Consider the following 57,671-nt stretch of genomic DNA (forward strand, 5'->3'; position numbering starts at 1 on the left):
CCAGACGCCTTCGCTGGTGCGGTTGCGGATCACGTCTTCGTGGCCGGTGAGCGGATTGACCGTCGTCGAGCGTTTCAACCGATGCCGCGAGCGTTCGATCAGCTCGGCGCATTCCGCGACCGACAGCACGTCGGCGAACACGACCAGCTGCGGACGCTCACAGCGCAGCAGCACGCGCACATCGCGGTCGTCGGCACGGATCAGGTTGCCGCGGGCGACCGGCGCGGCGTCGTATCGATAAGGCTGGGTGGCTGGATCGGCGACTGTGGCTTGCGCCGCGGGGTCGGTCGCGCGCCGATCGAACGCATGGTGGACCGCGACGCGGGCGTCGCCGCCGGCAAAACCGGCCTGCACCATCGCGTCGATCATCGATCCCGGCGTGCAGCCCCGCGCGACATTGCTGCTCAGCCATTCTTGCCAGGCTGCATCGACGACTCGCATAGCGCTTCCTGTGCAGCGGCCCGGCAAGGAGTGCGGGCACGCGTGCTTCGATCATCGCAGGCGCGATGCGCGCGCCGCCCGCATGCGCCTAGTCGCGCCTCAACTGCCCGCGATAGTGCAGCAGCCCTCGGCGCGCCTGCTGCCTGAGCATCCGCTGCACGAACGGCGACCAGCCGAACAGCGTGCCGCGCACGCCCATCGCCTGGCGCATCCACAGCCACAGATCGAAGCGGTCGCGATGCTCGACGATGAGCCCATCGCGGAACACGAAACTCGCCTCGATCCGGTTCACGACGTCGCGCCCCGTCTGGACGAAACGGTAGCTCGCCACCCACTGCGCGCGGCCGGCATGGTCGTCCGCCTCGATGTTGCTGAAGGTCAGCGTGAAGTCTTGCGCATGCTTGACGAGCATGCGCCACATGTCGCGCGCTTCATCGCCGACCAGCTCGCCGAAAGCGGGGTCGCTGAAGACGACGTCGTCGGCATAACAGGCGACCATGGTCTCGGCGTCGCGTTGCCGGAAGGCCGTGTAGAAACGTTCGATCAGCTCGGTGTTGGGATGGCTCATTGATGTCGTTTGGTGTATTGCAGGAGCGCGTCATGCACGTGCAGAGTCGCGCCGCGCTCCGGAAAAACAGTCCGCGCGCGGTAGGCGGCGGGCATGGCGCACACGATATAGGAAAACGGCGTGAGGGGGGGGCCGGCGCGAGCCGACGACGGCTTTTACCCTTCCGATACCGCTCCCTTGAAGCGCACCACCTCCGCCCGCCTGGCGAGGTGGGACGCATCGAGATCGGCTATGTGGTGTCGGCCGCGTTCGCGGGCGTGTTGCAAGCGTCCTGTCGGATATTGCGGCAGGTCTGCCGTTCATGCAGCGCTACTGGGCGCTGATGACCCACCCGCTCGTGACCATGCCGATGCGTCAGAAAGCTGGATCAACCTTCGTCCGCATATGCGCGGCCTCGAATCTCGGCCAGCGACGTATCGACCAGCAAGCGGCCCGCCTCGAACACCGTCTCGAGCGCTTCGCCCCACTCGCCCTCCACCGTGCTCCCGTCCCACGCGATCGGCAACGTGACCGTCCGGTACTCGCCGGTGCGGCGATGGCGCAGCAAGGTGAGCCGGCCTTTCATCGAACGCTTGCCGTGATCCGTGACTGGATCCTTCGACACATCGTGCCACATGTCGCCTAGCCGGATCGCCGAGCACTTCATCGCGAAGCGCTGCGTATCGCGGTTGATCTGCTGCAACAGCGCACCGCCCATGCCGAACACGATGTTGTCGGTGGCGAAGCCGGCCTCGTCCATCGCGGCGAGGATCGCGACGATCGAATCCGGGTTCACGCCGTCACCCTGAATCACGCGCACATGGTCGAGCACACGCCGCCCCTTGCTGTTGGTCTGCGACCCGAACGAAGCCTCCAGCGAGCGCAGCGTGTGCAGGACGATCGTGCACGGATCGCCGGAGTCCGGGCGAATCACGAGCATGCCGCCGGAATCGAGCACGGCCTGCTTCAGCTCGCCGCCCCATGCGTTGAGCGCGGCGAACAGGTCGTAGGAGTCGGACACCACCGAAACGATCGCGCCCGGCTTGCCGAAGCGGGCGATCATGTTGCGATACGCGTCGACTTCGCGCTCGCGGCCCCACGACGTGATCGTGCTGTGCTCGGCCGCCGGCACCGAGAACGCGGCCATGCGGTCGCGATAGAAGTGATTCGCCGCAATCACGCCGAGCACCGTATCCGAGCCCATGAAGCTGACGAGATGTGCCGCGCCGCCGATCGCCGCCGACTCCGCGCTCGACACGCCGCGCGCGCCGAAATCATGCAGCTTGAACGGTAGCTGCGAGAGATCGTCGCTGCTTTTCAGCAGATACTCGCGGATCGTCTGGCGCAGATGCCAGCTTTGCGTCGCGACCGTGATCGGATACCACACGCGCATCAGCATCGTCTCCAGATACGACGTGAGCCAGAACACCTGCGGATCGTCGCACTCGACGGTGACGAGCACGTTGTGCGTGGGCACGACCGAGCCTTCGGGCGCCGCGCGAATCCGCACCGGCAGATAGCCGCCGTATCGCTGCACGACGTAGCGCCAGCCCGCCTCGTTGAACGGCTCGCCGTGCGCGCTGAAGAAGGTCCGCGCCTGGTCGATCATCGCGCCGGTAACCGGCCGGCGCAGGTACTCCTTCAGCAGCATCTGCAAGCCGAAGAACAGCGTGCGGTCGTAACGTCCGCCGCGCGATTCGATGTACGAGAACATCGCCGTCGCGTCGGGCGGATATTGCAGATAGTGCGATGCCTTGTACGAATCCGTATTCAGAATCGGATTGGACAGGATCGACGCGAGGTCGCTGAAACCCTGCGCGTTTTGCATGGACGGTGCTGCGCTCACGTGATTTTCTCGCTGGAGTGACCGGACGGCGCGAGCCTGCCCGACGCTTTCGAGACTCCGAGGCCGCGGCTCTACGCCTACAGAATATGCCGGGGATGACCCTGTATCTCACCTTACTACGGTATCCGCGATAGCGCTCGTCGTCGGACTGTAGCTTCTCTTCGCGCAGGATGAGTCTGGCCTGCAGCGCCAACTGCAGCCGCAGACGATCATCTTCCCGATCTCGAGGTTCACCAGCAGAAGACCGGGCTCGAGCAGCGAGTAGACGTCGTCCTAGACCCCCGGCTTCAATTGCGGCGGCAGATTCGGCCACGTCGCGAGCAACCTCCCGAGCATGCTCCTGCGGCGCTCCGCACCCGCGGGCCACAGCATGTTCGCGAGCAGCACGATCCCTTGCGCGAGCCCGCTGTCGCGCGCGCAAGCGACGAGCGGCACGCCGCGGCTCAGCGCATCGTTGACGTGCTGATCGTCGCGCGGCAGTTGATGCGCGACCCTCGCGCCGAGCGTGCGTTCGAGCATCGGTAGATTGATCTGCGCGCCCTTGTCGTAGTGGTTGACGACGACCCGCACCTTGCTGGACGGGTGCCCCAGTTCGCGAAAGATCTCGAGCATGCGGCGCGCGCCGTGCAGGTACAGCGGGTTCTGCCGCACCACCATGCAGATCGCGTCGCTATGCGCGAGCGCGCGGATCGTCGACGGATTCAGGCTCGTGCCGACGTCGATCAGCACCGCGTCGTAGCGCTCGCGCACCAGCGTCAGAATCCGGTCCAGCTGACCGGGCAGGAGTTCGGCGGCCTTCAACGGATCGCCGGCGCCGGCGAGCAGATCCAGGTTCGGGCACACGTGCATCGCGCACGCGTCGAACAGCGCCGGGTCGAGTTGCTCGTTGCGCGAGCATAGATCGACGAGCGTCATGGGCGGGGGGCGATTCGCCATCAGCAGGCTCGCGTCGGCGAATTGCTGGCTCAGGTCGATCAGCAGCACGCGCCGCTCACGCCGCGCGGCGAGCGCGCACGCGAGGTTGACCGCGATCAGCGTGGTGCCGCTACCGCCCTTGCTCGACGCCAGGGTGACCACGCGCGCGTGGCGCCGCTCGGGCTCGCGGCGCCGCGCTTCGATCTGCGCAAGCGCATCGACGACGGCCTGACGATCGAGCGGCCACGACAGCACCTGCCGCACGCCGACGCGCAGCGCCGCGCCGATCAGCGCGGTGGACGGCGCCGGCGTTACCAGCATGCAATATAGCGTCGGCGCGCAGGCGAGCGTTTCCTCGATGCCGTCTAGTCCGCCCACGCTCAGATTGGCGTCGTCGACGATCAGCAGGTCGGCGCCGCGGACCACGCGCGCGTGCATCGGCAATTGCCGGGCCGAACCGAACGCGGTGTGCAGCCGGTAACGCACGCCGCTCTCTTCGAGGCGCACGACGATTCGCTGCGCGTTTTCGATGCTCGCGGCAATCAGGAAGATGTCGATCATGGCAGCTCTGCGGCGCTTGGCGCGTCATGCGCGGGCTTTTATTCCAGTCGTCTGTTCACGATTGACGACGCAGGCTTCGGCGCGAGTTCCTTACCGCGACGCTCCTCCGTGAAAACCATGAGCCGGCAAACGGTGCTATCGAATTCCTGCGCGGTCGCTGCGAGCCGACGAGCGGCAAGCGTCAGACGTCGGTTTCATCGTCGTCGCGCCGATGCGCCGCGCGGCGTTCAGCGCGCACCGGCATGGCGCACAGCGCGTCGCGCAGCAGGTCGCGGCGGATCTCGGCTTGCGCTCGGCGCTCGAGCGCCTCGGCGACGACGAGCGTCAGCAGATCGACCGACGAGCCCGCCGCCTGCGCGAAAAAGCGCGCGCGCGATGCCGCGACATACCGCCGGTAAGTGCTTCTGGTTCCTCCCGAAGCGGCCGGCCTGCGAATCAGTTGTGGTTTCATGTCAGCCCTCGATGTCGAGCAGTTTTGCGCCAGGTCACGCCGTCTGGTCTCAGCGCCCCGGCCGTTGGGCCAGGTCGCCGTGCCCGTGCCAACCCACGGACACGGCCCCTGGTTCACCTCGTATATCCGTCTCTCTGTGGAGACTAGGCCTCTCTCCCCGCTTCATCGCGCCGGCCGGTCCTTATCCGGCGCTGCCCCTTCCCTTTGCGGCGCGTCGCTCGCGAATGTTGCCAGCGCGTTGCCTGTCGTTATCGCCACCCTTTTCGCGTCGTGAGGACAAAAAGTCGAAAAGGAAAAACGGCGAAGTCGTTGCCCTTTTTTCGTCCGGTTTTGAATGGCCGCCAAACCGGTCCGCCACTCACCCGTTTTCTAACGTATTCAAGAAGGCCCCGCCGCGCTCCCGCAAACACCTGATGGCTGGCTTCCCCGACCATGTCTGCGAGTGACTTTTTTACCGCCGGTCTTTTTTTAATCCGGTTTTCCCGTACCGTCGACCTGGCGGCAAAACATTTTTCTGTGCAGACCTTATTGCAACGGTTATGCCAACACGCGTTCGAATTTGTAAGGCGCCCGCCAAAGCTTCACTCTGGCGAGAAATCGGTTTGCTTTTGACGCAGCGCGAGCCTGTCCGATTTTTGGCGTGACGCGCATTGATTCGTTTCTGACACGCCAAATCGCTGTGCGTTGGCCGCAAAGCGCGCCTCCCGCTCCGTCTCGCCGGCCTGCTGACTGGCCGCGGGGCCCGCCGCACGCGGCTTCGCCGCTCCTTCCGGTTGGCAAAGCGCCCTACCCCGCGCGGCAAAGCGCATTCGACTCGCGCTGTCCAATCTGTCGCAAGTGTGAAACATGACTGCTCGCGCCCCGTCCCTTTTAGTCACGCCTTAATCCCAAGGCAATTGCTACGCAATGTGCGATTCCGCGCATTACCGGCCTTGACTGCTTATTCATTAGTGATCCGTGTTAATCCGAAAAACCAACACGCATTCTTCATCCATGTTTCTTTTCTGGCGCTTTTAGGCGCTTTCGCTTATCGTTAGGCCATACGCCAATCAGAGCGCTTGTATCAGGTCAACGAGGCAAGCCACGGTTCAAGTGGTTTTCACGGTTCGGGGAAAAAATCGCCGGGCAGTTTCAGCAATGAACGACAAGGTCGCCGCCATCGCATGAAACGGTCCACCATGCAGCGCGGTCCGGTTCGCGCCGCACTTGAAGCGTGTCCCTTGTTCGTGATTGCTGCTGTCGTGAATGCGTCGCAGCCGGAGTGCAGCAACTGGCCGCCTGAATCTCACAACGTCGCACGGCAGTCCTGAGGATCGAACGGGGGAACCATGACTACGACTTGCACGCCGGCCGACATGGAACGCACGGTTCTGTACGTGGCGAACGCGCCCGACCAGAAACTCGTCGAGTTTCTGGCCGCGTCGGGATGGCAAGCCGTGCACGCAAAAAGCACGGCCGTGGCGGAACGCATGATCGAACGCGGCAACATCAAGGTCGGTCTCGTTCAACTGCCGGAAGATTGCACGTCACAGCAGCTGTCCGCGCTCGCGCTGTGCATGCGCCGCGTCGAAACCAACTGGGTCGCGCAGATCGTGCCGGGCCAGGCCGACAACGAGCTGGTCAGCCGTTTCATCCTCGATTACTGCTTCGACTTCGTCACGCAGCCCTGGCTCAACGAGCGGCTCATGTTTGCGCTCGGCCACGCGCATGGGCTGTCGAGCCTGCGTCAGCCGCGCGTCGTGCCGGAGCCGTCGCTCGGCCGCCACGGCATGGTCGGACAATGCGAGCCGATGCAGCAGCTCTACCGGCGCATCGACAAATGCGGCGTGACCGATGCGCCGGTGTTCATCGCGGGCGAATCGGGCACCGGCAAGGAGCTGACCGCTCGTGCTATTCACGACCGCTCCCCGCGCGCGGGCCGCACGTTCGTCGCGATCAATTGCGCGGCGATTCCGCCGAGCCTGTTGCAGGCCGAACTGTTCGGCCACGAGCGCGGCGCTTTTACCGGCGCGGTGCAACGCAAGCTCGGCCGGATCGAGAGCGCGCATGAAGGCACGCTGTTTCTCGATGAAATCGGCGACATGCCGCACGAATGCCAGGCGGTGCTGCTGCGCTTCCTGCAGGAAGGCACGATCGAGCGGCTTGGCGGCAACGGTCCGATCAGCGTCGACGTGCGCGTGATCTCGGCCACCCACGTCGATCTGGAGCGCGCCGTCGAAGACGGGCGTTTCCGTTCCGACCTCTATCACCGGCTGTGCGTGCTGCGCCTCGTCGAGCCGCCATTGCGCGAGCGCGGCGGCGACATCAAGCTACTCGCCAATTACGCGCTCAGCATGTACAAGCAGGACGGCGCGCGCAAGCTGCGCGGCCTGTCGAGCGACGCGATCGTCGCGATGTCGAACTATCCGTGGCCCGGCAACGTGCGCGAGCTGATCAACTGCGTGCGCCGCGCGGTCGTGATGAGCGAGGGCCGCTTCATCACCGCGATCGACCTCGGCCTACCCGAGGCTGACAATGGCCCGGCGATCACGCTGGCGGAAATCCGCAGCAAGGCCGAAAAGGATGCGATCGGGAACGCGCTGCTGCGGCACGGCTACAAGCTGTCCGATGCGGCGGCCGAACTCGGCATTTCGCGCGCGACGCTGTACCGGCTGATGCACGCGAACCGGCTGCACCAGGAGCCGACCGGACGCGGCGCGAGCAGCAGCCCCCATGCCGATGACGAAGCAGAGCGCCAGACCTCTTCAGTGGCATAAGTGCAGATTTAAGCGCTTTTTGTAGTGAACGCTTAGCAGCGCACGGTCACGGCGATTGGGCATTCCCGACTTTCCGCGCTCTGCCCGTACCTAGCGTGGTCGTCGAGAACATCCTCGCGCAGCCGCCAGCATTGCCACCCGGCAAGCGGCCTCCTACCTCCTGCGCCGCCCCGCCCACGGGCTTTCCGGGCAGGCTTTCTGCTGCCTTCGACAGGCCTGCCGGCCCTCATCGGCTATCCTGTCGGGTCAACGCCCCGCCGGACGGGCGCCGCTCTCGCGGCCCTTTCGCCCGTCCGGCGGGCCTCTGCCGCAGGAACTTCAGCGCCCCGCCCCTTGTCGGTCCCGGGTCGCCCCGCTGAAACAGCCCATGTTCCGGCACAATCGTCCGCACTGGCCTCATCCCGCTTTACACCCTATGCAAAAATTTCTGCGTGTCTGTTTTTTCATTTTTCTGCTCGCAGGCGCGGCGCCCGTCTTCGCCGCCGCGCCTGCGCCTGCCCATCCCACGCCCGCGACACCCGCTTCCGCCGCCGCGCCTGCGCCTGCCCATCCCACGCCCGCGACACCCGCTTCCGCCGCCGTCACGCTGACACCTCAGCAGGCCCGCGACGCGCTCGCCGTCCTGAACGACCCCAAGCGTCGCGCGCAAGTCGCCGATACGCTGCAAGCGATCGCCGCGGCCGGCGCGTTGAGCGCGCCGCCCGCATCCGCGCCGGCGGCGGCGTCGGCGCCCGCCGCCGCAAGCGGCGCAGCCGCGCTCGTGCCGGACGCGTTCAAATCCAATGGCCTCGCCTCGCAACTCGCGCGCGAGGGCGCGCATTACGCCGGCTATCTCGCGACCTCGCTGCGCGGCTCGATCGCCGCGCTGCTCGACGTCGCGTCGGTGCGCGCATGGTGGAACTGGCAGTTTGCCAATCCGCACGCGCGCGCGGTGCTGTTCGAGGTGCTGTGGTCGCTGCTGGCCGCGCTGATCCCCGCTCTGGTGCTCGAATGGCTGGCGCGGCGGCTGCTGCGGCGCGTCTATCGGGCGATCGCCGCGCGCCGCGAAGCCGCGCGGCAGGATGACAACGACAACTCACCGCCGCCCGCGCACGACGCCGGCGCCGCGCCGACCGGTCATCCGCCGACCAGCACGCCGCCGCTGACCACGATCTCATCGGTGCCGTCAGTGCTCGAAGCGGAGGCGCAAGCCGTCGCGACTGGCCCGGCCGCGCCGTACGCGACGCCATCCGCCAAAGGCCGCGCCATCGAAGCCGAAGGCAAGCGCAACGCGACGCACCACTGGACGCTGCTGCAACGTCTGCCGCGCGCGTTTCTGATCACGCTGCTGCGGCTCGTGCCGATCGCGGTGTTCGTCGGCGCGGCGAGCGCGCTGATGTCGATCTTCACCGGCAACGGCACGCCGCAGGATCGCGCGCTCGATTCGCTGATCGACGTCTATGTGGTGTGCCGCTGCGTCGTGATCGTCGGCGCGTTCTTCCTGCAGCCGAGCGCACCGCGTCTGCGGCTGCTGCGCATGGGCGATGCGTGGGCCGCGTTCTTGCTCGGCTGGATCGTGCGAATCGTCAGCGTGGTCGGCGCCGGCGTCGCGCTAGCCGAAGTCGCGCAGGCGCTTGGCATGAACGACGCCGCGCATCTCGCGCTGCTGAAAGTGGTCGCACTCGCCGGTCACGTGATGATCTCGATCCTCGTGCTGCGCTGCGCGAAACCGGTCGCCAACCGGATCCGCAATCGCTTCGCCGCTCACGAGTCGTTGGAGATGTTGGGCAACGCGTTCGCGGACGCGTGGGCCGTGGTGACCGTGGTCATCGTGATGGGCCTGTGGTTCGTCTGGGCCTTCGACGTACGGAACGGCTATCACGCGCTCGTGAATATCGGCGGCATGACGCTCGCGATACTGATCGGCGCACGGCTCGTGTCGATCGTGATCTTCGGCGCGCTCGCGCGCATCTTTCATGTGCAGGACGAAGCGTCACGCTCGCTCGTGCATGAGCACGCCTACCGATACTATCCGGCGCTGCGGCGCGTGATCGGCTGGATCATCGGCAGCGTCACCGCGCTGGTGCTGTTGCAGGCGTGGGGCGTCGACGTCATCGATCTGTTCCGCAGCGGCACGATCGGCCACCGGCTCGCCTCGGCGCTCGCGACGATCGCCGTCGCCGCGATCATCGCGCTGGTGGTGTGGGAGGTCGTCAACGTGTCGGCCGAACGTCGCCTCGATAACTGGACGAGCAACGGCGATCTGGTGCGCGCAGCGCGTCTGCGCACCTTGATGCCGATGCTGCGCACCGCGCTGTTCTGCGTGATCGCGCTCGTCGTCGTGCTGACCGGCCTGAGCCAACTCGGCGTGAACATCGGCCCGCTGCTCGCGGGCGCGAGCATCTTCGGCGTCGCGCTCGGCTTCGGCTCGCAGAAGCTCGTGCAGGACTTCATCACCGGCATCTTTCTGCTGATGGAAAACGCGATGCAGGTCGGCGACTGGGTCACGCTCGCGGGTGTGTCGGGCACCGTCGAATATCTGTCGATTCGCACCGTGCGGCTGCGCGGCGGCGACGGCTCGCTGTTTACGGTGCCGTTCAGCTCGGTGTCGACCGTGAACAACACGAATCGCGGCATCGGCAACGCGGCGGTGCGCGTGAATATCGTGTTCGGCCAGGACGTCGAGCGCGCGATCGACACGCTGAAGGAAATCGGCGCATCGCTGCGCACGGACGACAACTTCAAGGACGGCATCCTGGCGGACTTCTCGTTCTGGGGCGTCGATGCGGTCGACGGTTCGGCGATCACGCTGGCCGGCCAGATGCAATGCCGCGATACGTCGCGCTGGGGCGTGCAACGCGAATTCAACCGACGCATCCTCGAGCGCTTCAGCGAACTCGGCATCGAGATCGCGAATCCGCAGCGTCATCTGCTCACGTGGGACCCGGCGAGCAAGGCCAGGTTCGATACGGCCCTGCCGCGCGAACGCCATGGCGACCGGCCGGACGGCGACGCCGCGGGGGACGGTCACGCTCCGCACAAGGGCGACGCGCCGCTCGACGACCAGATCCCGGTTGATCCGAGCCCGGCCGGCGGCCCTGGTACGCCCGGCAATCCGGGCTCGACCTCGCCGCACGCGTAACGCGTCGCGCGTCGCGCGCGTAAAGGTTCGCTAGCCCGGCGCGGTGCTAGCGAACCTGCCACCAGCGCGGCAACAGGCGCCGCACTTCCGGCCGGCGAAAGCGGTCGTCGATCAGATGCACGACGCCGCGGTCCTCTTCGGTACGGATCACGCGCCCCGCCGCCTGCACGACTTTCTGCAAACCCGGATACAGGTACACGTAGTCGTAGCCATTGCCGAAGCGCGCATCGAGCGCGCGGCGCATCTGCTCGTTGACGTCGTTGATCTGCGGCAAACCGAGCGTCGCGACGAACGCGCCGATCAGTTGCTGCCCGGTCAGATCGACACCCTCCGAAAACGCGCCGCCGAGCACCGCGAAGCCGATGCCCTGATTCATCGTCCTGAAGCGCGCGAGAAACGCATCGCGCGCGGCTTCGTCCATGCCGGGTTCCTGCGCCCACACCGGCAAGCCGGGATGCCGCTCGCGCAGCAGCGCGACCACGCGTTGCAGATAGTCGAAACTGCTCAGGAACCCGAGATAATTGCCGGGCTGGGTGTCGTACTGCTTCGCGATCAGCTCCACGATCGGCGCGAGCGAGCGTTCGCGGTCACGCCAGCGCGTCGACACATGAGCGGCCACGTGCACCTGCAACTGCTCCGCACGAAACGGTCCCTCGACGTCGAGCCATTGCGTGTCGTCGGCGAGCCCAAGTGTGTCGCGATAGAAATGCTGCGGATTCAGCGTGCCGGAGAACATCACCGTGGTACGCGCAGCCGCATAGCGTGGCGCGAGGAACGGCGCCGGGATCACGTTGCGCACGCAGAGCGTCGCACTGGTTTTGTCGCGCGGCGCGTAGCGGTCGGCGCTCAGTGTCACGTCGAACATCGAGTGCTCGCCGAACTGTTCGGCGAGCGCGACGAAGTGCATCACGTCGAAGAAAACGCGCAGCGCATGTTCGTCGATCGACAACGGCGCGTCGGCGAGCTGATCCGTTACCTCGCCGATCAGATTCTGCGCGGCGGACAGCAATTTGCTGGGCACCTCCGCATACACCTGATAGCTGGACGTCTGCGTGCGCTTCACCGCGTTCCACTCGCGCTGCAAGCGTTCGATCGGCCTCTTCAACGCCGCCGGCGCACTCTTGCGCGCGAGCCGGAACGCGCTTTGATCGAGCGACGCGGTATACATGCGCCGCGCGCGTTCGAGCAGGTTGTGCGCTTCGTCGACCAGCACGCCGACGCGCCACTGGTTGATCTGCGTGAGCGCATGCAGCATCGCGCTCCCGTCGTAGTAGTAGTTGTAATCGCCGACGATCACATCGGCCCAGCGCGCGAGCTCCTGCGACAGATAGTACGGACAGATATTGTGCGTGAGCGCAGCCTCGCGCACCGCCGCGCGATCGAGCCGTGGCGTCGTCAACGCGGCGGCGCGCGCCGCATCGAGACGGTCGTAAAAGCCCCGCGCGAGCGGACAGGACTCGCCGTTGCAGGCTTTGTCCGGATGCTCGCAGGCTTTGTCGCGCGCGACGAGTTCGAGCGTTCTGAGCGGCAACGGCGCGCTCTGGTGCAGCGAGTCGATCGCATCGAACGCAAGCGCGCGGCCCGGCGTCTTCGCGGTCAGAAAGAACACGCGATCGAGCCGGTCTTCGCCGCAGGCTTTCAGCAACGGAAAAATCGTCGCCAGCGTCTTACCGATACCGGTCGGCGCCTGCGCCATCAACGGCTTGCCGTCGCGTGCCGCGCGATACACGGCCACCGCGAGCTCGCGCTGCCCGCGCCGAAACCGCCCATACGGAAACTGCAACGCGACGAGCGCCGCGTTGCGCGCGACGCGATGCGCGTCTTCCTGCACGGCCCAATCGAGAAATCGTTCGCACTGGTCGACGAAGAAGATTTCGAGTTCGCGCGCGCTGTGCTGCTGCGTCAGCACGGTTTCCTTCTGACTGCCGATATCGAAGTACACGAGCGCGATCGTCAGCTCGCCGAGCCCGCGCGCCCGGCACAGCAGATGCCCATACACGAGTGCCTGCGCCCAATGCAGCACGCGATGATTCGCGGGCATACGCGCGAGATCGCCGCGATACGTCTTCACTTCTTCGAGCCGGTTCGCGATTCCGTCGTAGCCGTCCGCGCGGCCACGCACGGTCAGACTGCGATGCGAGCCCGTCAGCGTGAGCTCGGTTTCGTAGCCGCTCGCGCGGCGGCCGGCGATCATCTGATGACCCGCGATGCCTTCGAGCGAAGTCGGCGCGGGCGTGAAGCGCAGATCGAGATCGCCGCGCCGAGCGGTGAATTCGCACATCGCGCGGACAGCCACCACGTAGCTCATACGACGCGCTCCGCTGCGGCTTGCGTCGCGGCGTCCGCTTCGCTCTGCGCCTCTTGCCCGGCCCAGCGCACGTCGACGACGCGCACCGGCATGCCGTGCTGCGCGCAGTACGCGAGCCAGCGGATTCTGGTTGTCCTGCAGACGATCGCCGGGGCCTTTCACCTCGATCAGTTCATAGCGACGCTCGGCCGGCCAGAACCGGATCAGGTCTGGCAAGCCCGAACGATTGCCGCGAATGTCGCGCAGCAAGCGCTCGAAGCAGAGCTTCAGATGCGCGGCGGGCAGACAGTCGAGCGCGAGCGCGATGAGGTCGGGCGTCAGCAGTCCCCAGAACACGAACGGCGACTGCATGCCGGCCTTGTCCTGCAGATGCCGCAGAATCGTGTCGCGATAGACGCCGTTATCGAGCTGCGCCAAGCACGCGGCGAACTGGGTGGCGCGACGCGCGTGAAAGTCCGGCGCGTGCAGATCGGCCGGTCCGCGTTGGAACGGATGAAAAAACGCGCCGGGCAACGCCGCGAACACCGGCTCCCAGCACAGCAGGCCGAATAGCGAATTGATCAGCGCGTTCTCGACGTAGTGCACCGGCGCGGCGTCGCTGCTCAAATAATCGCGCACCAGGTACTCGACGGCCACCGGCGTATCAGGCTTCGGCAGCACCAGGGTGCCGCGCTCCACAGGCCTCGCCGCTGGTGCGCGCGGCACCGGCTCGCCGCACTTGCGCCGCAAGCGCGGCAACATCCGGGCGACGCGCTGCGCCTCTTCTTCGCTCTCAGGCGCGGCATCGGCCTGCGAGGCCAGCGCCAGCGCTTCGCCGTAACACTCGCTGCGCTCGAGCACGCGCATGCGTCGAAGACGCGCGCCGGGCCAGGCGCACGCGTCGTACACCGCGAGCGCGGTGTCCCATTGCCCGCGCCGCTCGCAATCCTGGCCGATCCGGAACAGTAGTTTCGCGCGACGCATTTCGAGCCACGGATTCGCGGTGCCGATCGAGCGGACGGTCGCGATCAGTTCGTGAAGGGTGGGTGTGTCGGTGTCGACCGGTAGCCATTCGAGCGCTTCGCGGCACGCGTGCAGCGCGAGATAGACGTCGACGTCCGCGCGTTGCTGGAACGCGCGCGACAAAGGCCCGAACGCGACCTTCTCGTACTGGAACACGCCAAGATCGGCCAGCACGAACTCCGACCAGTCCTGATGCAGATTGCCGAAGAACATCAGGCGCAAGCGATCGCACAACGGCGCGATCGCGACGTGCAGCACGCGGTCCGTAGAAGCGTCTTGCCAGGCGGCGAGCGGACGTGATGCGCACGCTTGCGCGTCGCCGCTTGCGGTTTCGTAAAACTCGCGCAGCGTTTCGAGCAGATCCGGTTTGCGCAAAGCCTTTGCGCCGGGAATCCGCGCGATCGCGTCCGCAAAGATGTCCAGCAATTGCGCACGCGTGCTGAGCGCAAACAGGTCGTCGAGAGACAGGGCCGCCTCGGTGTCGATCCAGCGATGCACCGTCATCGGCATCGCCGCCTGCAACGGACAGCCGATTTCGTCGTAAGCCAGGCGGCTCGCGCGGAACAGCATGCCTTTGCGCATCAGCATGCGCACCAGCAGCGCACGCGATGCCTGCGGCAACGTCGCGAAAGTTTCCAGAAAAGCGTGCTCTTCGTCGTCGAGCAGATCGTCGTAACGCGCGGCGAGCCACGCAAGCGCGCGCTCGAAATTCAGCAGGTAGTAAGGGGCTTCAGAGCGGATCTCTGAGCGAGCATCGGTTGCCACGGACTTTGTGCGGGACCTGTATGTTTATACAGTAATGATAGCAAAGTCCGGCGCCGCAACCGCCGCACATTAGCCCGCGAGCCACACGACCGTCAGCGAGCGCACGCCCTGCGCGCCGCGAATCAGTACGCCCTCGATATCGGCGGTGGCCGAAGGTCCGGTAACGAGCGCCGCGTAGCGCGCCCTGCGGAAATCGTCGCGACGATAGACGTCTTGCAGTCCATCGAGCAATTGCGCCGGATCGAGCAGCACGACCAGATGCTGGACGATGTAGCCCAATGCATTGACCACATATTCGCGCTCGCTAAACCACACCGAGCCGGTTTCGGCGACGCCAAAGCGCGCCCGAACCAAACCGACGTCGACGTCCTGCAGCGATGCGGGGTCCGTACCCGCGCCAATCACGCGCGTGCCCGGCACTTCGGCGCTCGCCGATGCGATCGATGCCGTCGCGCCAAAACGCTCGCGAATCAGATCGCTGACGTCGCTCGCGCTGGCCGCTTCGACGCAAGTGCCGCCCATCGTTTGCAACGCCGCCGTGAAGCGCGCCCGCAGATCGCCGCCAACCGCATCGAACAGCGGCACGTCGGGACGCGACCGCGCGGCCGGTTGCGCGGCGCGCACCTTGGCGAGAAAAGCCTCACGCGTTGTCATCGCCGCCTCCGCGATTCTTTTTGTACCAGGCATGAAAAGTCATCTTCGGCGCCTCCGGCAATTCGCGCTGCCGGCCCCAGATATTCAGAGGGTTGTACAGCACGAAATTCGGCAGCCGCCGCAACGCGCTGCCCATCGACGACACCGTCGCGCGATACAAGGTCGGACTCGATAGCAGACGTCCCGCCATCTTCAGGACTTCCTGCTTCACGAACGGCACTTCGTGCTGCTCGGCGATCACCGCGCGCCACTTATAGATCTGCTCGTGAATGTTGATCTTCACCGGACACACATTCGTGCAACTGCCATTGAGTGTCGATGCGAACGGCAACGCGCTATAGCGTTTCAGATCGAACGTCGGATTGATGATCGCGCCGATCGGCCCCGAATAGGTGCCGCCATACGACAGGCCGCCGCTGCGTCGATAGACCGGACACGTATTCATGCACGCGCCGCAGCGTATGCATTTGAGCGAGTACCAGAAGTCCTCCATCGCGAGCCGTTCGGAGCGGCCATGATCGACGAGGATGAAATGCATCTGGGTGCCCGGCCGCGGCGCACGAAAATGCGACGTGTACTGCGTGATCGGCGAACCCAATGCGCTGCGCGACAGCATGCGCACGAACACGCCGAGATCCGACACCTTCGGGATCAGCTTCTCGATTCCGATCGATGCGATATGCAGCGGCGGCACGTTCGCCGAAAGATCGGCGTTGCCTTCGTTCGTGCAGACGACGACCGTGCCCGTTTCCGCCACCGCGAAATTGCAGCCGGTCATGCCAGCGGTTTTCTCGCGCACGAAATACGGCCGCGTATTCATGCGCTGACTTTCGGCCAGATAGTGGATGTCGCTGTTCGTCGGATCGGTGCCGATGGTCCGGCCGAACAGCTCGGCCACGTCCGCGCGCAGCTTGTGCACGGCCGGCACGACCATATGACTCGGGTCCTGGTGATCGAGTTGCTGGATGCGCTCGCCGAGGTCCGTTTCCATCACGGTAATGCCGCGCGGTTCGAGATACTCGCGCATCCGGCATTCGTCGGTCAGCATCGACTTGCTCTTCACGAGCGTCGTCATGCCGCGCTCGGACATCAGCGTGTGGACGATCGCGTTGTGCTCTTCCGCGCTCGCAGCCCAATGCAAGACCACGCCATTGGCCTCGGCCGCCGCCGCGAACTGCTCCAGGTAGTCGGCCAGATGCGACAGCGTGTGTTCCTTGATGCCCGACGCCAGCGAGCGCAACGTTTCCCATTCGGCAATGCCGTGCGCCTGCGCGTCGCGCTTCTCGCGCAGGTCCCACAAACGCTTGTCGTGAAACGCGACATGCTCGGTCTTGCTGATGAAAGAACCCGCGGCTTTGGCGTGATCGATGCGGTGATGGTCGCCGCTCATGCGCGTGCTCCATTGAGAACCTGCGCGATATGAATGAAGCGCGCGTCGGCTTTCATGCGTTCCGCGCAACCCTGCTGGTGCATCAGGCACGACATGTCGCCCGAAACGATGTACTCGGCTCCCGCATTCAGATGGTCGCGCACCTTGTCCTGCCCCATGCGCACCGACACCGCCTCTTCGGTGACCGAGAACGTGCCACCAAAACCGCAACATTCGTCGGGCCTCGCCGGCTTGACGAACTCGATGCCCTTCACGCCTTCGAGCAACGCGCGCGGCTTCGAAAACGGCGTGCCGGCGATTTCCGACGCCGACGCCTGCTTCAGATGACGCAGTGCGCTGCAACTGGTGTGCAGACCGACGCGATGCGGAAACTCGGCCCAAGGAAATTCGCGCGCGCCGATCACATCGTGCAGAAACTCGACCAGTTCGTAAGCGCCTGCGCGTACTTTCTTCACTTCGTCGGTCTGCTCGAGCGCGGTCAGATGTTCGCGCACGTGGTGAATGCAACTCGCGGACGGCCCGACGATGTAGTCGTAACCCGCGAAGTTGCGCGCGAATAGTCGCTCCGTGGCGGCGGCGTCCGCATGCGCGCCGCTATTGGCCATCGGCTGGCCGCAGCAAGTCTGCTGCTGCGGATAGTCGACCTCGATGCCGAAACGTTCGAGCAGTTCGAGCGTCGCGATACCGACCTCGGGATAGAACGCGTCGATAAAGCACGGGATAAACAGCGCGACTTTCATAGGCTCTTCAGGAAAAGCGGCGGGAACGATGTCTGTTGACCGGTGCGGCCCGCCTGGGCGTTTTGGTCATGTTGGTCTGACCAAGACTATAAAAAAGTCCGTTGGCGGTGTCAATTCGGACGGCGCGGGCCTCGAAATCAGGGAATCAGGAAATCACCGCGGCCGACGGCTTCGTCGCATCGTCCTTGTAAATCTCCCGCACGAACGCCAGATGCCGCTCGGCGGCCTTGCGTGCCTTGGGCGCATCGCGTGCGACGACCGCGTCGTAAATCGCCTGGTGCTGGCTCATCAACTGCTTTTCCATCGCGTCGTCGTAATCGATCAACCGATGATACTGGCGCATGCCCTCGCGAATCAGCGTGTGAATGCCGTGCATCACATGCGCCAGCGCGACATTGTGCGTCGAGTCGGCGATCGCGAGATGAAACGCGGCATCGAGTTCGGCGAGATTCGCGCGATCGCGCGACAGCGACGCGGCCTTCAACGCCTCGAACGCCGCGCGGATTTTCTTCAGATCGGTGGCGGTTGCGCGCTGCGCGGCATAGACCGTCGAAATCGCTTCGAGCCCCTGGCGCAACTCCAGAATGTCGGCACTGGTGCGCGGATTCTGCAGCAACAGTTCGGCAAGCGGCTTCGAGATGATGGGCGCGGTCACGTCGACCACCGTGAAACCGCCGCGCCCCGACGTTTCGATGTAACCGTCCGCCTCCAGCCGGATCAGCGCCTCGCGCAGCGATGGTCGCGACACGCCGAGCTGCGCCGCGAGATCGCGCTCGGCCGGCAGACGGTCGCCGGGCATCAGCGTGCCCTCCGAGATCAGTTGCTTGATCTGGTCGGACACCACGTCGGAAATGCGCTTGCGCGCGAAGGACGGAATCGGGGTGAATGGCATAAGCGGCGAACGATGAAGCCGGTTGACAGAGCGCGCGGCTACTCCACGGTGCGGGGAATTATACCGTTCGACACCATGCGACGATTCGCCGATCTCAACGCGGCTGCTCCGTATAAAAGCTCACGAGGTCACGCTTCATCGCGTGCAGCGCGGCATCGTCGAGATACACCATATGGCCGGTCGGATAGTAGGCGATGCGCACGTTCTCGCGCAACGACCGATCGAGGCCGAGATGCGCGAGCGCATATTCGGTCGCATAGAACGGCGTGGCGAGATCGAAGTAGCCGTTCAGCGATAACACCCGCAACCGCGGATTCTGCCGCATCGCTTCGGCCAGATCGCCGCCCGCGTAGGGCAGCTCCAGCCGTTCGCCCCACCATTCGCGATGTTTCCAGTCCCATTGCTTCAACGCGTCGTCGCTGAACACCAGGTAACGGTCGGTTGGCGTGTAGTGAAGGTCGTCCGACAGATGCTGATGAAGCGCCGCATTGAACGCATTCGACACGCTGCTCACCGACGCATCGAAGTCCGGATCCTCCGATGCATCGTCGTAGTTCAGGCCTTCGAAACGCGCATCGTAGCGGCCCACGCTGCGCGACTCGTTGCGCAGCAACTCGTTTCGAAAACGCGACGGATAAAGACGCAGACGGTTACGCTTCACGAAAGCCACGTCCAATCCGGTGAAGTACGCGATGCGCGCGGCGATCGCGTCGCGCTGATCGTCGGGCAGCGCATCGCCCTGTTCGAGCGCCTGCGCATAGGGTCCGCGGGCGAACGCGCGTGCTTCGTCGAGAAAGGCCGGCAGGCTCGCGGGCTTCGGCGTGACTTTGTCGTGATACCACGCGATCGCCGCGAAACTCGGCAGATAACTCTCGCTCTTGAAATCGGTGCCTGGCGCGAACGCCGCGGAATTGAGCACCGACGACAGCAGGATCACGCCGTTCAGCGCGATATTGTTCTGTCCCAACCGATAAGCGAGCATCGCGGCGCGCGCGGTGCCATACGATTCGCCAAGCAGGTACTTCGGCGAATTCCAGCGCTGGTTCACCGTCAGATAACGGTCGATGAATTGCGCAAACGCACTGACGTCCTGATCGACGCCCCAGAAGTCCTTGCCCGTGCCATGCCCGAGCGGTCTCGACAGGCCCGCGCCGACCGCGTCGATGAACACGAGGTCGCTGGTGTCGAGCAGGCTGTCGGGGTTGTCGTCGAGCGTGTAAGGCGCGGGCGGCGTGCTCGCGGGGCTCGCGGTGCGCACGCGTTTCGGGCCGACCGAGCCCATCATCAGGAATACGCTGCCGGCGCCTGGGCCGCCGTTGAACAGAAAGGTGATCGGACGCGTCGCAGGCGTCCTGGTCGGCACCGTGTATGCGACATAGAACACGCTCGCGTTGGGCGCGCCGGTCTTGTCGTGCAGCAACAGATTGCCCGCGCTCGCCGTGTAGTCGAGCTTGCGACCGTTCAGGCGAAGCGAATGCGTGGTGACGCTGGTGGTTTCTGGCGGCACGGGAATCGCGGGCGTCGAAGCCCTGTCGTCGCGAGGCCTTGCCGTCGCGTCGGCCGAGTCGGGTGCATTCGATGCAGCCTGCGTGTCGCCACGCGCAGCCGTCCGCTTGCGCGGCTCACCGTTCGGGCGCGCCGTCATCGCGTGCGGCTCGCTCGGTTCGCCGACCGGCGACGCGTTCGCCTCCGGTCCCTGGCGTGGTGCGATCGGCGCGGATGCGGCGGCGTCCGTGCTTCCCTCCGTTGCCGTGCTTTCCGAGGTGCTCGACGCATCGGCCTGTTCGGCTGCCATGCACTGTTCGCCGAACGGCACCACACCGGCGACAGAAAGCGTCACCGTCAGCGCGGCGGCCGGTAATCCGGCTGTCAGCAAGCGGCGCAATGAAAAAGAGAAGCGAGGGATCATGAAGTCTTCCGCGACGAGTCGAAACGCGCTGGAATCGGGCTAGCCGGGTTCGGGAGCACACCCGGCGCTCGATTCTTGACGCAAGTTTGCGCGGCGTCAACCGTCTGCGTCACCGCACGCCGAACATGACAAAGCGCTTTTTGCTCGACGTGGCGCACACCTGCGCAGTCATGGCAGAATCGACAGCGCCTTCGTCGCCTTGTCGAGAATACCCAATGGACCAACTGGTACTGGATGCATTCGACGCTGCCGCGCTGATCCCCGGCTTTCGCGCGCCGCAACTGCCGCACGAGCAGCCCGACCCCTCGACCCTCGACGCCGCCGACCGCGCGATGCGGCACTGGACTAGCACCGTCAGCGGCCCGCTGCCGCCCGGCTCCGACGTGCACCGGCAGGAAATGTGCCGCATGTTTCGCGAGACCTTCAATCCGTATCGCCCGGCCGTGCTCGCATGGCCGCAACTCGAAGCCGCGACGCTCAAGCGTATCGTCGATCTGCCGATCTGGGACATCGCCGTGCAAACCGAAGGCAGGGCGCGCCTGCGCATGGCCGCCTACGCGGCCACGCTCGACACCCCGGACCTGCGCGACGCACTCGCGCTGAACGCGTGGGAAGAGAACCGCCATAAGGAAGTGCTGTCGCGCATGGTGCATGCATATGGCATCGCGCTCGCGAGCGAGCCGTCGTACGTCTATCCGAAAGACACGGAACGGGCTTACCTCGTGACCGGCTATAGCGAATGTATCGACAGCTTCTTCGCATTCGGCCTGTTCGAGGTGGCGCGGCGCTCGGGCCTGTTCCCGCCGGCACTGACCGAGACATTCGAGCCGGTGATGCAGGAAGAGTGCCGCCATATTCTGCTGTTCGCGAACTGGGTCGCGTGGCATCGCGCCCGGCTTTCATGGTGGCAGCGCATCCGCTTCGAGCTCAAGGTGGCGGGCGTGTGGGCGTTTCTGGTGTGGGAGCGCATTGGGCTCGCTCGTGCGATTGATGCCGAGGGCAACGTCCACGAGCACGATAACAACTTCACGGTAAACGGCGCGCAGTCGGTAACGGATGTCGATATCAGCGTGCCCGAATTGATGCAGCTGTGTCTTCAGGAAAATGAGCGGCGATTTGTTGGGTATGACCCTCGGCTGTTGCGGCCCGAAACGATGCCGCGGCTGGTGCGCTTCGGCTTGAAATTCGTGCGCAGGAAAAAGTAAGCCGCGCCGAACGCACCGCTCTCTCAGCCCCGCCCCCCTTCCACGAACCGCGCGATCCTCTCGCACGCCTCGATCAATCGATCGTCGCCCACCACCAGCCCCAACCTCACGAAGCCGTTCGCCGTCTCCCCGAACGCACTCGCGTCGAGCACGGCCACGCCTTGTGCGCGAAACAGCTGCCATGTGAACTCGGTCGTATCGAGCCCGGTCCCGCTGACGTCGACCATCATGAACATGCCCGCTTCGGGCAACAGGCACCGCAAGCCCGGCACACGATGCAAGCGCTCGAACACGACGTCGCGCCGCCGCCGGTAGATCTCGCGAATATCGGCGACGATCTCCGCCCTGTTCTCCAGAGCCGTCAACGCGGCCTGCTGGATGAAACCCGGCAGGCCATACAGCATCGCGAGCGCGAGCCGCGCCATGTGCTCGATCAGCGTCGCGGGCCCGATTGTCCAGCCGACACGCCACCCCGCCATCGCATGCGACTTCGACAGACTGCCGAGCGTGACCGTGCGCTCCGCCATGCCGGACAGCGACGCAATGCTCACGTGATCGCGTTCGAACGTGAGTTCCGCATAGACCTCGTCGGACAGCACCCACAGGTCGTGCTCGCACGCGAGCCGCGCGATGCGCTCGAGATCGGCGCGCTGCATCACCACGCCGGTCGGGTTGCACGGCGTCGCGAAGAAAATCGCCTTCGTGCGCGGCGTGATCGCCGCTTCGAGCGCGTCGCAGTCGACGTGAAACGCGCGCGCCGGATCGACCGGCACCGCGACGAGCGTCGCGCCCGCCGCGCGCACGCAGGCCTCGTAGGTCAGATACATCGGCTCGGGAACGATCACTTCGTCGCCCGCTTCGAGCAGGCACAGCGACACCGCGAACACGCCGTTTTGCGCGCCGGCGGTCAGCACCACGTTGGCGGCGCTAACGTCGCAGCCCGTCGTGCGCGCGTGCTCGGCGGCGATCGCGGCGCGCAGCGGCTCGCGACCGGCCATCGCGGTATAGTGCGTATCGCCGGCCCGCAACGCATCGATGGCGCGCTCGACGATCGGCGCGGGCGTCGAGAACTCGGGATCGCCAACGCTCAGCACGATCACGTCTTCGCCCCTGGCAGCCGCCTGCTGCGCGACCCGATGAATTTCCCACGCCGACGTGCGCCGCCCTTGCAGTCGCTCGACCAGATTCGAATACTTCATTGCGCTCACCCGTTGTAGTGCGATCCGTTGCGCCGATCTCTTCCCATTTGACCCGCCAATGTAAAGGCACGCCGGCGAAACGTCCAGATACGAAAAAGGGTCATGCGAGCGGACGATCTCGCATGACCCTGTGCGCAATGTACTGCTGTTTGAATGACTGCTTTGCTTCAAACCCCGGCCAAGTTTTTTTCAAACCCCCGTTAAAACTTCGGCGCGTCAAAGCTGCCGGCGCAGTTCAGCCGGCGGCACCTTCATCAGATGCCGGTATTTCGCCACCGTGCGTCGCGCGACCAGCACGCCCTGGTCCGCGAGCATCTTCGCGAGCGTTACGTCCGACAGTGGATCGTGCGTATTTTCCGCGGCGATCATCTCTTTGAGCAACGCGCGCACCGCGGCGGCCGAGCAGGTTCCGCCGCTTTCGGTGCCGAGCTCGCGCGGGAAGAAATGCTTGAACTCGAAGATGCCGCGCGGCGTCGCCATATATTTGTTGCCCGTCGCGCGCGAGATCGTCGATTCGTGCAGGCCCAGCTCGTCAGCCACGTCACGCAGCACCATCGGCTTCAGCGCGATCTCGCCGTACAGGAAGAATGCCTTCTGATGCGCGACGATGCATTCGGCAACCCGCTGAATCGTATCGAAGCGCTGTTGCGCGTTGCGGATCAGCCAGCGCGCCTCCTGTAGCTGCTGCGCAAGCGGCGAACGGCTCGCGCCGGCCGACTGCGCGAACAGCTGCGCATACATGCGATGGATTCGCGCCCGCGGCTGCACCGCGGGATTGATCGACACGACCCACTTGTTGCGCACCTGACGCACGATCACGTCGGGCACGACATAGTTATCCTCGGTGCGGCCGTAGCAGTTGCCGGGCTTCGGATCGAGCTTGCGCACCAACGCGCAAGCCACACGCAATTCCTCCGCGCTGCAGCCGATCTGTTTCTGCAACTCGGCCTGCTCGCGGCGCGCGAGCCTTTCCAGATGATGCTCGGCGATCTGCCGCGCGACTTCGCGTCCCGGCGTATTGGCGGGTAGCGCATTGATCTGCAGCGCGAGGCATTCCGATAGCGAACGCGCGCCGAGCCCCGGACGATCGAGCGCCTGCACGAGGCGCAACGCCACCAGCAGTTCTTCCTCGGTCAGCGTGGGTTCCAGATCGACGCTATCGGCCAGGTCGGCCAGCGACTGCCGCAGATAGCCGTCGTCGTCGAGCGCCTCGATGATGAAACGGGCCACGGCGCGATCGCGGTCGTCTAGCCGGTACAGGCGCAACGCGTCGTGCAACTGCTCGCGCAGCGTGGGTTGAGAGCGAGCCCAATCGGCCGGGTCGCTGCCGTCTCCGTCGCCGTTCTGGCGCGTCGAGTTGCGCGAACCGTAGTCGCCGTAAAAATCGGCGGGCACGTCGTCCTGGCCCGCGCTTTCGAGCGTATCGCTACCGGCGCTTTCCGCCGGCAGTCCGTCCGGCTCGGCGGCGGCAAGCGTATCGGCGGCGGGCGGCGCGTTGGCGTCCTCGCCTTCGCCTGGCGTCGTGCCGGCGAGCGCGACGTCCTCCGCTTCGGACGAGTCGTATTCGAGGAACGGATTGGTATCGAGCGCCGTGCGCAATTCCTGCTGGAACTCGAGAGCCGACAATTGCAAGAGCCGCACCGACTGCTGAAGACGAGGCGTCAGTGCGAGAGACTGCCTTGTGCGTAGTTCGATTGAAGGCATTGGAGTGATCCCGTTCGTTAGTAGCCTCAGACTCAATGAGCCAAGTTCACGGATCAACGCAACGTCTGTACCAGCTCGCACAAGACGCTGTTTTGATTGCGCTTTGTTTTATTCAGGAGGATGAATTGCCCCGACCGGCGCGCCGGTTTTTACAAACGGCAGGCAATTTTCGGTCCCCTTTCTTCACATCTCCGGCAGGCTCGCGCATGGGCGCGCCGCAGCCCTATTCATCAGTCGAAAATCCCCGGTGCATGCGGCTTTCGCGAGCGGCATGGATGGCTCGCAGACGGCAGGCACGATGGTTGCGGAGCAACGCTGTGTGGACGGACGCAGCCCTTCGCAAACGCCTAGATCGAGCGCGGATGCGGGTACAGCGTCCGGTGTCGAGAAACGGGCCCCTGACGGTACCGTAGCGGCGACGATCCCACGTGCGTCATCAGCGGCTTCGGCCGCGATCGGCCACCGGCAACAAGACCGCCATTTTCATCACCACCTGAAGGAGAGAACCATGAAGACGATCCAGCTTCTGAAGACCGCAGGCAGCATCGCCGTCGTCGCGTTCGCGCTGAACGCGAACGCCCAGACCAGCGCTTCGGCCCCGCCCGCGGCGTCGGAAAGCGTCGGCCAGCATATCGACGATGGCACCATCACGACCAAGGTCAAGGCTGATCTGCTTGCCGCGAAGAACGTCAAATCGACGCATATCCACGTGAAGACCCGCAAGGGCGTCGTGTGGCTCACGGGTTCGGTGCCTTCGGCCGACGACAAGTCCGCCGCCGAAGATGTCGTGCAAAGCGTGAAGGGCGTGACCAGCGTGAAGAACCATCTGAAGGTCGCGGCTGACTGATATCCGCGCGATCGGTTCGCACCGCTTCGACTGAACAGAACGTAAAAGAGCCGGCTAGCAGAGCCGGCTCTTCCTTATTGCACTGACGCGTCGATCAATGCTTCATTGCCGCATACTGGTCGCGCAGATCGCGCACCCGGTCATGCGTTTGCAGCACGCCCTGGTACTGCCGCTCGACGATTGCCCGCACGTCCGCCGGCAAATCCTTTTCCAGCGCGTCGTGATAGCGTTTCTTCGCGACGTCCTCGCCTTTTTCACACTCGGCGAGAATCGCATGGTCGCTGCGATTCGATACCGCCGATTTCACGTCGACCCAGCCGCGATGCAGCGCACCGCTCATGCTGCCGCCGGTTTCGGGCTTGCCGCCCAGTGTCTGAACGGCATCCTGCAACTCACGCGCGCCGCGCGAGCAGTCCTCGGCACTCGAGCGGAACAGCGTCTTCAGCTGTTCGTCGTGCGCATCCTCGGCTGCCTTCATAAAGCCCTTTTCGCCATCCTTCGACGTTTCGACCAGATCATTCAATACGGAAACAACGTTGGTAGCCATTCAATACCTCCAAGGGTTTCGTTCATCGCGGAATCCGCCGCGCGGGGCTTTTTATGTGCCTCGCGATGAATCGGTTCGACGCGCGGCGGGCTGCATTTGATAGCCCGCATCACGCGTGCCCGGCACTGCATCGCCCGTCGCAACAGCCGCGCGATGCGCGGCAACCGTGGGTGTAGCGCGACGTCGAAACAGCGCGGTAAACGGAAAACGGCCCGATGATCGTCATCGGGCCGTTTTTTGCTGGTATGCCGCGTCGCTCAAATCACGCGCGCTTCTCCGCGAATTCCTTGATCGGCTCGGGCGTCTTCAGCGGATCGAAATCGGCCCAGCGTCCCTGCTGCCAGCGGCCAGTCGCCTTCTCGATCGACACGCCGCCCGCTTCACGTAGCACGCGCGCGGCATCGAGCTGATTGTCGGGCGACACGTGCACGGCGACGAGCACGCCCGAATCGCGCGCCTCCTCGTGATACGGCACGCGATAGTCCGATTTGCCGCGCTCCTTGGTGCGCGACATCGCGCCGACCAGCGAGCCGACATACGCGCCGACGCCGGCCGCGATCAGCGACACCAGCAGCGGCGCGGAAAACACCGCGAAGATCGCCACGCCAATCACCGCGCCAATCACCGCGCCGATCGTCACGCCCATGCCCGCGCCTTTAGGCGCCTCGCGCGCGCCGGGGTCGGTATCGGTGTCGCCGCCGATCGGGAAACGAGCATGCTGGCCGCGCGGATTGACGAAAAACAGCGTAACGTCCTCTTCCACGAAACCCGCATCGAACAGTTTTTGCGCCCCGCTTTCCGCAGCGGGAAAAGTGGTGAAGCGTGCTGCGACGATGAGTGACATACGGCCTCCTTATCGTTAACTACGGTTCGCGGACCATCCTGTGGCCGGTGGCGCGAGTCGGAAGCAGCGCGCCCAGTCAATGCGACACGCAGCGGCGCTACGCCGCGGCGCCGCGATCCGGTTCCATGCCTTCCACTCTGAACAGTCCGCTATGCAACACTACGCCTTCTCCGTTGTTCTGGTCGAGCGCTTCCGCGCAGACCGAGCGGATGCGCTGACGGCCTCTGTCGAAAGCGGCCATCAACGCGGCTTCAAGCGCGGACTCCGCGCCGAAATGATCTTCCAGAGCCTCGGCAGTGATCGCGCAAACCACTGGCTCGCCATCGACGCGCGCAAGAAAGCGCACGGTCAGATTGGCGCCGTCGAAGGCCGCTTCGTCATCGGGGAAAGTGATCTGCATCAGAGAGTCCTCATAAGCAGGCCGTGGCAGGATCGCGTTCATGACGAGCCCTTCAATTTGCCGGCCAGTTGCTGCGCCATCTCGAGGTGGTGCTTGATGGTTGGCAGCGCCTGCGCGGCTGCGGCCTTCAGTTGGGCATCGGTGCCGCTCGCGCTTTGCTGCTGGAACAGGTCGACCGCGCGCTGATGCGCTTCCACGCCGACCTGCTCGACATAGGCCTGATCGAACTCGGTGCCCTTCAACGTCTGCAGTTTGCCGACCAGCGCGGAATCCGCGGACGGCGTCGGCTTGAAGCCCTTCTTCGCGACCAGCCCGGCCATTGCGTGCGACAGCTTCGTGTGGTCGGCGATCATCTGTTGAGCGAACGCCCTGACATGCGGATCGTTGGAGTTCTTCAGCGCGATCTTGCTAGCGGCGATTTCAGTGGCGTCCGACTTCGACGCTTCGAGCACGAACTGCTGATCCGCAGGTGACAGCGTCGTGCTGCCGGTCGGCGCTGCGCTCGCGGGCGCATCGCTCGCCTGCGCGCAGGCCGTGTCGATCGATGCCGCGCTCACGCCCAACACGGCCAGCGCGGCAGTCAACACTTGTAGGGAATACCGGAATTTCATGCATTTTCTCCCTGTCGAATCACCGATGCGCAGGCTCCGAAGCCAACGCGCCGCCTGCGATCAAGCCGCCTTGCGCTTCGTCAGTTGCCCGATCAGCGTCTTGTTGAACGCGGGAAGGTCGTCGGGTTTGCGGCTCGAAATAAGATTGCCGTCCTCGACCACTTCCTGATCGACCCACGTGCCGCCCGCGTTGCGAATATCGTCCTGCAGGCTAGGCCAGCTCGTCACCGTGCGCCCCTTGATGATCCCCGCCGATACCGGCAGCCACGTGCCGTGACAGATCACCGCGATCGGCTTCTTCGCGTTGTCGACCGCTTTGACGAACGCCTGCGCCTGCGGCAGCAATCGCAGCGCGTCGCCGTTCACGACGCCGCCCGGCAACACCAGCCCGTCATAGTCGTCGGGATTGGCCTTGTCGAAGGTCGCATCGACGTCCACGGTATCGCCCTTGTCGACGTGTTTGAAGCCCTGGATCTTGCCCGGCTTCGCCGAGATCACGTGGACCGTCGCGCCCGCTTCGGTGAGCGCGCGTCTCGGCTCCACGAGTTCTGCCTGCTCGAAGCCATCTACGGCGAGTACCGCTACCTTGTAGCCATTCAGTACATCAGTCATGTGTGCTCTCCTTCATGCGGCGCCGCGCTCATGCACTTGCCCGTGATGCATGTGCATAGGTCTGCGCCTTCATTAAGCGTGGTTGAGCAAAACACGTGCCAGGTTGTGGCAGTGTTCAGCGGGCTGACATTACGTTGGCGGTGCACCGACGCTGCGGTTGCGCCGTTCAGCTCGAGCCGCCGCGTGTGCAAAACCGTCGTTGTCAGACGTCGGTTTCGTCTTCGTCGGAGCGTTCCGCGCCCGGCGGCACTTGCGGATCGACGACGTGGTCGGTGCCGATATCGCGGTCCACCTCCAACGTCGAATCGCCATCGGCGGATGCGCGCTCGCCCGTACCTGAGCGATCGGTATCGCTGCCGAGTTCGGCGTCGCCGGCTTCGAGCGCGTGATTGTCGAGTTCCGTATCGACGTCGAAATCGTGACGCTTCGCGCCCGCCACATCGCTGCCGCTATCGGACGAGTCGCTGGGACCCAGCGCGCCCGTCGTGCCGGACGTTTGCTTGACGGTCTGCTGCGGCTCTTCATCGGGGTTGAGTGTGCTGCTCATGAAAGCTCCTTTTCCGGTTGGTCACGTCGACTTTTCCGCAAGGACCGTTCCGCCTCAGCGCGCTGGTCACCTGTCGATGGCATCGCCCTTGCTTCCCGCCGATCACACGGCATACATCGCACCTCCTCGGCGAACCGGTTCGACCCGGGCTTGAAACTTCTACTTGCAACAATGTCTACCGCCACTCATTCCACGACCACATCACGCAGCCCGACCACCGCGAACGGCAACACCGCATTCCAACCGATGCCGCCGGGATTGCGCCACGCCGACGACACGAGGCCCGGCTACACACGCAAGCGCGAGCGGAACGGCTTCATCTATTTCGACGTCAACGGCAAGCGCATCGTCGATGAGGACGAGATTCAACGCATCAATTCGCTCGCGATTCCACCCGCGTACGAAAACGTGTGGATCTGCCCCGATCCGCGCGGTCATCTGCAGGCGACCGGCCGCGACGCGCGCGGCCGCAAGCAGTACCGCTATCACCCCCGCTGGCGCGAAACGCGCGACGCCGACAAGTACGAACGGATGGCCGAGTTCGGCCGCGCATTGCCCAAAATCCGCGCGCGCGTGGCGCGTGATCTGAAGCTGCCCGGCATGCCGCTCGACAAGGTCGTCGCGGCCATCGTGCAGTTGCTCGATACGACGCTGATCCGCGTCGGCAGCGCGGAATACGCGCGCGATAACCACTCGTACGGATTGACGACGCTGCGCAAGAAGCACGTGAAGATAAGGGCCGGTCAATTGCGCTTCCAGTTTCGCGGCAAGGGCGGCATCGAGCACGACGTGACAGTGGACAATCCGAACATCAAGCGCATCGTGCGACGTTGCGCGGAACTGCCCGGTCACGACCTGTTCCAGTATCTCGACGAAGACGGCACGCGCCACAGCATCGGCTCGACGGATATCAACGAGTACCTGCGCCGCGTAAGCGGCGCGGACTTCACCGCCAAGGACTACCGCACGTGGGCCGGCAGCGTGTACGCGCTCGCGGCATTGCGCCGCTTGATGTGCAGCAGCGCGGCCGAAGCGCGTCGTCATATCGTCGCGACCGTGAAAGAAGTGGCGACGCTGCTACGCAATACGCCCGCCGTCTGCCGGCGCTGCTATATCCACCCAGCGATCATCAGCGCGTTCGAGGCCGACGAGTTGCAGAGCCTCGCGCCAGGCCAATCGCGCCGCGGACTCAAGGTAGATGAAGTGGCTTTTGCGGTGCTGCTCGCGCAGGCGGAAAAGCGTGCGGCGAAACTCGCGCGCGCATCCGCTGCCAAAGGACGCAAGACGCGGGAGTCGTCGGTCGACGACAGTATCAACGCTTCGCTGACGAGTCTGCTAAAAAAGTCGCGGGTGGTGCGCAAGAAAAACACCGCCACGAAAGAGAAAAGCGCCGCGGCGCATTTGCGAGCCACGGCACGCGTGCGTACGCGGCGCGCTGCGCGGGAAATCGCATCCGAACCTAAACCGCCGGCCGAGTGACGGGCTCAGCGCTGAATCGCCCCCGGCTCAAACATCTTCCTCGAACGCCGCCATCACGAGCCAAACGTCGCGTTCGCCGTCGCGTATCTCCGCCGCCAGCGCATAGGCATCGTTTGGCGAACATACGCGCGCGAGCGTGCTATGCGCGACTTCACCGTTGTCGAACACGCGCTCCGACAACGGCCGCACTTCCTGCTTGCCTTCGAACATCGGCTGTTGCCGACGATACACGAGCGTCTCTGACTTCCAGTTCCTGAAGCACTGGCGAACATGCGCGAAGTCCCCGCCGCAGATGTTGGCCTGATAATGAATCTTCTTCGTCACGATTTTCTCCCTCGATGGGGAGCGCGATATCGCCGGCGCGTTACGATGAACGCACAGGTGCATCGCCGCGCCCGCATCGATCCAGCGTTACTGTCCCTTGGTATCGCTGCTGGCATTGGCGCCGGGCGTGTTCGTCGTATCGGTCATCGGCTTGTTTGCCTTCGACTTCTTGTGATGATGTTTCATCGACGAAGTCGATCCCATGGTGCTGCCCGTGGCATTCGACGCGGGCTCGTTGCCCGCCGTCGGCGCCGCGGTCGCCGCGCCATGCGCGTTGCCGCCGCCGGCGCCGCTATTGCCGTTACCGCCGCCCGCCTGCGCGAACGCGGCGCCCGACGCGACGGTGCCCGACGCGAACACACATGCCGCGAACAGCCATGCCTTCGGATACTTGCTCATCTGGGTTCTCCCTGAAGTAAAAGGACGGGTGCGCTCCTTCGGTTCCCTGCTGCCATCACTGAGAGTCGAGCAAGGCCTATGCCGCGCGATGCAGTCGTCGCATGCGCGCATCGCGCTTTGCCGCTCAGCGCTTGCGTCGGCACTGACGAAATAATTGCAAACGCGCTCGCATCCTTTACGCACGCGGTGCCTCGTCGCGCGGATGCGCCGCGCGCCACGGCGCAACGGCGGGCATGGCTAGATGGAACGGCCGTTGCTAAATGCCTCGGTACATTACCCCTTCAAAGGAGCCCATCATGGTGATGCAGACCCAGACACAAGGTGCCAACATCGTTGGTAAAGGCGCCGCGACCGCGGAAGGCCCAGGTCCGGATGTAATGGCAGCGGCTACGCTCGACGGCAACAAGGTTGTCAGCAGCGACGGCGAGCACATCGGCAAGATCAAGGACATCATGCTCGACGTGCGTTCGGGCCGCGTCGCGTATGCGGTGCTGTCGAGCGGCGGTTTTCTCGGCATCGGCGACAAGCTGCTCGCGATTCCGTGGAGTGCGCTGACACTCGATACGCAGGAAAAATGCTTCGTGCTGAACATGGTGGCCGAGCGCGTGAAGAACGCACCGGGATTTGATAAGGATCACTGGCCATCGATGGCGGATCAGACGTGGGCCACCACCGTGCATCAGTACTACGGCAGCGAACCGTACTGGGGCGGCGACGTCTATACGAGGCGCGACGACCTCGGCGTCGGTGACGTTCCCGCGGGTTCGTCGGATGCGCCCGAGGCCGGTGGCGTGAAGCTCTGATCGCCAAATCGACCATTTTCGACGCGTGGCCAATCCGACATTCCGCTTCAGGAGACAACACAATGGCGACCCGAAAGACCAGCAGCAAATCGAAACGCCCTGTGTCTCATGGCAAGTCGGGACGGCCACCGCGTCAGCGCCACGCGCAGGCGCACGCGGCGCATCGCGCCAAGACCGCGAGGTCGAGCGGCGCATCCGGCGCGAAGAAGTGGTCGCATCACGTAATGGAAACGAGCGACGCGATGGACATCCAGAAGGATATTTTCAAAACCGGCAGCGCGGAGTCCATCGCGCAATCGTTGAAGCACTCGTCGACGGCGAGCCGTCGACGCAAGGGCACGCCGTTTCAATCGGCAATGTCGATGCTCAATTTCTACATCAATCGAGCGGGCCGAAACCTGCCGAAGGAGCGGCGCGATACGTTGCAGCGGGCCAAGCGCAAGCTACGCGAAGCGTTTGGACGAGAGCCGCGGTGAGGTGACCGGATGACGGCGCCATCACGCGGCACGGCGCGTCAGTCGGCTCCAGGCTGAATGCCGAAGGCACTCTGCACGGCCTCGTACCGCGAATTGACGTTCAGTTTTTCGAACACGTTCTTCATGTGCCATTTGACCGTCTCGGGTGCCAGATTCAATGATCGTCCGACTTCCTTGTTGGACAGCCCGCGAGCGACGTAGCCCAGTATTTCGAGTTCTCGCGCGCTCAGTGTGCCCGGCGTTATCTTCGTGTCGGCATAGCTCGACGAAGAAGATGCCGTGTTATCCGCCTCGTCGAAAGCCGACAGCACCGTGCCGATATACGTGGCGTGCCCGGTCGCGATTTCCGATGGCGTGCGGCGAAAGCGTTCCAGCAACGCACGCATCGGCGGCCCCTCGTCCACGAAGCTATTGATCATCCCCATCGCGCCGCCGATCCGCAGCGCGTTTCCCAGCGCGGCGAACGCCTGTTCCGAAGCGCCGTTCCGCTCATGCGCGAGAGAAAGCAGCAACGAAACGACGGCCTCGGCATAGCGCCAGCCCAGTGTAACCAGATTGTCGAGTGAGCGCGAGAGAAAGCCAACGGCGTCGCCGGCGGCATTTTCAGCGAGCAGAACGCGGGCTTGCAGCACGCAGTAGCTTGCCCACGTTTCCATCGCCGAGCCCCGTCGCCCTTCGCACATCATCGGTACACTCGCGCTCAGTTCGTCGCTGACGTGTCGCGCCTCGACCACCCTACCGTCGGCAATCAGCTGTCTGACGGTTTCCGCATCGCACGCGAGCTTCAGACGCAACCATCGACGGGTTATCGCGAGCTGTCGACCGTCCTCGAGAACGGCGAGCGCCGGCCCTTTTTTTCCATCCCGCCACAGCAGGCGCGACGCGGTAAGCATATAGCGCATCAACGCGGCAAGCGGCGAGGTCTCCAGCGCGATGGTCATGCGAGCGTCGATCAACTTCCGCGCCTTGGACAGCTCGTTGCACTCGTAGTAAATCGACGCAAGGCAACCGGCTACCGCGGCCGCGGCCGCCGACCACTCCCCTAGCTGATCTTCGGAGTACCGCATCGCGACCTCCATCACCCGCCTCGCATCGGGAAGTTCGCCGTGGATCAGCGCGGCGATGCCGTACACCGCGTCGCGCAGCATATCCGCGCTGTTCGGCTTCCGGCTGAGTCCCACCTGATCGACCCGCGCTCTCCATTCGCGGGAGATGTAGGCGAACTGCCCTCTATACATCAAGCCGAAAATCTCCGCGCTTTGCCCGTAATGGCGTACCCACGGTTCCGCAGGCGCCGTCGATGCCTCAACGGCACGCCCGAGTTCCAGCGCATGTTCGCTGTCGTCGTTCACGCATGCGATCATCGCGCGGATCGCATTGATCTCCGCCCTTGCGACCTCGTCGGCTACCGACCGATCATCGCGGGCCGTTCGCTCGAATTCGTCGGCAATCTCGCCGATCTCCTTCGACGCGCGCGCGGTTTCAAGCGACATCGCGAGAGCCCAGACTTTCGCCAGACGCAAGCGCAGTCGACCCGCGATCACGTCCGGCGGCAGTTTGCGAATCCAGCCCGGCAGCATGAACGGGTCGCCGCGTTGGAGCATCTCCATCGCGCAGTTTTCGGCCCACTGCGCCGCCTGACCGATGTCGCCCGCAGCCAGCGCATGTCGCACGGCTTCAGGCCACAGGCGAGCCCGCGCGAACCACAGGCTGGCCCGGCGATGCAGCAGCGGAACCTGTCGTGGCGTCTGACGCATGAGACGGCGGCGAAGCGCGTCGCTCAGCAATGCGTGATAGCGATACCAGTTCTGCGTCTCATCGAGCGGCCGGATGAACACGTTGTGGCGCTCGAGCCAGTCCAGCTTCTCTCCGCTTTCGCCCTCCCCGCCCATGACATCGTCGCACAGCGTCGCCGTAAGCCGCTCGAGAATCGACGTGTAAAGCAAAAACGTCAGCATGGGCGGCGGCAAATGCGCAAACACCGTATCGTTGAGGTAGCGATCGATGCCGAAGCGGGAACCGGCGAGATGACTGGCGAGCGCGGCCACGTCATCGATCCGGTTCAGTCCGAGCGAAGCCAGTTGCAAACCGGCCACCCAGCCTTCGGTCGCGCTGTTCAACAACTCGACGCTGTTGCGGTTGAGCAGCGCGTTACCGGTGTGGTCGAAAAACGCCTGAGCATCGTCGAGCGAAAAGCGCAGATCGTCGACATTCACACGCGAAAGTTTGTCGGGCGAGCGCAGCCCGCTCAGCGACAGCGCCGGTTCGCCGCGCGCGCCGAGCAGCACGTGCAGGTTGTCGGGCGCATAGCGCAGCAGGCGCGACACGATCGCGAGAACGGATTTCGCGCTCAGCCGGTCGACGTCGTCGAGCACCAGGAAAACACTGCGGCCGTATGCGGCGATGCCATTGAGCAGCACCGAAATGACCGTTCTGACCGGCGTGTTTGCATCGTTATCGAGAAGTTGCTGTGCCTGCCACGCGATCTCCTTCGACGCGCGACAAAGCGCCGCCACCAGATAGGCCCCGAGTTGCTGCGGATCGTCGTCTTCTCCATCGAGACTGAGCCACGCAACGGGACGCTTCTTTCTCGTTTGCGCTTCGCTCCACGCGGCAAGCAAGGTCGTTTTGCCGAAACCCGCGGGCGCGGTCACGAGCGTAATGTGACGCGGACGCCGTTCATCGAGTCGCCGGAGCAATCCCGGCCGTTGCACGCAACCCGCGGGAAGACGCGGCGGCATCATCTTGGTCTGGATCAGCGACACGATCCATTCACGCTCGAAACTATCAGCGGTTGTATTCATGAGTTGTCCTCTCACCGGCTATCCGTGAGAGGCATGGAGGGTCGTTGTGAATTTGTTTTCAAGATACGCCGAACCGTGTGACGACTCAATGAGGAGCCGCGCAACGAGGCGCGACCAGCGCAATCCGTTTGAGGTCGCTCATGGTCTCGTGTCGGATCTCTGGCGGAGATCGCTTTGCGCGCCCTACTCGGACCCGTCGTTCTTCGCGACAGCGTCTTCCGGCTCGGCGCTGGCCGGCGCTTGCGCTTCCGCGCTGCCAGCATCGACCTCGTCGAGCCGGTAGCCGTGCGTATAGACGGTCGTCAATCGCACGCCGTTGTCCGGATGCAGGGCCAGCTTGCGTCGCAGCCGGTAGATATGCGTGTCGATCGTGCGCGACGTACTATCCAGCTCGCGGCCCCACGCAAGCTTCGCCAGAAGCCGCTTGGAAACGACCCGTCCGACGTTCGCGAAGAAATAGGCCGCCACGTCGAATTCCTTTTCCGTCAACAAGATCGATTCGCCGTGCAGAAAAACACTGCGCTGCGTGACGTCGAAGACATACGGCCCAACCGCGATTGCACTTTCCACCTTTATGCTGCGTCGTGTGCGACGCAATAGCGCGCCTACCCTTGCCCCCAGCTCTTTGGCCCGGAACGGCTTGACGACGTAGTCATCCGCGCCGGCGTCCAGCGCCCGCACGATGTCGACTTCCAGAAGCCGACTGGTCACGAACAGCACCGCGGGTTCGCGGCCCAGGTGACGGCGTATCCAGTACAGCACCTCGAAGCCGCTCACGCCCGGCAATTCCCAGTCGAGCACCACGAGATCGACCTCGTTGGCCTGAAGAAAACTGATTGCGTCCTTGCCCCGCTCGACCTTGTTTATTCGATGCCCGGATTGCCCGATTTCCCTTTCGACCGAATCAGCTTGCGCGGGATCGTCTTCCACCAACAGGATATTCATCTATCACCTTTTTCTTTCGCCCTGGCGACTTGAAGACCGGCCCGCTCGACAAACCGGTTCAAACAGGACGAAAAAGCCAACATAAAATCGCATACGGCACCAGGTCGGCGTGAGCGGCCAGCGGCGCCGGCCCCGTATGCCTTGTGAATTTCGAGAAGAAAGATAGAGCCAGTCGCTTTTCAAATCCCCCCCTTTGGGGAGGGGGGATGGTATTTTCGAAGGGGGGGTCATATTGCGCGATCGCCCCCCTTATCAGTGATTCGATCTGGCCCGCGAACATCCGGCCGCGCGTCGTCGGCGGCAATGGATCGGGATCGTCGCGCACATACAGCCGGTTTCCCCGACTGCGCTCGAAATGTCGGTGTCACCTAGCCCTTGTAGTTGCCCGAGCCGATTCCGACCGCGAGGGTCCTGCCGGGGTCGACGTCCGGGATCATCATCAACGCGATCGCACCGTTTTTAAACTAACCCCGATTGGCGAGGATCCTATCGATCGGCAGTTTCGCCATTGCGAATTTTTGTGACATCTCACGGTGTTTGACGATTAAAGACGCAATTCACGAATGTTCACATCGGCTCGACATCGGTTACGAATGCATCCGATAAATCACCATTAACGTGAATTAAATGTCAATTCGCTGATTTGCCGTCTGCGAGGCCGGCTTTTCAATAATTCACAGCGCCACATAGCGGGGTTCGATACGCTCACAACACGAATCTCCTAGCATCGAATCGCATACATGCCAGCAGACAGAACGAGGAGAGGCGGCGACTAATGGCGCACGAATTCTCAAATAGTCGACGTCAAAAGGCGCGTGATCGTGTATTCAAACTTTGCGCATCGCGGAATTGACATAAACATGGAACAGATCGCCACGGACGCTCGTACCCCCTGCAGCATCGCCGACGCCGAACGCGGTCTGGCCGCACGAGAGTTCTTCTTCGTGTATTAGCCGAAGCTGCGAATGGGAGAAGGCCGATTGTCGGGCTTTGAATCGCTGTTGCGATGGAAAAATCCGTCACGCGGTGTATTGACACCGATCTCGTTTATCGACCTCGTGGAAGACTCGCCGCTGACCAGGAGCTTCACGGATTTCATCGTGACGGAAGCAGTGCGAACGCTCGCCAATTGGACCGTGCGCGGATACGACACGCTCTCGCTGGCAGTTAATCTTCCCGCGGCCGAGATCGGGCGACCCGGCCTCGCGAACACGTTGTCGACCCTGCTGTGCAACTGCTCGATCGATACCTCGCGCTTGCAGATCTATATTTCCGCCCCGATCGCCGACGAGCAGATAGACAAACTTGTGGCGAGGCACGGTCTCGTGCATTGATCGGACAAGCCGGCGCGCGAGGTGACGCGCCGCACAGCAGCGTCGCGCCAGCCGGCCCAGTCTGAACAATGCTCACACCCCGCCGCCCACGGTCCGCTGACTCTTCCACTGCCCCTGCTGTACCTCGAACAGCGTATAAGGCGGCTTGATCAGATCCCCATGCGGATCGAACGCGATTTTCCCCGTCACGCCAGTCACGTTCACTTTTGGAAAAGCCGCGACGATCTTGGCGCGATCGAGCGAATCCGCGTCCTGGATCGCCTGAATCATTGCCAACGCGGCGTCGTATGCGAACGGCGCATAAAGCTCGACATCCTGATTGAAGCGCGCCTTGTAGCGCTTGCCGAACTCCTGCGCGGACGGCAGCTTGTCGAGCGCCGGACCGGGCTCGAGATCGCGCGTACCTTCGCCCGCGTTGCCCGCGATCTGCAGGAACGCGTTGCTCTTCAGCGCGCCCGCGCCAAACAGTTGCGCGGGCATGCCGAGCGAGCGCATCTGCTTGACCAGCATCGCTCCCTGTTCGTCGAGCCCGCCGAAGAAAATCAGATCGACGTTTTTCTGCTTCAACGAAGTCAGGATCGCGCGCAGATCGACCGCCTTGTCGTTGGTGAACTCGCGATCGACGATATTGCCGTTCGCCTGCTTCGCGCCCTTCTCGAACGCATCGGCGAGGCCCTGGCCGAACGCGGTGCGGTCGTCGATGATGCCGATGCGCTTCGCCTTCAACTGCTGCACCGCGAACTCGCCCGCGATCACACCGCCCACGCCGTCGTGCCCCATCGTGCGAAACACGTTCGCGAAACCCTGCGCGGTGAGCGCCGGGTTCGTCGAGCCCGGCGTGATCATCGCGACGTTCGCCGTGTGATAGACCGCCGAGGCCGGAATGCTGCAGCCCGAGTTGTAATGGCCGATCACGCCGACCACGCCGTCGTCGACGAGCTTCTGCGCGACCTGGATCGCGATGCGTGGATCGGCCTGGTCGTCCTGCACGTCGAGCACGTATTTGACGGGTTTGCCGCCGATCATGGGATGCTTCGCGTTCGCTTCGTCCACCGCGAGCTGCGCGCCGTTCTGTAGATCCTTGCCGACCCGCGCAACGGGTCCGGTCAGCGGTCCGACGAAGCCGATCTTGACGATTTGCGGCTCGGCGCCGTACGACGGCGCATGCGCACACAACATCCCAAGGGCGAGTGCGACAACCAGGTTTCTGCGTTTCATGATGTCCGTCCTCTTCCGTCCAGCAGTTGCGGTGATTAAAAACGACGCGGGCTATATGGCGCGAGATCGACCGGTGGCACGCGCCCCGCCACCAGATCGGCGACGACGCTGCCCGTCACGCCGCCCAGCGTGACGCCCAGATGCTGATGACCGAACGCGTAGACGACACGTGGCGACGCGCTCGACGGCCCGACGACCGGCAGGCCGTCGGGCAGGCTCGGACGGAAACCGAGCCAGTCGCTATCCGGTTGCGGCAATTGCGGCAGTGCGTGCTGCGCGGAGCGCGTGATCAGATCGAGCAGCGCGGCATTGCGCTGTGGCCCATAGCCGCCGAGCTCGACGGTGCCCGCCGCGCGAATGCCGCCGTCCATCGGCACCATGTAGAAGCCGCGCTCGGCCCAGCCGCATGGCCGTGAAATCAGCGACGACGTGCCGGGAAAACGCACGTGGTAGCCGCGTTCGGTATCGAGCGGTACGCGGTCGCCGCATTGACGCGCGAAGCGGCCCGAAAACGCGCCGGCACAGACGACCACCTGCGCGGCGTCGTGGGCGCGACCCGCGTCGTCGACGATGCGCACGCTGGTGGCGCCCGGCACGAGCGTACGAACCGCGCTGCGCTCATGCGTGAGACCGCGAGCGAGCAGCGCCGCGTGCAGCGCCTGCAAGAAGCCGCGCGGATCGCTGAGGAACCAGCTGCCGTTGAACAACGTGGCGTGCGCAAAGATCGGCGCGAGATTCGGTTCGAGTTCGGCGATGCCGGCGCGGTCGAAGTTTTCGAAGCTCACGCCGAGCGACCGGCGCAATGCGAGCGACGGCTGGGCGGCCTCGAACGACGCCGCATTCGAATACAGGTACAGGCATTCGCGGGGCCTCACGAAGCGCGACAGGTCGTCGCTCTCGAGCATCTCGCGATAGCCGTCGAACGCGCACGACAGCAGGCTCGCCAGCGCCTGCGCGCTGTGCTCGTAGCGACGCGGCATCGACGCGCACAGAAAGCGCGCAAGCCACGGCGCGAGTTGGGGCAGATAGCGCCAGCGAATCCGCAGCGGACTCGTCGGCGAAAACAGGAAACGCGGCAGATTGCGGAACACCGCCGGGTTGTTCACCGGAATGCAGCCGTAGTTGGCGAACGTGCCCGCATTGCCGTATGACGTGGCCTCGCCCGGACCGAGCGCGTCGAACAGCGTGACGTGGTGACCGTCGCGCATCAGCCAGTAGGCGCACGACAGGCCGATGAAGCCCGCGCCCAGCACGGCGACTTCGCTCATCGCGTTCGCCGGCCGGCCGAACTGGCCGCCCGACCCGAACCTGCACCGGACGTACCGACCGGCAGGAGCGTGCTCTGCTGTTCTGTCACAACCGTCCCTCCTGTACTACAGTTGCGCGTCGCCTTTCGACACAGCGCCATACAAATCATGCTTTAATACTCACACAAAGTTTTTTTGTGTGCAATTAATTTGGCTTTGTGTGGACTTAGGTACTTTCCCCGAGGGAAACGGGCGGGCATCGTGCAGGGCAACCGAACGGGTTTAGTATTGGCTTGTCCGGTACGGTCGAACGAGTTTTTGTATGGAGATTCACGCTGGATGAAAAGCGCAATTGACCACACAAACGGTGAAGACGTTCTCCAGACAAAGGGGCGTCAGCCGACTTATCTCGAAGTGTCGCGCAGCCTCGAGGAAAAAGTCCGCAGCGGCCTCTATCCGCCGGGCAGCCGCCTGCCGCCGCAGCGCGAGCTTGCATTGGAGCTGGGCCTGAATGTCTCGACCGTGTCGCGCGCGTACAAGGAGTTGCAGACGCGTGGGCTGATCGTCGCGAGCAAGCGGCGCGGCTCGATCGTCACCGGCGGCGCCATGCCTGCCGTGCATGCCCGCAGCGACAACACGCCGGCAAACGGCAACCCAAACGCGAACGCCGTGCTCGATCTGACCGTGAACCGGCCTGCCACCGGTGAATTCCTCACACAACTCGCGCGGACGATGGCGCAAATTGCGCACGATCCCCGCTATCCGGAGACCCAGGAATATCAGCCGCCGCAAGGGCCCGAATGGGCGCGGGCCGCGGGCGCGCAATGGCTCGCCGCGCCCGGCTTCACTCCCGGCGCCGACAGCGTGGTCGTCACGAGCGGGGCACAGCATGGCCTGTTTGCGGTGTTGAGCAGCTTGATGGGGCATGAAGGCGTGATCCTGTCGGATCAGCTGACCTACTATGGGTTGAAAGCCCTCGCGCCGGTGTTTCAGTTCGAACTGGTCGGCATTCCGAGCGACGACGAAGGGCTGCTGCCCGACCGTCTCGAAGACGCGTGCCGGCATCGCCGCGTGAAGGCGATCTTCACGGTGCCGAATCTGCAGAACCCGACCGTCGTGACGATGAGCCTCGCGCGTCGCGCCGCGCTCGCCGACATCGCGCGTCGGCATCACATCGTGATCATCGAGGACGACGTGTACGGTCCGCTGCTGCAAGCGCGCCTGCCGACGATCGCCAGCCTGTGCCCGGAGCTGACCTTCCACATCACGTCGACCTCGAAGATCCTCGCGCCGGGTCTACGCATCGGCTATCTGCGCACGCCGCCGCATGGCGCGGCGCTGGCTGCGGAAGCGGTGCGAACGACCGCATGGATGCCTGCGCCGCTGTCGACGCTGATCGCGTCACGCTGGATCGAGGACGGCACCGCGCAGACGATCCTCGACGCGCAGCGCACCGAGTTACGCGCGCGCCAGGAGATCGCGCGCGAACTATTGCCCGCCGAGCATCTGAAGAGCGACCCCGCATGCATGTTCGTGTGGTTGCGCGTGCCGCCGCCGTGGCGCTCAGACGACTTCGCGGCAAACGCGCTCGCGCGCGGGGTCAACACGATGCCCGCATCCGCGTTCGCGGTCGATCGCTCGACGGTCGAGCACGGCGTGCGCATCAACCTCGCTTGCGCCGAGTCGCGCGAGCAGTTGACGCGTGGCCTGCAGATTCTCGCGCACACGCTGCGCGACCGGCCGCGCGCGCTGTTCGGCACGATCTAGCTAGCGGTGGAAGCGTGAAGCGGAGCCGCTAGAATACGGCACCCCCTGCCCCGCCGAGCGCGCCTTCATCCGATGACTCCGTCCGACGATTCAAGCCCTTCCTCGCGCACGCACGCCGCCGATGCGCTGTTCGCTTTCCTGAAGACGCTGCCGCTCGGCGACCGCTTGATCGAGGGCGGCTTCATGGCCGTGCAGGCGGTGGCGGGCGCGAGTCTCGCGTTCGGCATCGCTCGCGCGCTGCACACCGAGCAGGCGTTCTGGGCCGCGATCACCGCGATCGCGGTGAGCCAGCATAGTTATATCGACACCCGCAAGCTGTCGCGCGACCAGTTCATCGGTGCGATGGTCGGCGGTATTTGCGGGCTGATCGGCACGCTCGCGGGCGGCGGCCATTTTGCCGCGTACGCGGCGACCGTGGCGGTCGCGATCCTGATCTGCTGGGTCGTCAACGTCGGCAGCGCAGCGCGCCTCGGCGGCATCACCGCGACGATCATGCTGCTGGCGCCAGGCATCGGCCCGGCGTGGGACAAGGCCTTTCTGCGGCTGGCCGAAGTGACGCTCGGCACGGTCTGCGCGGTCGTGGTCGCGCGACTGATGGCGTCGCTCGAAAGGCGCGCGTTCAGCAAGGGCGAACCGCCCAGATAGAATCGCCCACGCGTTGAGTCTTTAGTCAGTCATCCAGAGCACCGTCCGTTGGTGTGCGGCGCCGGTAACGTCCCGGCGTCACACCGACGCTTTGCGCGAACGCCTTGCCGAACGCCGCCTCCGATTGATAGCCGACCGCCTCGCCGATGTCCGCCGCGCTGCGTTGTGTGCGCAACAGCAGATCGCTGGCGATCGCCATGCGGATCTGCGTCAGAAAATCCATCACGGTCACGCCCGCGCGCTCGTTGAAGTGGCGCGCGTATGTCGCGCGCGACATCGCCGCGCGCTCGCCGAGTTCAGAGATCGTCCATGCGCGTTCGGGCGCGTCGAGCATGGCCTGCACCGATGCGCCGAGGCGTGCGTCCGTCAGCAACGCGAGCATCCCGGTGCCGTTCGCATTGCGCTCGCCGTGCACGCGCAGTGCCATCGCGAACAGCGCATGGCTCAAGGCCGTCACGATCGCGAGCGCGCCAGGCTGACGCCGCTCCGCTTCGCCGCGCATCAGAGCGATCATCGTCGGCAAGGCATCGAGCGTTTGCGCATCCCCGAGCGATACGTGCAGCGGATCGGGCAGTACATTGAGCAGCAACGCCGATGAACCGGGCGCATAGACGAAGCGGCCGCACAGCAGATCGACGCCGTCATGAATCGCGGTGTCGTTCGGCGTATGCGCGGCCGTGGCAGTGGTTTCGAGGACATCGTTGCGCCGCACCGGCAGCATGCCGTCATGCCCGAGCGTCAACGGCAGGCCACCCGCCGAGCGCTTTACGTCGCGCACGCGATGCGCGGCGCCACGCGGAAACAGCATGAAATCGCCGGCCTGCAATTCGAGCGGCTCGCCGCCGGCGGTCTCGATCACACAGCTGCCGTCGAGCACCAGATGAAACGGCGCGACGCCCGCCTCCAGCGGCGCGTGGTCGACGTCGAATGCGCCTGATAGCAGGCAGCGAAGATCGAGACTCGCTTGCGGCCGGGCAAGGTCGATCAGGCGACTGAGCGTGTCCATGAGACGAGCGCGCTAAAAGTTGAGTCGAATGAGTATTCGGGATATCGCGGCGCGGCGCAATACTTCGTCCCACGACGCCGGCAACCGCCGGCGCGCAACGGACCAAGGAGCACTGCCATGTTGAACTGGATCGATTACCGCAAGGAACTGTTCGGCCGTATCGGCGAAATGTCGAAGCTCGCGCCAGAAAGCGTGGAGGCGTATCAGGCGATGTCGAGCGCCGGTCAGAAGACCGATCTGCTCGGCGCGAAAACGCGCGAGCTGATTGCGCTCGCGGTAGCGGTCAGCCTGCGCTGTGACGGCTGTATCACGGTCCATACGGCCGAGGCGCTGAAGCACGGCGCGACCCGCGAGGAAATCGCCGAAGCGCTCGGCGTCGCGATGGCGATCAACGCGGGCGCGACGCTGGTGTACTCGGCGCGCACGCTGGACGCGGTCGCCGCGCATACGCAGGGGTAAGCGAGGTTGATGATTGGACGCAGCGATCGCTAAGTCCTCGTCAGTCCCTACGTGCCGCGTCGACCGGTCAAGTCAGGCGATGCGGCGCGCGGCCCTTGTTGAAGCGATCGATCACACGCGTACCAGCCTGATGACCGTTCCTCAGAACTGAATCGTCGTGCGCAAACCGAAAACCGCTTCGTTCCTGATGCGCTGGGACGAATCGTCCGGGTCCGGAATTCCGCCCCCCGGCCGCCAGAAGTACTGGAAGTCCGCTTGCATCATCCACCACGGCGCGACCTGATACTGATAGGTGGCTTCGAGCATCGTCTCCGCGCTGCGCGACGGATAGCCCGGCGTGTACAGCGCCTGTCCGCTCGCGAGATCCTGCGCGTGCGAGCCGATCTTCGCATAGCCGAGCGCGAGCCCGACCACGTCGTTGTCGCGCCCCTTGAACGGCGCCTTGAGCGTCACGCCCGCATTCACGCCGAGATCGACCAGATTGCGATCGCCCGGCGCACCCATGATGCGCGCGAACACACCGAGCGACCGCGGACTGTCGGAGCCCGCGCGCCACACCATCTGATCGGCGACCGCGTAGAAGCTGTAGTTGCCGCGATGACTCGTCGGCACGCCGTTGCTCGCCGGATTCGCTAGCGACAGGCCGCTAGTGTCGAAACCCTGATCCGTGAAGTGGTTGCTGTTGTACCAGAAGCCGAGCTTGTAGGAACCCGGCAGGCCGGCCGGCTTCGGATCGGACGCATTCGCCGACGGCTGGTTGATCGCGTACTGCAGTTCGCCGATCACGAGCACGCCGTTGCCGAGATTGAAGTTCGTGCCGCTCGCGTTGAGCTTTTGCGGATCGCCGACGCCTGGCGCCGGATTGCCGTCGAATACGCCGCCCAACACGGTTACTCCGTTCGCGAACGACGCCCGCGCCCTCACGCCGAGGGACGACAGCGGATAGGCTGGGCCGCCCGCCGGCAGATCGACGGACGGCAGCACTGGCCAACCGAACGTCGCGTTCATGAAGGTGGCCGCGTACTGGCTGACCATGAACTCCTGATCGAGACTCTGCTGACCGATCTTCACGTCGACGTTGCCGAGCGACTGCTGATACCACAGTTCCCACAGACGGGTCGCGGCGTCGGCTTCGATGCCGCTCGCGGTTTGCAGCGTTTGCAGATTTCTGGCGGTCAGGCTCGTGCCGTGAATCTGCAGACCGGACACGTTGAAAGTGCCGCCTGGCAATCCAAACGCCTTTTGCGTATCGACGACGAGTCCGAACTCGGTCAAGCCTTGATAAGCACCGCCGCGATTCGTCCCGCCCGAGAGGTTGCCCATGTACTCGCCGGTCTCCTGCAGATTGAAAGTCACACCGTAGTTGCCGAGCCACGGACGCAAACCGCCGATGTCGCCGAGCAGGTTCGAGCGCTCCCACAATCCCGTGGGCGCGGCGACGCTCTGATCGGCGGGCGCCGCATTGTCCGTGGCGCCGGGAGCCGGTGCGGACGGTGCAGTCGATGGCGCCGCTTGCGTCGGCGCGGCTTCGCCGGGTGTCTGCGCGAACGCGCAAGGAACGAGGCCGAGAGAAAGAACCGCGCTCACGGCGATGGCACCGCCGGAGCTCTGCGGTCTGCGCTTGTAGATATTTTCCATCACGTATCTGGGGTTGAAGTTATAGGCGGATCGCTCCGATGTTGTTCGCACACGCAGGTGGCGAACGTGTGTTCAATTCATTCCCGGCATGCAAGCTTGCGCGAGCCAGCGACGTTACCGTGACGCACTCCGGCGCACAACGAGCGCAACGCGAAAGCGCAACCGCCTCTTCAAGCGGAGGTTGCAGACGACGGTCAGAAAAGAGGAAGCGTGCTACGGAAAACCGGCAGCAAAGGCCGGTCAGAATTGAAGCACGCTAACCCCGAATGGGGCGAGTTAGCGGCGAAGGAGTGACCCTGCGGCGACTATCTCGCGGTTGTGTTGCCGGCGCTGGCCGGCATCGGACTTCCACTGCCTGAACATGCGTCCATGGGTGACTCCTTCGATACGTTGGGGCGGATTGTATTGACGTCGCCCGAAAAAGCGCAAGTAAAAAACGCATCAAGACAACGTCGGGTTCTCGGGGCGGCACGCAATGATTCTCGAACTCGTTGCGCAAGCCTTCGTCGATAAATGTTGGCTCTGCTTACAGAATCTGGTTGACTCCGGGTTTTTACCGCGTCTAGAATTCGCCCGTCTTCTCAAATGGGGCTGATGCCTTGGACACCTGCAGTAGTCGATCTTCGAACAGTTTCACTGCCTGACCGGCAGAACGTCCGCGCCCCTTCCCCCGCGCCGCCGTTCCGCCAGCAGGCAGAACGGTGCGCGCCGTAGCAAATCTTCTTCGTGCACCTCGATCATGAGCGCCATGTGGGACGCGGCCTTCGCTCGTCCGCACTGGCACGCCCTCGCAAGCCTTCGGGTTTGCGGCCGACGCTCGCCGATACCCGCGCCTGGTCGCGGGTTCTGGCGAGGCCGGTAAAACCACGCTGCGTGCCTGAGCGCAGTTCAACCCGACGAGGAGCCCCATGCCCGACAGTGACAGTTGTTGTTTATGCCCCTTCCCTTCAGCCTTAGAGAAGGAAAGCAGCTAGCAACCTGACGCCGCGCCAAGCGTGCGACGTTGGACCGTCTGCCCGCTTTCCGCTTGCCGCGTCACATACGACGCGCGGAGAAACGTCATGTATTTCGCTCTGCTTTTGCCGCATCTTCCCTATCGCAACGAGTCGCGCGCTCACTACGAGTCGCTTCTGTCGCTCGATCCGGTCCAATCGAATCGGCTTGTCACGCTGTGGCGCCGAATCGGGTCGCTGCTCTCTTAAGTCCTGCCAGGTTTCTGTCACGAATCAACGCCATTATCGAAAGATGGTGGCGTTGCCTCGTCGTGGCCGTTGCTTGCTGAATGAGCCCTTTCATCAACTTGCGATTCGTCATGTTCCAACTCAACAATCCCTCGCGAATCGATGCATGTGTCGCCGCCCTGTATGGCGGCACAACTTCGCTGTGCGCAAATACCCACGGCCCCGGAGGTTACTGATGGAGTTCGGTTTCAACCTGAACCGCACCGCCAATGCATCCGCACGACGGCTGCGTCCAAACGGATGGGACTTCGTCGCGTTCCCGCTGATCATCTGCCTGATCGCGATGGCGTCGATCGGCTTTCACGAGACGCTCGCGCCGATGTCGACGCTCAACACGCAGGCGATTTCGCTCGATCCGGCCAACCTGCCCGAGTACGCGATGCGCACCACGCTGCGCATGCTCGCGGCGATGGTCGCGTCGCTGATCTTCACGCTGGTCTACGGGACGCTGGCCGCCAAGAGCCGCCGCGCCGGTCTCGTGCTGGTGCCGATTCTCGACATCCTGCAGTCGGTGCCGGTGCTCGGCTACATCTCGTTCACGGTCACGTTCTTCCTCGCGATGTTCCCGGGCCGCGTGCTCGGCGCCGAACTCGCCGCGATCTTCGCGATCTTCACGAGCCAGGCGTGGAACATGACGTTCAGCTTCTATCAGTCGCTGCGCACGGTGCCGCGCGATCTCGACGAAGTCTCGCGCGGCTTTCATCTGACCTCATGGCAGCGCTTCTGGAAACTCGAAGTGCCGTTCTCGATGCCCGGCCTGATCTGGAACATGATGATGTCGATGTCGGGCGGCTGGTTCTTCGTCGTGGCTTCCGAGGCGATTACGGTCGGCAATAACACGATTAAGCTGCCGGGCATCGGCGCCTACCTGGCGCAGGCGATCAGCGACAAGAACCTGCACGCGATCGGCTGGGTCATCCTCGCGATGACGGTCGTGATTCTCGCCTACGACCAGTTGCTGTTCCGTCCGCTCGTCGCGTGGGCCGACAAGTTCCGCATGGAGACCACGACTTCGGGCAACGCGCCGCAGTCCTGGCTGCTCGACACGATGCGGCGCACACGTCTGATTCATCAGTTGCTGACGCCAGCGGGCGTGATGCTCGCGACCACCGCACGCATTCCGTTCCGTGTGCCTTTCGCGAGCGCGCGACGCGCCAGCGGACCGCGCGGCGAGAAATCGACGCGCGTGGGGGACATCGTGTGCGGCGTGCTCGTATTCGTGCTGACGGTCTATGCGATCTATCGCGTCGTCGCCTATGTGCGTGCCGGCGTCACGCTCGACGAGGTCGGTCACGTGTTCGTGCTCGGGCTCATCACACTACTGCGTGTCGCCGTGCTGATCGCGATCTCCTCGGTGATCTGGGTACCGATTGGCGTGTTGATCGGCCTGCGTCCGGCGCTCGCCGAGAAGGTCCAGCCGCTCGCGCAGTTTCTCGCCGCGTTCCCCGCGAACCTGCTGTTCCCGGTGTTCGTGATCGTGATCGTGCGCTTTCATCTGAATCCGGATATCTGGCTGTCGCCGCTGATCGTGCTCGGCACGCAGTGGTACATCCTGTTCAACGTGATCGCGGGCGCGACCGCCTATCCGAACGACTACCGCGAGGCGGCCATCAATTTCCGCATCCGGGGCTGGCAATGGTGGCGCCAGCTGATGCTGCCGGGCGTATTCCCTTACTACGTAACTGGCGCGATCACCGCATCGGGCGGCGCGTGGAACGCGAGCATCGTGTCCGAGTGCGTCCAGTGGGGGGATACCAATGTGGTCGCGCACGGCCTCGGCGCCTATATCGCCGAGACGACCGCCGCGGGCGATTTTCCGAAGATCATCCTTGGCGTCGCCGTGATGTCGCTATTCGTCACGCTATTCAACCGCGCGCTGTGGCGCCCCCTGTATGCCTTTGCCGAAATCAGGCTGCGACTCGACCAGGAGTGAACCCATGCAAAACGTCATTCAAGCCATTCCCGCCGACCGGCTCCAGTCGTCGCCGCGCGTGGGCGCGCAAGTGCTGAACATCGAGCACGTGAGCCGCGGCTTCCATAAAAACCAGAGCGACCTGCTGGTGCTCGACGACGTCAATCTGACGCTGCACGAGGGCGAAATCGTCGGACTGCTCGGCCGCTCGGGCTCGGGCAAGTCGACGCTGCTGCGCATCATCGCCGGTCTGATCCGGCCGACGAGCGGCAATGTGACCTACCTGGACAAGCCGCTCGACGGTCCCGCCGAGGGTGTCGCGATGGTGTTCCAGACCTTCGCGCTGTTTCCGTGGCTGACGGTGCTGCAGAACGTCGAAGCGGGGCTGGAGGCGCTCGGCGTCGGCGTCGAGGAGCGGCGCACGCGCGCGCTCGCCGCGATCGATCTGATCGGCCTCGATGGTTTCGAAAATGCGTATCCGCGCGAACTGTCGGGCGGCATGAGGCAGCGCGTCGGCTTCGCGCGCGCGCTCGTCGTCGATCCGACCATCCTGCTGATGGACGAGCCGTTCTCCGCGCTCGACGTGCTGACCGCCGAAACGCTGCGCACCGACCTGCTCGACCTGTGGAACCAGGACCGCATGCCGATCAAGTCGGTGCTGATCGTCACGCACAACATCGAGGAAGCCGTATTCATGTGCGATCGCATTCTCGTGCTGTCGTCGAACCCCGGGCGCGTGGTGGCCCAGACCGTAGTGCCGTTCGCGCATCCGCGCAACCGGCTCGACCCGGATTTTCGCGCGCTCGTCGACGAAATCTACGCGAAGATGACCGCGCGCCGCAGCGACACCGCGGCCAAACGCGAACTCGAACCCGGCAGTTGGTTGCCGAACGTGTCGACCAACCTGATGGCCGGTCTGCTCGAAACGCTCGCTGCAGCGCCCTACAACGGCCGCGCCGACATGCCCGACATCGCGCGCACACTGCAGCTGGAAGTCGACGAACTGTTCCCGATCGCGGAGATGCTGCAGTACCTCGGCTTTGCCGAAGTCAGCGAGGGCGACGTGTTCCTGACGCCACCCGCGCATCGATTCGCCGAGGGCAGCACGCAGGAGCGCAAGATCATGTTCGCCGATCATCTATTGCAGCGCGTGCCGCTCGCCGCGCGAATCAGAAAGGTGCTCAACGAACGGCCCGGACATCGCGCGCCGCGCGTGCGCTTCGAGCAGGAACTCGAGGACCTGCTGTCCGACAGCGCAGCGCAGGAGACGCTCGATGCGGTGATCGACTGGGGTCGTTACGCGGAAATCTTCTCGTACAACGACAAGACGGAGACTTTCAGTCTCGCGGACGTCGAGACCTGAGCGAGTGCCGAAACGAAATGGCCGCGGAGAACCGGAGAGCGGTGGATCGTCTTCACGAGTTGGCGGTTTTTCCAGTCGACCGCCTCAGGCCCGCGCGCGAGCATGAAACGCGCGCGGCCCATCGATGAACATTCGGGCTTCCAAGGAGAACGCGAGTACGCTGTCGCGTTATCGCTGCACGACGTGCCGAACCTCGGTCAGTTGCTGCCGGCGTTGCTCGCCCTGCCGTTCCAGCATCCAGCCGGGGTACTCCGCCGGCAGCGCGCTGACTTCGGCCAGCTTCGCGAGCTCATCGGCGGATAGCGCGACGTTGGTCGCCGCGATGTTGTCGTCGAGCTGCTCGATTTTCTTCGCGCCGACGATGACCGTGCTGACGACACGCTGATGCAGCAGCCACGCCAGCGCGATCTGCGCGACCGAGACGTTTTTCGCTGCAGCGATTTTGCGCATCACGTCGATGCAGTCATACGCGCGCTCGCGATCGACAGGCGGAAAATCGAAGTTCGTGCGACGGCTGCCCGCTTCGGCCTGCTGCTCGCGTCCGTATTTGCCGCTCAGCAAACCGCCCGCGAGCGGACTCCACACCATCAGGCCGAGGCCTTCGCTTTGCAGCATCGGCACGAGTTCGCGTTCGAGATCGCGACCCGCGAGCGTGTAATACGCCTGCAGCGTTTCGAAGCGCGCGGTGCCGAGCCTCTCGGCGATGCCGAGCGCCTTCGCGATCTGCCACGCGGCCCAGTTCGACACGCCGACGTAGCGCACGTGGCCGTGCTGCACAAGCGTATCGAGCGCGCGCACGGTTTCTTCGATCGGCGTGGCCGGATCGAAACCGTGGATCTGATACAGGTCGACGTGATCGAGTTGCAGACGCTTCAGGCTCGCCTTGATGCCGTCGAGGATGTGATAGCGCGACGCGCCGCGCGCGTTTGCGAACTCGCCGGTCTGGCCGAACACCTTGGTCGCGATCACGACCTTGTCGCGCGGTACTTGCAGATTCTTCAGCGCCTGGCCGGTGATCTGCTCGGACAGGCCGCCCGCGTAAACGTCGGCTGTGTCGATGAAATTGATGCCCGCGTCGAGCGCCCGGCCGACCAGCCGCTCCGCGTCGTTCTGCTGCAGATCGCCGATCTGCCGCCAGATGCCTTCGCCACCGCCGAAGGTCATCGTGCCCAAACACAACTCTGAAACAAACACACCGGTACGGCCCAACTGGTTATATCGCATCGTCGACGCTCCTTCGTGGGTGCAGGAAGAGTCGTCAAGCGTACTGCAATTGGCGGAGGCTGGCAGGAGAGGCACACACGCGGCAAAAAACTACGAATTCCAGCAGCGGCGCGAAGCCCGATGCGCCGCGCACGAGCGGCGAAAACCTGCGAGACTGACCGCTATTGCGCCGTCAGCGTGGAATGACCCGCAACCGCCAAAACGGTCGACATTGGCCGGTACTGACTGGATATCCCCCGCGCCGCCCTCATCTACACAAGCATGACTTCGGCAAAAACTTCCGCCGCACTCGACGCGGCGCCCCGTTCCCGCAAGGCCCACTCCACCGCGAGCGCGGCGCGCCCCGCCGCGCCAGCCCAGCAGGCACTCGACGGTTTTCACCCGGCCGTCGCCAACTGGTTCCAGCAAACCTTCGACGCCCCGACCGACGCACAAGCCGCCGCGTGGCCGCAGATCCGTAGCGGCCGCTCGACGCTGGTCGCCGCGCCGACGGGCTCCGGCAAGACGCTGACCGCATTCCTGTCCGCGCTGAACGAGCTGGTGTCGCAAGGCCTCGCGAACGGCGGCACACTGCCCGACGAAACGCTGGTCGTCTACGTGTCGCCGCTGAAGGCGCTTTCGAACGACATCCGCCTGAATCTGCAACTGCCGCTGCAAGGCATCGCCGCCGAACTCGACAGGCTCGGCCTGCCGCCGCTCGACATTCGCACCGCGGTGCGCACCGGCGACACCACGCAGCAGGAACGCAATGCGTTGAAAAAGCGCGCGCCGCACATTCTCGTGACGACGCCCGAGTCGCTGTACGTGCTGCTTGGCTCGGATTCTGGCCGCCGCATGCTGGCAACGGTGCGCACGGTGATCGTCGATGAGATTCATGCGCTCGCCGGCAGCAAGCGCGGCAGTCATCTCGCGCTGAGCCTCGAACGGCTCGACGCGCTCTGCGCCCGGCGCCTGCCACGCATCGGGCTGTCGGCGACGCAAAAGCCGGTCAGCGCGGTCGCGCGGTTTCTGGTCGGCGGCGCGAGCCTCGAGAGCGACGTACCGGCCGAGTGCGCGGTAATCGACGTCGGCCACATCCGCGCGCGCGACCTCGCGCTCGAGATCCCGCCGGTGCCGCTCGAAGCGGTGATGGCCAACGAAGTATGGGAGCGTATCTACGACCGGCTCGCCGAACTGGTCGCGCAGCACCGCACGACGCTGATCTTCGTCAACACGCGCCGGATGGCCGAGCGCGCCGCGCGTCATCTGACCGAGCGGCTCGGCAAGGACGCGGTCGCCGCGCATCACGGCAGTCTCGCGAAAGAACATCGTTTCGACGCCGAACAGCGACTGAAACGCGGCGAGCTGCGAGTGCTGATCGCGACCGCTTCGCTCGAACTCGGCATCGATATCGGCGACGTCGACCTCGTCTGCCAGATGGGTTCGCCGCGCGCGATCGCGCCGTTCCTGCAGCGCGTCGGCCGCTCGGGCCACCACGTCGGCGGCATGCCGAAGGGGCGGCTCTTTCCCGCCTCGCGCGACGACCTGCTCGAATGCGCGGCGCTGCTCGATTGCGTGCGGCGTGGCGAACTCGATGCGCTGCGCATCCCGCGCGCGCCGCTCGACGTGCTCGCGCAGCAGATCGTCGCGGAAGTGTCGAGCGGCGAGTGGAGCGAGGATGCGCTGTTCGACATGCTGCGGCGCGCAGCGCCGTACGCGGATCTGTCGCGCGAGCAATACGACGCGGTGCTGCGCATGCTCGCCGAGGGCTACACGAGCCGCCACGGTCCGCGCGCCGCGTATGTGCATCGCGATGCGGTAAGCGGCACGCTGCGCGGCCGGCGCGGCGGCAAGCTGGTCGCCGTAACGTCGGGCGGCACGATCCCCGAAAATGCCGATTACGCGGTCGTGCTCGAACCGCAGGCGATCAACATTGGCACCGTCAACGAGGACTTCGCGGTCGAAAGCCTCGCCGGCGATGTGTTCCAGCTCGGCAACGCGTCGTACCGGATTCTGCGAATCGAGAGTGGCCGGGTGCGGGTCGAGGACGCACAAGGGCAACCGCCGAACATTCCGTTCTGGCTCGGTGAGGCGCCGGGGCGCAGCGACGAACTGTCATTCGCGGTCGCGAGATTGCGGGAGCAGGTCGAGCGTTTGCTGACGGAGGGCGAGCAGGCGTCACACGCGGTTGCGTCGGTGCGAATCGCCGCGGCGCAATTCGAAGCAGCCGCAACGCCCGCGAAATCCGCGGCAAAGCAAGGACGCAAAGCGAAAGCTGCCGGGGCGCAGCGCGCGACGCAGACCACCACGGCGTCCGCAACCGCCGCAGCCACGTTGCCCGCGAGCGAAGCCGAACCCGCCGCCGCGCGCCTCGACCACGCCATCGCCTGGCTCGCCGACGACCTCACGCTCGACGAACCCGCCGCGCGCCAGATCGTCGAATACCTGGCGCGTGCGCGCGCCGCGCTCGGCGTACTGCCGACGCAGAGCACGCTGGTGATGGAGCGCTTCTTCGACGAATCGGGCGGCACCCAACTCGTGATCCACTCGCCGTTCGGCAGCCGCGTGAACCGCGCGTGGGGGCTCGCGCTGCGCAAACGCTTCTGCCGCAGCTTCAACTTCGAGTTGCAGGCCGCCGCCACCGAAGACGCGATCGTGCTGTCGCTGACCGGCAGCCATTCGTTCGTGCTCGACGAGGTCTGGCGCTATCTGCACTCGAACAGCGCCGAACGTCTGCTGATCCAGGCACTGCTCGATGCGCCGTTGTTCGGCGTGCGCTGGCGCTGGAACGCGACGACCGCGCTCTGCCTGCCGCGCTACACGGGCGGCCGCAAGACCGCGCCGCAACTGCAGCGTATGCGCAGCGAGGATCTGCTCGCAAGCGTGTTTCCCGAGCAGGCCGCGTGTCTGGAGAACGTCGTCGGCGAACGCGAGGTGCCGCGCCACCCCTTAGTCGACCAAACCATCGACGACTGTCTGCACGACGCGATGGACAGCGAACGCTGGCTCGCGCTGCTGCGCCGCATCGAGCGCGGCGAGTTGCGGCTCGTCGCGCGTGATCTGCCGGCGCCGTCACCGCTCGCCGCCGAGATCCTGACCGCGAAGCCCTATGCGTATCTCGACGACGCGCCGATCGAGGAGCGCCGCACCCAGGCGGTGCTGAACCGCCGATGGACAGACCCTGAAAGCGCCGACGATCTTGGCGCGCTCGACGCCGCCGCGATCGACAGCGTGCGCGACGAGGCGTGGCCGCAGGCGCGCAACGCCGACGAAATGCACGAAGCGCTGACGGGCCTCGCGTGCATCACCGGGGCCGAGGCGCTCGCGCACGAGGATTGGCCGACGCTGCTGGCGGCGTTGGCGAAAGCCGGCCGGGCGACGCGCTTGCCGCTGGCCGCGCAAGCCAACGCGAGCACGGGCAACGACGACGCCAGCGACAGCGACAGCGCACTGTGGCTGCCCGCCGAACGCCTGACCTGCTTCGAAGCGCTGTACCCCGGCATCGCGCGCAATCGCTACACGCCGCCGCTGAGCGCCCCGAAGGGCTACACCGAGAGCTGGAGCGCCGACGATGCGCTCGTCGACGTGTTGCGCGCGCGGCTGACCGGCTTCGGCCCGCTGACGGTCGAGGCGATCGCGCGTCCGCTCGGTTTGCCGGCCGACCGGATCGAACAGGCGCTGATCCGGCTCGAAGCCGAAGGCTATCTGTTGCGCGGCCGCTTCACGCCGCACACAAGCGACGAGGAATGGTGCGAACGACATCTGCTCGCACGCATCCACCGCTACACGGTGAGGCGGCTGCGGCGTGAGATCGAGCCGGTCGAGCGGCACGACTTCATGCGCTTCCTGTTCGAATGGCAGCATCTGACGCCGACGACACGAGCCGAAGGCCGCGACGCGCTCGCCGCCGCGCTCGACCAGCTCGAAGGCTTCCAGGCCGCGGCCGGCGCGTGGGAGGAAGACATCCTGCCCGCGCGCGTGCGTGCCTACGCCAGCAGTTCGCTCGATGAGCTATGCCGCGCCGGCAAGATCGTCTGGACCCGCCTGACCGAGCGGGCGCGCGGCGCCGCCGGTCCGGTCCGCGGCACGCCGATCGTGCTGCTGCCGCGCGCCCAGTTGCGTGCGTGGCGCGCGCTGCTCGATCCGGCGCGCCAAGTCGAGTTGTCGGCGCTCGCGCAAAGCGTGCACGACACCCTCGCGCAACACGGCGCGATGTTCTTCGACGAACTGCTCGCCGAGGTGCGCGTGCTGCGCATGGAGCTCGAAAACGCGCTCGGCGAGCTGGTCGCGGCCGGCCTCGCGAACTCCGACAGCTTCGCGGGCTTGCGCGCGTTGCTGAAGCCCGTCGCCAAACGCAACGCGTTTTCCAGCAGCCGGCGCGCGCGAGCGAGCGCGCTGATCGGCGGCATGGACGACGCGGGGCGTTGGGCGCTCGTGAGCCGTCCGTCCGCCGTCGCGCCGGAAAATCCATCCGAGCGGCGGCGCCAGTTGCCGCCCGAGGCGCTCGAACACGTCGCAATGACGTTGCTGCGCCGCTACGGTGTCGTGTTCTGGCGCGTGCTCGAACGCGAGGCCGAATGGCTTCCGCCGTGGCGCGATCTGCTGCGCGTTCTGCAGCGGCTCGAGGCGCGCGGCGTGATCCGCGGCGGGCGGTTCGTCAACGGGCTCGCGGGCGAGCAGTTCGCGCTGCCCGAGGCGATTCCGCTGCTGCGCGAGGTGCGCCGGCAGCCGCACGACGGTGCTCTTATCTGCGTTGCTGGGACCGATCCGCTGAATCTCGTCGGCACGCTGCTGGTCGGCGACAAGGTGCCGGCCGTGGCCGGAAACCGCGTGCTGTATCGCGACGGCGTGGCGGCGGCCACGCTGGTGGCCGGCAAGTTCCGGTTCGACGCGGCGCTCGACGCCAACCCGCCCGAACGCGAACGCGCCCGCGCACTGCTGGCGCGCCGCCTCTAACTACGTCGTCGTGGCGCCGTTTTGCCGCGCGATAATGCCGCCGCGCGCGGCCGCGCCGGCCCATACCCTTGATTAGCAAAACGTTAATGATTCTTCGCTCGAATTGTCACGCTTAGATACAATGAGGCAGTTTCAATTTGGTATGAGGAAGACTGTCTGCCGCCGCCCGCCTTGATAGGGACCGCCGGCACACTCCGGGGATTCCATGAGCGACGAGCTACACGACCAGGTGCTTCACGCGCGGTTCGGCACGAGCAGCCCTCGCTGGAGCCTGGCGGCGGCCAGCGACACGCTGGAACTCGTGCCTGCGCACGGCCAAGCGACTGCCGGCGTCGCCATTTCCCTCACCTCTTCTCAAGCCTCCCAGGTCCGCGCGCTGAGCGGCGTGACCTCCCACGTCGTCGTCGACGTTCAGCTCGACGGCGCGCCGCTGCGGCTGCATCTGGTCGGCAAGAAACTCGATTGTCATCGCTGGGGCGGCACGGCGTCGGCCGATGGCGACACGGAATCCGTCGCGCGAGCGTTGCTGCACGGTCTGTCGTTCGCTGAACAGGTCGTCTCGGAGGTCAATTCGGTCGTCGTGATCGTCGACCGGAACGGCCGGATACAGCGCTTCAACCGGCTCGCCGAGGAGCTGACCGGGCTCAGGGAAGAGGACATCATCGGCCGCAGCGTCTGGACGCTGTTCATGTCGTCCGACGACGGCGGGGTCTCGAACGAGGTCAGCGTGAACTTTTTCAATCGTGGCGAACCGTACGAGATCGAACGGCGCATCAAAACTGTGCACGGCGAACGGCTGTTCCTGTTTCGCAACAAATTCGTGCGCAGCGGCAGCGGCATCGAAGACCAGTTCCTGATCTGCTCGGGCACCGACATCACCGAACAACGGCTCGCGCAGGACCGCCTGATCGAGCAGGCCACCACCGACCCGCTCACTGGCCTCGCCAATCGCAACGCGATCCAGGAGCGCATCCGGATCGCGATCGAACAGGCCGCGCCGGGCGAAACAGTCGGCGTCCTGTTTCTCGATCTCGACAACTTCAAAAAGGTCAACGATCACTACGGCCACGTGTTCGGCGACCGGCTGATCTGCGACGTCTCGGACGCGATCCGCAACTGCCTGAATCCGGGCGACTCGCTCGCGCGTCTGGGCGGCGACGAGTTCATCGTGCTCGCGGCGAAGGGCTCCGCGCATGACCTGGAAAACACCGCGCTGCGCATTCTCGATCAAATGCGCATGCCGTTCGCTGTCGGGCTCGTCGAGGTCTATACCGGCTGCTCGATCGGCATCGCGCGTTCGCCCGAGCATGGCGAAACCCTCGAATCGCTGATCCGTTCGGCCGACACGGCGATGTACGTCGCGAAGGACGAAGGCAAGCGCACGCATCGCGTGTTCTCGCCGGACATGAACCGCCGCGTCGCGGAGTTCATGTGGCTCGACACGAATCTGCGCCGCGGACTCGAGGAAGGCCAGTTCGCGCTGCACTATCAGCCAAAGTTGAACCTCGCGACGGGCGCCGTGCAAGGCGCGGAAGCGCTGGTGCGCTGGAATTCGCCCGAGCGCGGCCAGATCATGCCGGCGGAATTCATCCGTTATGCCGAGGAATCCGGACTGATCGGCGTGCTCGGCCGCTGGGT

Annotated in this window: 43 protein-coding genes and 1 pseudogene (2 of these 44 running past the window's edge); 15 read left to right on the forward strand and 29 right to left on the reverse strand. The window is 64.7% G+C overall.

Annotated features, from left to right (window positions below):
• The 5 genes from OKW45_RS07250 to OKW45_RS07270 all read right to left on the reverse strand — a co-directional run.
• Window positions 1-441, reverse strand: the 5' portion of a protein-coding gene (locus tag OKW45_RS07250) for a 2OG-Fe(II) oxygenase (protein WP_018425267.1). Its footprint begins 420 nt before the window's first position; 441 of the gene's 861 nt are visible here — the first part of the coding sequence; the start codon lies at window positions 439-441; its stop codon lies beyond the left edge, outside the window.
• A gap of 88 nt (window positions 442-529) precedes the next feature.
• Complete coding sequence (locus tag OKW45_RS07255; protein ID WP_018425268.1) at window positions 530-1,009, reverse strand: nuclear transport factor 2 family protein; 480 nt, start codon at window positions 1,007-1,009, stop codon at window positions 530-532.
• A 367-nt stretch (window positions 1,010-1,376) separates the two neighbouring features.
• Window positions 1,377-2,816, reverse strand: coding sequence for a nicotinate phosphoribosyltransferase (locus OKW45_RS07260; RefSeq protein ID WP_429466852.1), 1,440 nt, complete (start codon window positions 2,814-2,816; stop codon window positions 1,377-1,379).
• Between the two features lie 291 nt (window positions 2,817-3,107).
• Window positions 3,108-4,310, reverse strand: a complete 1,203-nt coding sequence (locus tag OKW45_RS07265) for a CpaE/TadZ family protein (RefSeq protein ID WP_429466853.1) — start codon at window positions 4,308-4,310, stop codon at window positions 3,108-3,110.
• Between the two features lie 181 nt (window positions 4,311-4,491).
• On the reverse strand, window positions 4,492-4,761 hold the full coding sequence (locus OKW45_RS07270; RefSeq protein ID WP_429466855.1) for a hypothetical protein: 270 nt from the start codon (window positions 4,759-4,761) through the stop codon (window positions 4,492-4,494).
• Window positions 4,762-6,089: 1,328 nt separating this feature from the next.
• Here OKW45_RS07270 and OKW45_RS07275 point away from each other — a divergent pair.
• Both OKW45_RS07275 and OKW45_RS07280 read left to right on the forward strand, forming a co-directional pair.
• Window positions 6,090-7,517 (forward strand): sigma 54-interacting transcriptional regulator, encoded by a 1,428-nt coding sequence (locus tag OKW45_RS07275; protein ID WP_429466856.1) that lies wholly within the window; start codon window positions 6,090-6,092, stop codon window positions 7,515-7,517.
• A 415-nt stretch (window positions 7,518-7,932) separates the two neighbouring features.
• Window positions 7,933-10,638, forward strand: a complete 2,706-nt coding sequence (locus tag OKW45_RS07280) for a mechanosensitive ion channel domain-containing protein (RefSeq protein ID WP_429466858.1) — start codon at window positions 7,933-7,935, stop codon at window positions 10,636-10,638.
• 46 nt (window positions 10,639-10,684) lie between these two features.
• On the opposite strand, the gene OKW45_RS07285 is transcribed toward OKW45_RS07280, so the two are convergent.
• From OKW45_RS07285 to OKW45_RS07315, 7 genes and pseudogenes are all read right to left on the reverse strand, one after another.
• The gene (locus OKW45_RS07285; RefSeq protein ID WP_429466860.1) at window positions 10,685-12,946 is read right to left on the reverse strand and encodes an ATP-dependent DNA helicase; all 2,262 of its coding nucleotides are present in this window, start codon (window positions 12,944-12,946) and stop codon (window positions 10,685-10,687) included.
• Window positions 12,943-14,713, reverse strand: a pseudogene (locus tag OKW45_RS07290) (VRR-NUC domain-containing protein). The gene OKW45_RS07285 and the pseudogene OKW45_RS07290 overlap by 4 nt, the downstream one beginning before the upstream one ends.
• A gap of 69 nt (window positions 14,714-14,782) precedes the next feature.
• Entirely contained in the window at window positions 14,783-15,367 is a 585-nt protein-coding gene (locus OKW45_RS07295) for a LutC/YkgG family protein (protein ID WP_429466862.1), read from the reverse strand.
• Window positions 15,354-16,757 (reverse strand): lactate utilization protein B, encoded by a 1,404-nt coding sequence (locus tag OKW45_RS07300; protein ID WP_429466863.1) that lies wholly within the window; start codon window positions 16,755-16,757, stop codon window positions 15,354-15,356. Before OKW45_RS07300 ends, OKW45_RS07295 begins: the two co-directional genes overlap by 14 nt.
• Window positions 16,754-17,497: a (Fe-S)-binding protein gene (locus OKW45_RS07305; RefSeq protein ID WP_187613568.1), complete on the reverse strand. Its 744-nt coding sequence runs from the start codon at window positions 17,495-17,497 to the stop codon at window positions 16,754-16,756. Before OKW45_RS07305 ends, OKW45_RS07300 begins: the two co-directional genes overlap by 4 nt.
• Before the next feature lie 145 nt (window positions 17,498-17,642).
• Window positions 17,643-18,389: a FadR/GntR family transcriptional regulator gene (locus tag OKW45_RS07310; RefSeq protein WP_018425279.1), complete on the reverse strand. Its 747-nt coding sequence runs from the start codon at window positions 18,387-18,389 to the stop codon at window positions 17,643-17,645.
• A gap of 94 nt (window positions 18,390-18,483) precedes the next feature.
• Complete coding sequence (locus OKW45_RS07315; protein WP_429466865.1) at window positions 18,484-20,298, reverse strand: S10 family peptidase; 1,815 nt, start codon at window positions 20,296-20,298, stop codon at window positions 18,484-18,486.
• Between the two features lie 215 nt (window positions 20,299-20,513).
• Between OKW45_RS07315 and OKW45_RS07320 the strand changes: the two genes are divergently transcribed.
• The gene (locus OKW45_RS07320; RefSeq protein WP_429466867.1) at window positions 20,514-21,503 is read left to right on the forward strand and encodes a ferritin-like domain-containing protein; all 990 of its coding nucleotides are present in this window, start codon (window positions 20,514-20,516) and stop codon (window positions 21,501-21,503) included.
• A gap of 23 nt (window positions 21,504-21,526) precedes the next feature.
• Here OKW45_RS07320 and OKW45_RS07325 read toward each other — a convergent pair whose 3' ends face one another.
• Window positions 21,527-22,702, reverse strand: coding sequence for a pyridoxal phosphate-dependent aminotransferase (locus OKW45_RS07325; protein WP_429466869.1), 1,176 nt, complete (start codon window positions 22,700-22,702; stop codon window positions 21,527-21,529).
• Between the two features lie 216 nt (window positions 22,703-22,918).
• The gene (locus OKW45_RS07330) at window positions 22,919-24,406 is read right to left on the reverse strand and encodes an RNA polymerase factor sigma-54 (RefSeq protein ID WP_429466871.1); all 1,488 of its coding nucleotides are present in this window, start codon (window positions 24,404-24,406) and stop codon (window positions 22,919-22,921) included.
• A 508-nt stretch (window positions 24,407-24,914) separates the two neighbouring features.
• On the opposite strand from OKW45_RS07330, the gene OKW45_RS07335 reads away from it, so the two are divergent.
• Complete coding sequence (locus tag OKW45_RS07335) at window positions 24,915-25,253, forward strand: BON domain-containing protein (RefSeq protein ID WP_018425284.1); 339 nt, start codon at window positions 24,915-24,917, stop codon at window positions 25,251-25,253.
• A 94-nt stretch (window positions 25,254-25,347) separates the two neighbouring features.
• Here OKW45_RS07335 and OKW45_RS07340 read toward each other — a convergent pair whose 3' ends face one another.
• From OKW45_RS07340 to OKW45_RS07365, 6 genes are all read right to left on the reverse strand, one after another.
• Window positions 25,348-25,800 (reverse strand): PA2169 family four-helix-bundle protein, encoded by a 453-nt coding sequence (locus OKW45_RS07340; protein ID WP_018425285.1) that lies wholly within the window; start codon window positions 25,798-25,800, stop codon window positions 25,348-25,350.
• 262 nt (window positions 25,801-26,062) lie between these two features.
• Window positions 26,063-26,644: a glycine zipper domain-containing protein gene (locus OKW45_RS07345; protein ID WP_018425286.1), complete on the reverse strand. Its 582-nt coding sequence runs from the start codon at window positions 26,642-26,644 to the stop codon at window positions 26,063-26,065.
• 97 nt (window positions 26,645-26,741) lie between these two features.
• Window positions 26,742-27,086, reverse strand: a complete 345-nt coding sequence (locus tag OKW45_RS07350; RefSeq protein ID WP_090809747.1) for a DUF1488 family protein — start codon at window positions 27,084-27,086, stop codon at window positions 26,742-26,744.
• The gene (locus tag OKW45_RS07355; RefSeq protein ID WP_429466873.1) at window positions 27,083-27,655 is read right to left on the reverse strand and encodes a DUF4142 domain-containing protein; all 573 of its coding nucleotides are present in this window, start codon (window positions 27,653-27,655) and stop codon (window positions 27,083-27,085) included. Before OKW45_RS07355 ends, OKW45_RS07350 begins: the two co-directional genes overlap by 4 nt.
• A 60-nt stretch (window positions 27,656-27,715) precedes the next feature.
• Complete coding sequence (locus OKW45_RS07360; protein WP_429466875.1) at window positions 27,716-28,267, reverse strand: type 1 glutamine amidotransferase domain-containing protein; 552 nt, start codon at window positions 28,265-28,267, stop codon at window positions 27,716-27,718.
• 202 nt (window positions 28,268-28,469) lie between these two features.
• Window positions 28,470-28,814: a hypothetical protein gene (locus OKW45_RS07365; protein ID WP_018425290.1), complete on the reverse strand. Its 345-nt coding sequence runs from the start codon at window positions 28,812-28,814 to the stop codon at window positions 28,470-28,472.
• A gap of 171 nt (window positions 28,815-28,985) precedes the next feature.
• Between OKW45_RS07365 and OKW45_RS07370 the strand changes: the two genes are divergently transcribed.
• Window positions 28,986-30,293 carry a DNA topoisomerase IB gene (locus OKW45_RS07370; protein WP_429466877.1) on the forward strand — a complete coding sequence of 436 codons (1,308 nt, stop codon included), beginning with the start codon at window positions 28,986-28,988 and terminating at the stop codon, window positions 30,291-30,293.
• A 27-nt stretch (window positions 30,294-30,320) separates the two neighbouring features.
• Here OKW45_RS07370 and OKW45_RS07375 read toward each other — a convergent pair whose 3' ends face one another.
• Together OKW45_RS07375 and OKW45_RS07380 are read right to left on the reverse strand one after the other, a co-directional pair.
• A complete protein-coding gene (locus OKW45_RS07375) occupies window positions 30,321-30,617 on the reverse strand; it encodes a hypothetical protein (protein WP_018425292.1) in 297 nt (98 codons plus the stop codon).
• A gap of 87 nt (window positions 30,618-30,704) precedes the next feature.
• A complete protein-coding gene (locus tag OKW45_RS07380; RefSeq protein WP_429466879.1) occupies window positions 30,705-31,016 on the reverse strand; it encodes a hypothetical protein in 312 nt (103 codons plus the stop codon).
• A 296-nt stretch (window positions 31,017-31,312) separates the two neighbouring features.
• On the opposite strand from OKW45_RS07380, the gene OKW45_RS07385 reads away from it, so the two are divergent.
• Both OKW45_RS07385 and OKW45_RS07390 read left to right on the forward strand, forming a co-directional pair.
• Complete coding sequence (locus tag OKW45_RS07385; protein WP_018425294.1) at window positions 31,313-31,819, forward strand: PRC-barrel domain-containing protein; 507 nt, start codon at window positions 31,313-31,315, stop codon at window positions 31,817-31,819.
• A 62-nt stretch (window positions 31,820-31,881) separates the two neighbouring features.
• A complete protein-coding gene (locus OKW45_RS07390) occupies window positions 31,882-32,295 on the forward strand; it encodes a DUF3175 domain-containing protein (RefSeq protein ID WP_018425295.1) in 414 nt (137 codons plus the stop codon).
• A gap of 38 nt (window positions 32,296-32,333) precedes the next feature.
• Here OKW45_RS07390 and OKW45_RS07395 read toward each other — a convergent pair whose 3' ends face one another.
• On the reverse strand, window positions 32,334-35,099 hold the full coding sequence (locus OKW45_RS07395) for a winged helix-turn-helix domain-containing protein (RefSeq protein ID WP_429466881.1): 2,766 nt from the start codon (window positions 35,097-35,099) through the stop codon (window positions 32,334-32,336).
• 183 nt (window positions 35,100-35,282) lie between these two features.
• Entirely contained in the window at window positions 35,283-36,044 is a 762-nt protein-coding gene (locus OKW45_RS07400; RefSeq protein ID WP_018425297.1) for a response regulator transcription factor, read from the reverse strand.
• A gap of 965 nt (window positions 36,045-37,009) precedes the next feature.
• On the opposite strand from OKW45_RS07400, the gene OKW45_RS07405 reads away from it, so the two are divergent.
• Entirely contained in the window at window positions 37,010-37,378 is a 369-nt protein-coding gene (locus OKW45_RS07405) for an EAL domain-containing protein (RefSeq protein ID WP_429466883.1), read from the forward strand.
• Between the two features lie 72 nt (window positions 37,379-37,450).
• Here the strand turns inward: OKW45_RS07405 and OKW45_RS07410 are convergent, their stop codons facing one another.
• A complete protein-coding gene (locus tag OKW45_RS07410; protein WP_429466885.1) occupies window positions 37,451-38,596 on the reverse strand; it encodes a branched-chain amino acid ABC transporter substrate-binding protein in 1,146 nt (381 codons plus the stop codon).
• Window positions 38,597-38,631: 35 nt separating this feature from the next.
• Complete coding sequence (locus tag OKW45_RS07415) at window positions 38,632-39,864, reverse strand: NAD(P)/FAD-dependent oxidoreductase (RefSeq protein WP_429466887.1); 1,233 nt, start codon at window positions 39,862-39,864, stop codon at window positions 38,632-38,634.
• 318 nt (window positions 39,865-40,182) lie between these two features.
• Between OKW45_RS07415 and OKW45_RS07420 the strand changes: the two genes are divergently transcribed.
• Both OKW45_RS07420 and OKW45_RS07425 read left to right on the forward strand, forming a co-directional pair.
• Window positions 40,183-41,610 (forward strand): aminotransferase-like domain-containing protein, encoded by a 1,428-nt coding sequence (locus tag OKW45_RS07420; protein ID WP_429466889.1) that lies wholly within the window; start codon window positions 40,183-40,185, stop codon window positions 41,608-41,610.
• Window positions 41,611-41,682: 72 nt separating this feature from the next.
• Entirely contained in the window at window positions 41,683-42,255 is a 573-nt protein-coding gene (locus OKW45_RS07425; RefSeq protein ID WP_429466891.1) for an FUSC family protein, read from the forward strand.
• A gap of 25 nt (window positions 42,256-42,280) precedes the next feature.
• Here the strand turns inward: OKW45_RS07425 and OKW45_RS07430 are convergent, their stop codons facing one another.
• Entirely contained in the window at window positions 42,281-43,261 is a 981-nt protein-coding gene (locus OKW45_RS07430; protein ID WP_429466892.1) for a cupin domain-containing protein, read from the reverse strand.
• A gap of 117 nt (window positions 43,262-43,378) precedes the next feature.
• Between OKW45_RS07430 and OKW45_RS07435 the strand changes: the two genes are divergently transcribed.
• Window positions 43,379-43,720, forward strand: coding sequence for a carboxymuconolactone decarboxylase family protein (locus tag OKW45_RS07435; protein ID WP_429466894.1), 342 nt, complete (start codon window positions 43,379-43,381; stop codon window positions 43,718-43,720).
• Window positions 43,721-43,861: 141 nt separating this feature from the next.
• Here the strand turns inward: OKW45_RS07435 and OKW45_RS07440 are convergent, their stop codons facing one another.
• Window positions 43,862-45,358 (reverse strand): carbohydrate porin, encoded by a 1,497-nt coding sequence (locus OKW45_RS07440; RefSeq protein ID WP_429466895.1) that lies wholly within the window; start codon window positions 45,356-45,358, stop codon window positions 43,862-43,864.
• Window positions 45,359-46,774: 1,416 nt separating this feature from the next.
• On the opposite strand from OKW45_RS07440, the gene OKW45_RS07445 reads away from it, so the two are divergent.
• Both OKW45_RS07445 and OKW45_RS07450 read left to right on the forward strand, forming a co-directional pair.
• Window positions 46,775-48,532, forward strand: a complete 1,758-nt coding sequence (locus OKW45_RS07445; protein ID WP_429466897.1) for an ABC transporter permease — start codon at window positions 46,775-46,777, stop codon at window positions 48,530-48,532.
• Between the two features lie 4 nt (window positions 48,533-48,536).
• Window positions 48,537-49,874 carry an ABC transporter ATP-binding protein gene (locus OKW45_RS07450; RefSeq protein ID WP_429466899.1) on the forward strand — a complete coding sequence of 446 codons (1,338 nt, stop codon included), beginning with the start codon at window positions 48,537-48,539 and terminating at the stop codon, window positions 49,872-49,874.
• Between the two features lie 168 nt (window positions 49,875-50,042).
• On the opposite strand, the gene OKW45_RS07455 is transcribed toward OKW45_RS07450, so the two are convergent.
• Complete coding sequence (locus OKW45_RS07455; protein ID WP_429466901.1) at window positions 50,043-51,098, reverse strand: aldo/keto reductase; 1,056 nt, start codon at window positions 51,096-51,098, stop codon at window positions 50,043-50,045.
• A gap of 261 nt (window positions 51,099-51,359) precedes the next feature.
• On the opposite strand from OKW45_RS07455, the gene OKW45_RS07460 reads away from it, so the two are divergent.
• Together OKW45_RS07460 and pdeR are read left to right on the forward strand one after the other, a co-directional pair.
• A complete protein-coding gene (locus tag OKW45_RS07460; protein ID WP_429466903.1) occupies window positions 51,360-56,033 on the forward strand; it encodes a DEAD/DEAH box helicase in 4,674 nt (1,557 codons plus the stop codon).
• Window positions 56,034-56,238: 205 nt separating this feature from the next.
• Window positions 56,239-57,671 carry the 5' portion of a cyclic di-GMP phosphodiesterase gene (pdeR, locus tag OKW45_RS07465; RefSeq protein ID WP_429466905.1) on the forward strand. Its footprint extends 571 nt past the window's final position, so 1,433 of the gene's 2,004 nt are visible here — the first part of the coding sequence; the start codon lies at window positions 56,239-56,241; the stop codon falls past the right edge of the window.

Origin of the sequence: Paraburkholderia lebeckiae, assembly GCF_050436225.1 — a bacterium.
GTDB classification, from domain to species: domain Bacteria; phylum Pseudomonadota; class Gammaproteobacteria; order Burkholderiales; family Burkholderiaceae; genus Paraburkholderia; species Paraburkholderia tuberum.

Excerpts from the sequence above, each read along its gene's own strand:
- OKW45_RS07255 (WP_018425268.1), bottom strand. The coding sequence starts at position 1,009 with ATGAGCCATCCCAACACCGAGCTGATCGAACGTTTCTACACGGCCTTC.
- OKW45_RS07260 (WP_429466852.1), bottom strand. The coding sequence starts at position 2,816 with ATGCAAAACGCGCAGGGTTTCAGCGACCTCGCGTCGATCCTGTCCAAT.
- OKW45_RS07265 (WP_429466853.1), bottom strand. The coding sequence starts at position 4,310 with ATGATCGACATCTTCCTGATTGCCGCGAGCATCGAAAACGCGCAGCGA.
- OKW45_RS07270 (WP_429466855.1), bottom strand. The coding sequence starts at position 4,761 with ATGAAACCACAACTGATTCGCAGGCCGGCCGCTTCGGGAGGAACCAGA.
- OKW45_RS07275 (WP_429466856.1), top strand. The coding sequence starts at position 6,090 with ATGACTACGACTTGCACGCCGGCCGACATGGAACGCACGGTTCTGTAC.
- OKW45_RS07280 (WP_429466858.1), top strand. The coding sequence starts at position 7,933 with ATGCAAAAATTTCTGCGTGTCTGTTTTTTCATTTTTCTGCTCGCAGGC.
- OKW45_RS07285 (WP_429466860.1), bottom strand. The coding sequence starts at position 12,946 with ATGAGCTACGTGGTGGCTGTCCGCGCGATGTGCGAATTCACCGCTCGG.
- OKW45_RS07295 (WP_429466862.1), bottom strand. The coding sequence starts at position 15,367 with ATGACAACGCGTGAGGCTTTTCTCGCCAAGGTGCGCGCCGCGCAACCG.
- OKW45_RS07300 (WP_429466863.1), bottom strand. The coding sequence starts at position 16,757 with ATGAGCGGCGACCATCACCGCATCGATCACGCCAAAGCCGCGGGTTCT.
- OKW45_RS07305 (WP_187613568.1), bottom strand. The coding sequence starts at position 17,497 with ATGAAAGTCGCGCTGTTTATCCCGTGCTTTATCGACGCGTTCTATCCC.
- OKW45_RS07310 (WP_018425279.1), bottom strand. The coding sequence starts at position 18,389 with ATGCCATTCACCCCGATTCCGTCCTTCGCGCGCAAGCGCATTTCCGAC.
- OKW45_RS07315 (WP_429466865.1), bottom strand. The coding sequence starts at position 20,298 with ATGATCCCTCGCTTCTCTTTTTCATTGCGCCGCTTGCTGACAGCCGGA.
- OKW45_RS07320 (WP_429466867.1), top strand. The coding sequence starts at position 20,514 with ATGGACCAACTGGTACTGGATGCATTCGACGCTGCCGCGCTGATCCCC.
- OKW45_RS07325 (WP_429466869.1), bottom strand. The coding sequence starts at position 22,702 with ATGAAGTATTCGAATCTGGTCGAGCGACTGCAAGGGCGGCGCACGTCG.
- OKW45_RS07330 (WP_429466871.1), bottom strand. The coding sequence starts at position 24,406 with ATGCCTTCAATCGAACTACGCACAAGGCAGTCTCTCGCACTGACGCCT.
- OKW45_RS07335 (WP_018425284.1), top strand. The coding sequence starts at position 24,915 with ATGAAGACGATCCAGCTTCTGAAGACCGCAGGCAGCATCGCCGTCGTC.
- OKW45_RS07340 (WP_018425285.1), bottom strand. The coding sequence starts at position 25,800 with ATGGCTACCAACGTTGTTTCCGTATTGAATGATCTGGTCGAAACGTCG.
- OKW45_RS07345 (WP_018425286.1), bottom strand. The coding sequence starts at position 26,644 with ATGTCACTCATCGTCGCAGCACGCTTCACCACTTTTCCCGCTGCGGAA.
- OKW45_RS07350 (WP_090809747.1), bottom strand. The coding sequence starts at position 27,086 with ATGAACGCGATCCTGCCACGGCCTGCTTATGAGGACTCTCTGATGCAG.
- OKW45_RS07355 (WP_429466873.1), bottom strand. The coding sequence starts at position 27,655 with ATGAAATTCCGGTATTCCCTACAAGTGTTGACTGCCGCGCTGGCCGTG.
- OKW45_RS07360 (WP_429466875.1), bottom strand. The coding sequence starts at position 28,267 with ATGACTGATGTACTGAATGGCTACAAGGTAGCGGTACTCGCCGTAGAT.
- OKW45_RS07365 (WP_018425290.1), bottom strand. The coding sequence starts at position 28,814 with ATGAGCAGCACACTCAACCCCGATGAAGAGCCGCAGCAGACCGTCAAG.
- OKW45_RS07370 (WP_429466877.1), top strand. The coding sequence starts at position 28,986 with ATGTCTACCGCCACTCATTCCACGACCACATCACGCAGCCCGACCACC.
- OKW45_RS07380 (WP_429466879.1), bottom strand. The coding sequence starts at position 31,016 with ATGAGCAAGTATCCGAAGGCATGGCTGTTCGCGGCATGTGTGTTCGCG.
- OKW45_RS07385 (WP_018425294.1), top strand. The coding sequence starts at position 31,313 with ATGGTGATGCAGACCCAGACACAAGGTGCCAACATCGTTGGTAAAGGC.
- OKW45_RS07390 (WP_018425295.1), top strand. The coding sequence starts at position 31,882 with ATGGCGACCCGAAAGACCAGCAGCAAATCGAAACGCCCTGTGTCTCAT.
- OKW45_RS07395 (WP_429466881.1), bottom strand. The coding sequence starts at position 35,099 with ATGAATACAACCGCTGATAGTTTCGAGCGTGAATGGATCGTGTCGCTG.
- OKW45_RS07400 (WP_018425297.1), bottom strand. The coding sequence starts at position 36,044 with ATGAATATCCTGTTGGTGGAAGACGATCCCGCGCAAGCTGATTCGGTC.
- OKW45_RS07405 (WP_429466883.1), top strand. The coding sequence starts at position 37,010 with ATGGGAGAAGGCCGATTGTCGGGCTTTGAATCGCTGTTGCGATGGAAA.
- OKW45_RS07410 (WP_429466885.1), bottom strand. The coding sequence starts at position 38,596 with ATGAAACGCAGAAACCTGGTTGTCGCACTCGCCCTTGGGATGTTGTGT.
- OKW45_RS07415 (WP_429466887.1), bottom strand. The coding sequence starts at position 39,864 with ATGAGCGAAGTCGCCGTGCTGGGCGCGGGCTTCATCGGCCTGTCGTGC.
- OKW45_RS07420 (WP_429466889.1), top strand. The coding sequence starts at position 40,183 with ATGAAAAGCGCAATTGACCACACAAACGGTGAAGACGTTCTCCAGACA.
- OKW45_RS07425 (WP_429466891.1), top strand. The coding sequence starts at position 41,683 with ATGACTCCGTCCGACGATTCAAGCCCTTCCTCGCGCACGCACGCCGCC.
- OKW45_RS07430 (WP_429466892.1), bottom strand. The coding sequence starts at position 43,261 with ATGGACACGCTCAGTCGCCTGATCGACCTTGCCCGGCCGCAAGCGAGT.
- OKW45_RS07435 (WP_429466894.1), top strand. The coding sequence starts at position 43,379 with ATGTTGAACTGGATCGATTACCGCAAGGAACTGTTCGGCCGTATCGGC.
- OKW45_RS07440 (WP_429466895.1), bottom strand. The coding sequence starts at position 45,358 with ATGGAAAATATCTACAAGCGCAGACCGCAGAGCTCCGGCGGTGCCATC.
- OKW45_RS07445 (WP_429466897.1), top strand. The coding sequence starts at position 46,775 with ATGGAGTTCGGTTTCAACCTGAACCGCACCGCCAATGCATCCGCACGA.
- OKW45_RS07450 (WP_429466899.1), top strand. The coding sequence starts at position 48,537 with ATGCAAAACGTCATTCAAGCCATTCCCGCCGACCGGCTCCAGTCGTCG.
- OKW45_RS07455 (WP_429466901.1), bottom strand. The coding sequence starts at position 51,098 with ATGCGATATAACCAGTTGGGCCGTACCGGTGTGTTTGTTTCAGAGTTG.
- OKW45_RS07460 (WP_429466903.1), top strand. The coding sequence starts at position 51,360 with ATGACTTCGGCAAAAACTTCCGCCGCACTCGACGCGGCGCCCCGTTCC.